Source organism: Gottfriedia acidiceleris (assembly GCF_002128425.1).
In the GTDB taxonomy this organism is placed as follows: domain Bacteria; phylum Bacillota; class Bacilli; order Bacillales; family Bacillaceae_G; genus Gottfriedia; species Gottfriedia acidiceleris.
Window position 1 is genome coordinate 57,672 of the sequence record NZ_NESS01000008.1, and the last position, 57,671, is coordinate 115,342.

Below are 57,671 nucleotides of genomic sequence, written 5' to 3' on the forward strand. Positions count from 1 at the left end.
ACTGCTCTTACACTTGGCATGCTGTTATCTGCATATGCAAATAATGAATTTCAAGTTGTACAATTTATTCCAGTAATTGCTGTCCCTCAAATACTTTTTTCAGGTATTTTCTCAACAGCGTTTTTACCAAATTGGTTCAAATTGATTGGGGACATTTTACCACTTACGTATGGGGCAGAAGCTCTTAGAGGTATTATGATAAAAGGGCAGTCGCTTTTCGATGTTGTATTTCAATTATTGATCCTACTTGGATTTTCAATAGTGTTTATTTCTTTAAATATATTTGCTTTAAAGAAACAGCGTTCAATTTAAGGAGTGTTACCAATTAAATTAGAAGAGTTTTTTCCAGAAGAAAAATTACAAGAAATGAATGAAAAAGAAATTAAAATTCTTGAAGCTGCAATTGAAATATTTGCAGAAAAAGGTTTTGTTAGTACGTCAACTAATGAAATTGCAAAAAAAGCAAATGTTGCTGAAGGAACTATTTTTCGTTACTTTAAAACAAAAAAAGATTTACTGAAAAGTATTATCAAACCTACATTAGTTAAAACAATTGCGCCTTTTGAAATGGATCGTTTTTCTAAAGCAGTATTTCATTTAGAATACGAAACATTCGAAGATTTTCTTAATGCGCTAATTAAAAATCGCATGGAATTTGCAAAGAAAAATAAAGCAGTTGTAAAAATAATCATACAAGAAATGCCTTTCCAAGATGATATGCAAGAAGAACTAAAAAGACTCTTTAAAGATAAAATGTACCCTAGAGTTGCTACTGTATTACAATCGTTTATCGATAAAGGTCAAATAAAAGAACTGCCGATTCCGACAGTACTCAGACTAATTATTTCAACTGTAATTGGTCTTGTCATCTCAACAATCGTATTAGAAAACACACCGTTTTGGAACGAAGAACAAGAAACCTTGCGCACGATCGAATTTATAAAGAATGGGTTAAAATAACTTAATAGCTGAGTTAGTGAAAACATTTAAAGAAGAAAGGGATTTTAAATAATTCCTTTCTTCTTTCTGTTGAAATAACTACAATTAGTAAGTTGTAATGTTTTATCAATAAAGTTTTAGAAACAAATCAACATAACCGATTTCTGTGACATTTTTATTTGTTTCTTTTTTGCAAGCTCAGCTCATGCCCCATGGAAAGCGAGCACTCTGTAATGGAAATCAACAAGATATTACTTATATTTTTGACAACTTCTTTTTGTTTTTCTTGTACTTACTAATCCCTACATATATTGCCTTTAATTACCTTCACTATTTTAGTATAAAGTATGTTAAAGTTATTAAGTCAACAAGAAAGGAAGGTGTAGTATTCGTGAATTTAAAAAAGCTACAGGCGAAGGTTAATGATTTTAAAACATTTGGAGCAATAACAACAGCATTGGCTACTTTTTTCTATATCGGGACTCTCCTTCCAAAGGACGGATTAACCCAACATAAAATATTAATAGTCGAAAGTATCGTGTTTACAATGCTGATTTTTGCATTAGGTTTCTTTTTAACATCTAATTATTTTAAACGAAAAATTCAAAACGAAGAGCAAGCATAAAACCACTACAAATGAATTCACTCCAATTGTTAGATCTGACTAACAATTGGAGGTCATATTCATCTGTAGTGGTTTATTTTTTATCTTTTTTCTTTTCTTTTTCAGCTCTTAAAAACTCATGGTACATTTTCATTAAAGCACGTTTTTCAATTCGCGAAACATAACTTCTTGAGATTCCTAATTTCTTTGCGATTTCACGTTGCGTTAGTTCTTTATCCATATCAATACCAAACCGCTGAATAATTACATCCTTTTCGCGGTCGTCTAGAATCTTAATATATTGCTTGATTTTTTCTAATTCCATATTAAGTTGAATTTGATCAACAACATCTTCCGTCTCCGTTTTTAATATGTCTAATAGTGAAATTTCATTGCCTTCTTTATCCTGACCTATCGGATCATGAAGGGAAACATCTTTTTTGGTTTTCTTTAGAGCACGTAAATGCATAAGTATTTCGTTCTCAATACATCTAGCTGCATATGTGGCTAATTTTGTTCCTTTACCTTGAACAAAGCTTTCAATCGCCTTAATTAAGCCGATTGTACCAATCGAAATTAAATCTTCAGCATCTTCCCCGGTATTTTCAAATTTTTTGACGATATGAGCAACGAGTCTTAAATTATGTTCAATCAATAAATTTCGTGCTTCTCCATCTCCGTTTGCCATACGATTTAAGTAAAGTGTTTCTTCGGCTTGAGAAAGAGGTTGAGGGAAGGCATTATTTTTAACATAAGAAACAAACACAAACACTTCTTTTAAGAAAAGACTTAAGGCGGTAAATAAACCAGGCATATAATCACTCCTAAGGAAGGTAAGGTTAGTTGTTATTTATATATTTATGTAATGTACAAATTCTGTGTGTCTGTACCATAAAAAAAATGTAAGTAGTATAAAAAAAATGTTGAAAATAGTAAGCGCTACCAATTCAGTAATAATGTATCTTTTTAAAAATCGTTACATATTCTAGAAAAAAAATGCATTGACAGTCTATTTAAACGTACTTTATAATCCTCATTAATAACTTTTTTAATGAATCTTTTGACAATTAAATATATTGCGTTGATAAGGGCACAGTAAGCATAACTTCCCTGTTTAAGAGAGCTGACGTAAGCTGCGAGTCAGTACATAAGGTATGCTGAATTACATTCTTGGAGCAATTTCTATTTTTTAGTTAATGAAAATAGAAACGGTCATTTTTGATCGTTAACAAAATGAAGGTGGTGAACGATTTTTGTTCACAACTAGGGTGGTACCGCGATTAATTAATTCGTCCCTACTGTTTATTCAGTAGGGACTTTTTGTTTTCATTTTTTACATACTTACTTTTTGATAAAAGAAGAGGTATTGGAATATTAATTTTAAAAATTTGAGGAGGAAAAAGAAATGAGTACAAACAATGAATTATTGCAATTACGTGACAAGGTTGATGAGATTAATTTAAAAATCGTTGAATTATTAAACGAGCGTGGAAAAGTTGTTCAAGAAATTGGTCAACAAAAGATTAAACAGGGTATCAAGCGTTTTGATCCAGTTCGTGAGCGTGAAGTTTTAGATATGATTGCAAATGTGAATGAAGGACCATTTGAAACTTCAACTTTACAACATATTTTCAAAACAATCTTCCAAGCAAGCTTAGAGCTACAAGAAGATGATCACAGAAAAGCTCTTTTAGTTTCAAGAAAGAAAAAGCCTGAAAATACAATTGTTAGAGTGAAAAATGATATCCTTGGTGACGGCTCTCAATCATTTATTATGGGTCCATGTGCAGTTGAAAGCTACGAACAAGTACGTGCAGTAGCACAAGCTATGAAACAACAAGGTTTAACAATGATGCGAGGCGGTGCATTTAAACCTAGAACTTCTCCATATGATTTCCAAGGGCTTGGATACGAAGGACTACAAATTTTAAGAGAAGTTGCAGATGAGTTTGATTTAGCTGTTATTAGTGAAATACTAAATCCAAATGATGTTGAAAGAGCTCTAGAATATGTTGATGTAATTCAAATCGGTGCACGAAATATGCAAAACTTTGATTTACTTAAAACAGTTGGTCAAGTAAATAAACCAGTTTTATTAAAACGAGGACTTTCAGCAACAATTGAAGAGTTTATAAATGCGGCAGAGTACATTATTTCACAAGGGAATGACCAAATTATTCTTTGTGAAAGAGGAATTCGTACGTACGAGAAAGCAACTAGAAATACATTAGATATCTCAGCTGTACCGATTCTAAAGAAAGAAACACATTTACCAGTTGTAGTTGATGTTACGCATTCAACAGGACGTAAAGACTTACTATTACCGGCAGCAAAAGCAGCTTTAGCAATTGGAGCGGATGCAGTTATGGCTGAAGTACACCCTGATCCAGCAGTTGCTTTATCAGATTCAGCTCAACAAATGAATATCCCACAATTTGAAGAATTTATGTTTGAGTTAAAAGACTTCCGTGCAAAACTTCAATCATAAATAATATTACTTTATGAAGGATAGGCGGTGAATGCCTTGAAAAAGAATGTCCTTTTAATTGGCACAGGACTAATCGGAGGCTCAATTGCCTTGGCAATAAAAAAAGTTCATGATGTAAATATAATTGGATATGATATAAACGAAAAACAACTTGAAATCGGTAAAAGAATTCAAGTTTTAGATGAAACCTCGGTACAGCTTAAAAACTGTGCCGAGAAAGCTCATCTAATCATTTTTTCTTGTCCTGTAGAGGAATCAATAAAATATATACATATGTTAAGTGAATATGAACTAAAGAATGATGTCATATTAACTGATGTAGGTAGTACGAAAAGTGAAATTATGAGACATTCAAAGACTCTTACAGATAAAGGTTATTGCTTTATTGGCGGTCATCCAATGGCAGGGTCGCATAAAACTGGCATCGAGAGTGCAAAAGTTCATTTATTTGAAAATGCATATTTTATTTTGACACCAAGTGAAAATACTCAATATGCGCAAATAGAAGAATTAAAAGAATGGCTTAAGGGAACAGGTTCACATTTCGTTGTAATAGATGAAGAAACACACGATCAAATAACAGGAGTGGTAAGTCATTTTCCACACCTAATCGCTGCTAATCTTGTAAAACAAGTTAAATCTTACTCGAAGGATGAGCCTTTAGTATCAGCACTAGCTGCCGGAGGGTTTAGAGATATTACTAGAATTGCATCAAGTAGCCCGAAAATGTGGACTGATATTGTGATTCAAAATAAGGATACATTGCTTTCATTAATTTCAAATTGGATTGATGAAATGAAACAAATGTATCAGCTTGTTGAAAGCCAGAATAAAGAAAATATCTTTCACTATTTCAAGGATTCAAAAGATTTTAGAGACAATATGCCAGCAAAAGCAAATGGAGCTATCCCGAGTTATTTTGATTTGTATGTAGACGTTTTAGATCGAGTAGGTGAGCTTGCGAACATCACGACAATCTTATCGATTCATCAAGTAAGTATTACAAATCTAAGGATAATTGAATCGCGTGAAGGTTTACCAGGTGTACTAAGAATAAGCCTTCAAACAGAAAATGACAGAGAGAAAGCTGAAAAATTCTTAAATGTTAATGGTTATGAGACGTACATTGTTTCATAAAAAAGTTAAGACTATATTTACACATTAAAGCACTTGTGAAGGTGCTTTTTTTTGTTAAAGAGCGACAACTAGATCAAGTTCTTTGCTAATTTACTAGAGTCTCTCTGACATTTCAAATAAAAATGAATAGTCAGTCTCTTTTGTGTACCAATTTTCTGAACTTTATATTATAATTTAGAAGGTTAGATTTTTAAATCGTTAAACATGGAGGGATATCAATGTCTCAGTTTGAAAAATCATTAGAAAAATATGCTGAACTTGCGGTGAAAAGTGGAGTTAATATCGTACCAGGTCAAACACTACAAATAAATGCACCAATCGGAGCTGCTGAATTCGTTCGTAAAGTTGTAAAATACGCTTATGAAGCTGGAGCTAAAAATGTAAACATCGATTGGAATGATGATGTAATTACTCGTACAAAATACGAATTAGCACCAGATGAAGTTTTTGCAGAATTTCCAGGCTGGAAAGTAACTGCTTTGGAAGAATTAGCTGAAAACGGTGGTGCCGTTTTATCAGTTATTTCACCAAATCCTGAATTATTAAAAGGAATCGATCCAAAACGTATTGCTACTTTTAATAAAACTGCAAATACAGCATTACATAAATATCGTGAATTCATGATGGCTGACCGCATTCGTTGGTCAATCGTTGCAATTCCATGTGTTGAATGGGCTGAAAAAGTTTATCCAAATGAATCAATTGATAAAGCAATGGATTTACTTTGGGATTCAGTTTTCAAAATTTGCCGAGTTGACAACGAAAATCCAGTAGAAGCTTGGGTTAAACATAACGATTTCTTACAAGAAAAAGTTGTTGAATTAAATGACAAGCGTTATAAAACATTACATTACACAGCACCTGGAACTGACTTGAAACTAGATCTAGTAGATAATCATGTTTGGAAAGGTGGCGGAGCAAATAGTGAAGATGGAAAATGGTTTAATCCAAATATTCCAACTGAAGAAGTTTTCTCTATGCCACATAGCCATGGTGTAAATGGTACTGTTAAAGCAACTTTACCATTAAATTACGGTGGAAATTTAATTGAGAACTTCTCTTTAACATTTAAAGATGGAAAAGTTGTCGATTTCACAGCTGAAAAAGGCTATGATACATTACAACATTTATTAGATACTGATGAAGGTGCTCGTCGTCTAGGTGAAGTTGCATTAGTACCACATGATTCACCAATTTCAAATACAGGTTTAATTTTCTTCAACACTTTATATGATGAAAATGCTTCTTGCCACTTAGCATTAGGTAAAGCATATCCAAACAATATGAAGGATGGAGAAAAACTACCTTCAGAAGAACAAGCGAAATTAGGTATCAACCAAAGTTTAACTCACGTTGATTTCATGATCGGATCAGCAGAATTAAACATTGATGGAATTAAAGAAGATGGTACAGTTGAACCAATCATGCGAAATGGTAACTGGGCATTTTAATCGTAAATAAAAATAGAAGGGGTGTCTCAAAAGATATGTTGAGATACCCCTTTATTTATACTATCTTAAATTCTTTGAAATTGATCGTTACTTCTTAAAACTGTTATAAAACCATCTAATATTGTATGACTAACTGAGAATCCTTTACGTTTATAAAACTCTAAAGCATCTTCATTTCCATTTGAAACATAGATAAAATAATCCTCTACATCATCAAATTGTTGTAACCAGTTCATTGACATCTTGAATAGTACAGAGCCAACTCCATATTTTCTATATTCTTCTTTTATGTAAAATTGTGATAAACATCCAACATTTTTTTTATGAACTGATGAAAGGTCAAAAAAAGTAGCAAATTCGCTTGAATATACTTCTTTTGGTGAAATATTTGAATAAACGTAACCAACGATTTGATCTTCATCTTTCACGATAACAATATAATTATGTATTGCTTTTTCTACTGAAGGAACCATACGTGTATCAAAATTCATACTATCAAACAATTCTGGTTTTTTCTTCGCTTTTGCTTTCTGAAAAGCCATTAATTCATTACATAAATCTCTGCATAATTCAATTTGATCCTCGTCAATCACTTTATAAGTTAAATTCATCCTGTCACCCCTCATTAAGATTGATTCTGATTTTAAATAAATTTTGTACGATTTAATTTTAATATATAAATTCGTGAAAACAAATGAAATAATCAGTTTTACCGTTTTTGGTATATAATGGAAGTGTCACCTAGAATCAATTCATCATTCTACACATAAAACAAATGGAGGATGAGAAAATGGAAGATCTTAAGTATGAGTTTTATATTGGAGCGAAACCGGAAGAAGTGTGGAACATATTTATTTCGCCAGAAGGAACGAAGGCAATCTTTTTTGGTTGCATTTTAAAATCAACATTTGAAGTCGGAGCGCAATATGAATTTATCGGACCAGGAGAAGATGGAGATCATACAGTGCATGTATATGGAAAAATACTAGCATTTGAGCCTCATAAAATGTTGAGCTATACGGAACATCCTGGCCCAGCCTACCGCGAAAATCATGCTGAATTAGAAACTAGAATTACACTTACACTAGAAGAGATAGGCGAATGCACAAAATTAACACTAATTAACGACCAATGGCCAGAAAATCACCCTTCATATGAAAATACGAAATCTACTTGGTCAATGATTTTAAGTAATGTAAAAACATTTGCAGAAACCGGTAAAACATTAAATTTCGGCTGGTAAAATTTTAAAAAATAAAAAACCTCTGGGATCAGAGGTTTTTGTTTATATGTTTTAAATTCCAGTTACTCAGTTTATCTTAATATATGAAAACCGATATATGCACCAACTATACTTATAATAGTAGATAAAATGATATAAGATAATGCAGTTTTATACTTTTTTGAAAGTAGTAATTGAATCGATTCGTATCCAAAGGTAGAAAAGGTTGTAAATCCACCTAATATTCCTACCCCAATAAACAACCAAAATGTAGTAGAAATCGATTTATCGAGGTATAAATAGTTTATTAAACCTAAAATAAAAGAGCCGAGTATGTTTATAACGAAGGTTCCAAAAGGAAAATTTGTTTTAACTTTTTTATTAACATAGTTTCCAAGGGCATAGCGAAAAATTGCTCCGATTCCCCCACCTATTCCAACAATAACAATCATGATGAGGTTTCTCCTTTTAATTTATTGAATTTCTCTGCCGCTTTAAAACCAAGATAAGCCAAAATTAATCCTATTAATAGACTTGAGAGGATATAGACTAAACTTACTAATATTTTTTTTTCATCCATCAAAACTACATTTTCAAGTGAAAAAGTTGAGAATGTAGTGAATGCTCCAGTAAACCCTGTTCCAATTAGTAAAGTATATTCAGGTTTTAATTTAACTTTAGCCATCGGTAAAAAGAAACCTAAAAAGAAGCAGCCAATGATGTTAATTAAAAATGTTTGAATTGGAAATCCATTAGAAAGTGGATGGATTGATAGACCTATTATGTAACGAAGAATTGCTCCGAAAAATCCTCCGATTAGTATATATAAATAATTCACTTTTTCACTTTCACCTCATAAATTCATTATAAAAACGCTCCTAGGAGCGTTTTTTTTGTTAGTTTACAATAAAAAAAGCAATAATCGAAACTAAGTTATTTAAAAAATGTGCAAAAATTGTAACTTCGATTTTTTTTGTTTTGATATATATTATCCCAAAAATTAAACCAGCCAAAGAATAGGAAAGTAATGCATAGATTGAAAAACCAGCAACCATATGCAATAAACCAAATCCAAATGAACTTACAATTAATCCAATGATCGGAGAATTTTTAAAAATCGAACCAATAATTAATTTACGAGTAATCCATTCTTCTTTAATTGGTGCAAGAATTACCGCAGAAATAATCATAAGGATTGGATTAGTACGCAACAAGCCTTCAACTGCTTTTTGATTATCTGGCGTATCAATTGAATAATTGAAATGTTGAAAAATTACATCGAGAAGATGTGATGATGCCAAAAGAACCACATATGCACCTAAAATGATTACAACGTCAATCACATTTATATTTATTCGTCTTAAAGTTAGAAGTCCCTTTTTCTTCGTATAATAATATAGCCATAATAAGCTGAGGAAACCAAAAATTGAATCCGAATAAATTGATACGGTGTTTATAAGATTATCAAATTGTTTTTCAGTAACACTAATATCCGCAACACTAACAAAAATCATACCCCATATTGAAGCAATCAAGATTAGTAAATTCAAACCAACAATAAATATTAAAAAATAGTAGCCAAGGGTTTTTAAGGCGGACTTACGTTCATTCGGAATATTTTCTGGAATGATTGTTTTATAGTTTAATTCATTATCCAAATCGGCTCCTCCAATTTTTTGATCTATGTTCACAAGCTTTCTAATTTCTAATTTACATTTATACTAACATATCCTATTTTATCTTAAATTTAAAGCTGAAAGAACTAGAAATAGAATAAATGAGTCTAATAATTTTAAAACCATTTTATTTAATATATGAAAGATTCATGACAATATATGAGAGCCGAAAAAATACCTTGTTTCTCAGAGTATTGAAATATATTAGAGTCAATATGAAAGATAAGAACATTTAATGATATTCGATGAAATTTGCAATAGTTTTAAATATGATCTTTTAATCGTCTCTTATTGAGAGACAATTGATTGATAATATATATTTTTAAAACTAACTTGCAAAAATTCAACATAATTAACTTTATTATTATGACAAAGTTCTTTTTTGTGGCTCAACAATTATAATGATGTGTTAGTCATTGATTAAAGGCTAAAGACCCCACAGGCGAACGCCGAGGAGGCTAAAGAATCTCGCCCCATGGAAATCGAGTACACTGTAGTGGAAATCAAGATTACACAACTTATTTATCAGTGATAAAATTCCACCCTAATCTACAAAGTTCTTTTTCAACAGCATGAGAAACAAGGTATCAAAAGATACCTTGTTTCTTAATGAAAGAATTATTTTTCAATTTTTCTATTATACTTAAATCTTAAATATTCTAATTCAGCTGTTCAACTTGATCTCTAATCATCTCCATTTTATAGTCTAATGAATTTACAGTTGCTGAAGCTTCATTCAAACTTTCTATAATTGCTTTTGGAACCTTTTTATTATATTTATAAAAAATCTTGTGTTCTAGGCTTGCCCAGAAATCCATTGCAACCGTTCTAATTTGAATTTCTACTTTTACTCTTTTCGTTTCAGAAGCAAGGAAAATTGGAATTTCAATAATCATATGAAAGCTTTTATAACCATTTGGTTTTGGGTTTTTAATATAATCTTTTATTTCTACTATATAAATATCGTCTTGTTGTTTTAATAGTTCATAGATCATATAAATATCACTAATAAATGAACAACTAATACGAACGCCAGCTATATCATTCATATAATTTTCCAGATTATATTGTGTTAGTTCTAAGCCTTTACGCTCAAGCTTTTCCATTATACTGTCAGGTTTTTTTAAGCGTGATTTTACGTGTTCAATTGGATTATGATTATGAGTTAAAGTAAATTCTTCATTTAAAATTCTAATTTTAGTATTGATTTCATCTAACGCAAATTTATATATTAAAAGTGTGTTAGTCCATTCACCTAAGCTTTGATCTTTCAACATAGGCAACCTCCTAATGTATATTACATCAGTATTCTACCAGCTTAATGTGAACTCAGTGTGAAATCTTGGTGAACAGTTAGTGACAAGTAAAGTAAAGGAATTTTAAGGATATTAGGAAAAAGGGAATAGTAAAGGGTAGAAATGGCAGGATCATTAGACAAGGATCAAAGATGTAGAGAACGCATGTAATATTATAGTAGTAAGTAATAGAATTTTGTGTTTTGTTAGTATTGGAATAATATGTTATAAATTTATATATATCATATTAGTTAGGGGTACATTGATGAAACAGAGTTTTTATCGTTTGTTTATAGAGTTGACGAATAATCGTTTTACTTCTGGTTTTTTACGTAAGTTTGCTACTTCTAGATTTAGTAAGGTGTTTATTAATCCTTATATTAAAGCGTTTAATTTAAATATGGATGAGAGTAAGGAGACTGTTTTTCCTACTTTACATGCATTGTTTACAAGAGAATTAAAGCAAAATGCTAGACCGATTCATGCTGGTGAAAGTGAATTAGCTTGTCCGGTAGATGGTGTGTTAGAGTCTTGTGGGAAAATTGAAATGGATATAAAATTTGTCGTTAAAGGAAAGACATATAGCATTATTGAGATGTTAGGTTCAAAGGAAATGGCAGATAAATATGATGAGGGTTATTATATGGTATTGTATTTAAGTCCAAGCCATTACCATCGTATACATAGCCCAATTGAAGGTGAAATTGTCTCACAATTCGAGTTAGGTGCTAAATCTTATCCCGTGAATAAAGCAGGATTAACGTATGGTAAAGATCCACTTTCAAAAAATTATCGAGTTATTTCAGAAGTATTATGTTCTGAAAACAATAAACATGTTGCGATGATTAAAGTTGGTGCTATGTTTGTTAACACTATCGTAGTAACCAAAAAAGAAAAGCGTTTGAAAAAAGGTGAAGAAGTAGGGTATTTTTCTTTCGGTTCTACAGTTGTTTTACTTTTTGAAGCGAATAGTTTTTCACCAAATTTGAAACTTCAATCTGGACAAGCGATAAGAGTTGGTCAAAATCTTGGTAAATTACACTAAAAAATATAAAGTATGCACTTTTTTTCACGAAATGAGAGCCATCGTATAGAAAGATGGTTCTTTTTCTGTTATTGTAAAGAGTGCTTGTATTTTAATTTCACTTGTATTATTTGCTTATATTGAAAATAATAAAAATGATTAAGATGTTTTTTTTATATAGTAATCTAGACCTCTTCGTTTAATTTCTTTTTCAATTAAATAAATGAAGGCCGGATCTAGCTGTAAACCAAGAGCTTTTTTGTAGGACTCAAGTAACAACTCATCATTTAATTTGTACATATTTTTTGCCCGGTTGGGCATTCACCTCCGAGTGAGAAAAGTTTTTTGAATTTCTTCGTAAACTTAATGTATCAAATTTTTAAATATAGAACAATCGTTCGTTTATCCACAGAAATAGGTGGATAAGTTGTGGGTAATTTGTTTATATATTCTGAAAAAGTAGGTTCTAGGACTAAGGATAATGTGTATAGTTTTATCCACAGATAGAATGATTGTAGTTATTTGTCGAAAGATTTTAAGAATATATTGAGGTGTAATAATGTTTAATAAATTTTTACCGAGTGAAACTGTTAATAATGTTTATGCTATTACGCCTGAGCATTTAAAAGGCTTAGGAATAAAGGGAATCATTACTGATTTAGATAATACGTTAGTTGAATGGGACCGTCCATTAGCTACTCCAGAGCTAACAAAATGGTTTAAAAGCATGGATGATGCAGGGATTAAAATTACAGTTGTATCTAATAACAATGCGGAGCGTGTTGGAAAGTTTTGTGATCCTTTAGGGATTCCGTTTATTCATCGTGCACGAAAGCCACTTGCTACATCATATAAAAAGGCATATAAGCAAATGAATTTAAACCCAAAAGAAGTCGTGATGATTGGAGATCAATTGCTTACAGATGTATTTGGAGGCAATCGTCAAGGAATTCATACTATTTTAGTTGTTCCGGTTGCAAGTACTGATGGAATTTGGACAAGATTTAATCGAATGGTAGAACGTAGAATTCTTTCATCTTTAAGGAAGCAAGGATTGCTACAATGGGAGGATAAAAAGTGAGTAATACAGAAGTAAGATGTATTGGTTGTGGAGTTGAAATTCAAACAGAGGATAAAGACAAGCTTGGATATGCACCTCCATCTTCATTAGAAAAAGAAGAGATTATTTGCCAACGTTGTTTCCGTTTAAAAAACTACAATGAGATTCAAGATGTCGAGTTGACTGATTCTGACTTTATCCGTATCTTAAATGGGATAGGTTCTAAAGACTGTCTTGTTATAAAAGTAGTTGATGTTTTTGATTTTTCTGGTAGCTGGTTAAATGGAATTAATCGATTCGTTGGAAATAACAAAATATTATTAGTTGGGAATAAGGCAGATTTAATTCCGAAGTCAGTTAAGAAAAATAAGCTTACACAATGGATGAGCGGAACTGCAAAACGTTGGGGACTTAAACCTGTAGGTGTGCATTTAATTAGTGCAGTAAAAGGCACTGGTATAGACGAGTTAGCTGAAAGTATTGAGAAGCATCGTGAAGGAAAGGATGTATACGTAGTAGGCTGTACAAATGTTGGGAAATCAACGTTTATCAATACGATGATTAAACGTTATAGTGAAGAAAATAGTAATATTATTACAACATCTCATTTTCCGGGCACAACACTTGATATGATTCAAATCCCACTTGATGAACAGAGTGATTTAATTGATACACCAGGTATTATTAATCATCATCAAATGGCTCATTTCGTTGATAAAAAAGGTTTAAAGATTATTACACCGAAAAAAGAAATTAAGCCTATGGTTTATCAATTAAATGAAGGTCAAACATTATTCTTTGGTGGGTTAGCTCGCTTTGATTACTTAGAAGGTGGAAGACGTTCTTTTACTTGTCACTTCTCAAACGAATTATCAATTCATCGTACTAAACAAGAAAATGCCGATGATTTATATGAAAGACAAGCTGGGGAATTATTAGTTCCACCATATGGAGAACAAATTAATGAGCTTCCTAAATTAGTGAAGCATGAATTTATGATAAAAGATGCTAAAACTGATATAGTTTATTCAGGGTTAGGATGGATCACAGTGAATGAACCAGGTGCTAAAGTTGTTGCTTATGTACCAAAAGGTGTAGCTATAACACTTCGTAATTCTATTATATAAGAATAATTTGGGGGCGAAGAGAAATGAAAGACCAATACTATGTAATCGGTCAACCGATTGGTCATTCAATGTCACCAACGATGCATAATGAATGGTTTGGCTCTAATCATATTTCGGGTCACTATTCTGCAAAAGAAGTTGGGATAACAGAATTGAAATCAGTTATGACAGAATTTCGTTCAACTGTTAAAGGATTTAATGTTACAGCACCACTAAAAGTAGAAATTATGCAGTACTTAGATGAAATTGATCCATTGGCAAAAGCAATTGGAGCTGTAAATACAGTTATCAATAAAAATGGAAAGCTGTATGGTAAAAATACTGACGGTATAGGGTATTGTAGAGGCTTATCCTATGTTTTGAAAAATCCGATTGAAGAAGAAAAGATTTTGATAATCGGTGCAGGCGGTGCTGCTAGAGCGATCCTTTATAGTTTACTGCACTTAGGTGTTAAGCATATTACAGTCACCAACCGAACGTTAGAAAAAGCAGAGGATCTACTAGATGGTAAATTGATGAATGAAGTCAATATTATGTCTATTTCAGATGCTGAAGAACATTTAGGTCACTTTTCTCTTATCATTCAAACAACTTCTGTTGGGATGAAGCCAAATGAAAATAGCATTCCGTTAGCACTAACGAATTTATCACCAGATGCAATTGTATCGGATCTAATATACAGCCCATTTGAAACATTATTCTTAAAAGAAGCAAAAGAAAGAAAAGCGACTATACAAAACGGACTACCGATGTTTATTTATCAAGGAGCATTAGCATTTCAAGAGTGGACTGGAATTTTTCCAAATACGATTGATGCTTATTCATTATTAGAAAGAAAACTTGGAGGAACAAAATGTTAACAGGTAAACAAAAAAGATTTTTACGTTCGAAAGCTCATCACTTAAACCCTATTTTTCAAGTAGGTAAAGGTGGAGTTAATGAAAATATGGTTAAGCAAATTTCAGAAGCGCTTGAAGTAAGGGAACTTTTAAAAGTAAGTATACTTCAAAATTGCGATGATGATCGTTACGATGTAGCTGATCAGCTAGTTGAAGGTACAAATGCTGAACTAGTACAAGTGATTGGACATACAATTGTTTTATATAAAGAGTCTACAGAAAATAAAACAATCGTATTACCTTAATATGTAAAATACCGTTAATTAGAGGAGAAGCGGATTAATGGATAAACAAAAAGCACTTACGATTGTAAAAGAAAAACTAACGAACGGGCGTTTTACACATACTATTGGTGTGATGGAAACTGCAGTTAGACTGGCCGAAAAGTACGGTGCTGATGTAAAAAAAGCAGAACTAGCTGCAATTTTCCATGATGTCGCAAAATGTATGCCAATTAAAGAATTAAAATCAATTATGGAAGAAAATAAACTTTCATTAAAGCTTTTAAAGTACAACAAAGAATTATGGCATGCTCCTGTTGGTGCATTTCTTACTGAACATGAATATGGAATTGATGATCAAGAGATATTACAAGCAATCACATATCATACAAGTGGTCATAAAGAGATGAATTTATTAGATAAAGTAATATATGTAGCAGATTATATTGAACCTAATCGTAGTTTTCCTGGTGTAGAGGAAGCTCGTGAATTAGCAAATCAAGATTTAGATCGAGCTTTATTATTTGCATTAAAAAATACAATTACATTTTTAATTGATAAAGAACAAACAGTCTACCCATTAACGGTTAAAACATATAACTCAATATTAAAGCAAATTAAAAGCCAGGGGGAATAAAAAGAATGAATGAAAAAGAACTAATGATGCTAGCTGTAAATGCTGCTGATGATAAAAAAGCTGAAGATTTAGTCGTATTAGATATGAAAGGAATCTCTGCAATTGCAGATTATTTCATTATTTGTCACGGTAATTCAGATAAGCAAGTTCAGGCTATTGCAAGAGAAGTAAAAGATCAAGCTCAGCAAAATGGAAAAGACGTTAAACGTTTAGAAGGGTTTGACGAAGCTCGTTGGGTTTTAGTAGACATCGGTGATGTTGTCGTTCATATTTTCCATCGTGACGAAAGAAGTTATTACAACTTAGAAAAACTTTGGGGAGATGCACCTTCCCTTGATGTTTACGGAGAGCTTCTTTCATGACATACAATCGCTTCGCGTATTTGTATGATCAATTAATGAATGATGTCCCTTATGAAAGATGGGTTCAATTTCTACAAAATGTATTTCAAAAATATGAAATGCCTCAGCCTTCAATTTTAGATATAGGATGTGGAACAGGTACTTTACCCATTTTATTAGCAAAATTGAACTATTCGATTAGCGGGGTTGATTTATCTGAGGAAATGTTAAGTGTCGCAATGGCAAAAGCAGAACAGGAAAAAGTTAATATCCCTTTTTTTCAACAAAATATGGTGGAATTAGAAGGGTTTGATCAGTTAGATTGTGTAACAATTTTCTGTGATTCACTTAATTATTTAGAAACAGAAGATCAAGTAAAACAAACCTTTAAAAAAGTTAATGAAAGTTTAAAAGATAATGGTTTATTTTTATTTGATGTACATTCTCCTTATAAAATTGAAGAAATTTTTGGTGAAGAGACATTTTTTATTGATGATGCAGAGTTAAGCTTGGTCTGGTCTTGTACGCAAGGGGAACATCCATTAAGTGTTGAACATGATTTAGTTTTCTTTATGAAAGAAGAAAATCGTGATTTATATGAACGGTTCGAAGAATATCACAATCAAAGAACACTTCCAATAAATACGTATAAATCATTGTTAAATGTAACTGGATTTGAAGTTAAAGAAATCTTAGCAGATTTTGATGAAGATGTAGATGATACTTCTGAACGAATCTTTTTTATAGCAATGAAAAAATAAAAAACCCTTTTAAGAAAATTCCTTTTCTTAAAGGGTTTTTTACTTTATTAGTCGTACAAAATTAAATTTTGTATTTTTGTTATGAATTGAGTAAAGCGGTACAATCATTATTAAGTTAATCAAAATTGCTCCTTTACACGCTCAATTTCCTTATCAAACTTATCATGTGTTTTTTTAAAAATTTCTTCAAATAAATCTCCTACTCGTGCTTCTAGTACTTTAATACCTTCTCCGGTAATTCCGCCTTTTACACATACCTTTTCTTGAAGTGTTTCAAGCGTAAAATGTTTTTGTTCAATTAGTTTTCCAAAACCAATAATCATTTCTTCTGCTAATATCGTGGCTTGCTCTTTTGAAATTGAAGTTTGACAAACAGCCGCATCGATAAATTTTTGAAGCAAGTAACTAAAAAATGCGGGTCCACAGCTTGCGATATCCGATGAGACTCTTGTGATATCTTCTGTAATCATCACTGGTTTAGATATGTTTGAAAAAAGTTCGATAATTTGCTCCTTACTTTTGGCCGTACACCTATTCCCGAAATTAACTAAAGTTACGCCACTCAATGCTTGATTCGTAATGCTTGGAATAACTCGTGCAACTTGACAAGGTAATATCGCTTCTAATTGTTTAACATTAATCGGACTAGTGATTGATATAACGCAATGTTTTTTAGTGAAATGTTTTTGTAAAGATGATAATAGCGGCTGAATTTCTAAAGGTTTTACACACACTATTACAATTTCTGAAGCGGCGATTACTTCTTTTGCTGTCTCAGCAACATTTAGATCAGGATATATATTTTTTAGCTCATAAGCTTTATACATTGAACGGTTTGTAACAGTTAACTCGGAGGGCTTCACGGCATTTGATTTTATAAATCCATTGAGCAAAATGGTGCCCATATTTCCTGTACCTATGATTCCTACGTTCATGAGTACATCCCTTCCTTTGCATACATTCTCTCCTACACTATATGAAGCAAGGTCGAAAATAATGATATAAGTTAAAAATGGAGGACTAATAATGAAAAAGTTAATTCATAATAAACTAGTTTGGATATGTGTTGTGATTGTCGGTATTCTAGTTGTAAATTTTTATCAAACCGAGCATAAAAATGAAGTTGTTTTGGCAAAACAATCATTTGATGAAAAAGTTGAAAAGAAGACCGATGATCAAAAGAAAGAAGTCAGTATGCCAGTGAATTCAAAAGTATTTATGGTTGATGTGAAAGGAGCAATACAAAAACCCGGTGTAATCAAATGTAAGGAAGGAGAACGTGTTTTTGATGTAATTAGATTAGCTGGAGGATTTAAAGAAAAGGCTGATGTTAATCAGGTTAATTTAGCTGAAAAAATATTTGATGAGATGGTCATTTATGTACCATTTATTGGAGAAGAAACGGATCAAACTATAGTTACTAATGAAGGGAATCAAACGAAACAAAATGAGACGATTGATATCAATCATGCATCACAGTCAGAGTTGGAAAAAATACCGGGGGTTGGTCCAGCAAAAGCAAAAAATATTTTAGATTATATTAATATAAACGGACCATTTACTTCAGTCGAACAATTAGAATCTGTAAATGGAATTGGAAAAAAATCACTTGAAAAAATGACTCCATTTATTGTCATTCGTTAAATTAATTTATTATGAGCATTTATCTAGCTTATATAGTTTTTGTACAAATAATTACAATCGTCTTTTTTAAAAGTTATAATTTATTCTTTCTATTAATATTACTCGTTTTAATGATTTTTTTAGCAGTAAAGAAAAAATGGTCACTTTTATTAATTTGTATTTTTTCGATATGTATAATGTCTAGTTTATGTTCTATACAAAACAATAAGATGAATTCCCCTAAATCAAAGCCCCCTCAAAATGTTCGTGGTGAGATCACATCTACTCCAATAATAGATGGTAATAAGGTTTCGTTTACATTTAAACTTCAAAAACATGAAATCTTACTAAATAGTTTTGCTAATTCAAAAGAACAATTAACGGTTTTTCAAAAAAGAAAAATAGGTGAAATATGTGAAGTAAAAGGTGAGATTACATTACCTTTAGAAAATTCGAACCCATACTTATTTAATTATAAGAAGTACTTATTAAATCAAGGAATTCATTGGATTATTACTGTTAATCCAAATAGTCTAGAGTATTGTAAAAATGGAAAACAAACGATCCTACAATCAATAATTTATAGTCGACATGCCTTAACTAAATATGTAGAGGTTAATTTTAACTCTAATACAGAAGGTTATATTAATGCTCTTCTATTTGGAGACCGATCAAAAATGAATGCAAATATAGAATCTCAATATCAAATAGTAGGAATTGTGCATTTGCTTGCGATTAGTGGTTCGCATATTAGTTTATTGAGTGTTGGGATCTATTTTTTATTAATTAGAATAGGAGTAACGAAGGAAACCAGTTTATTTATTACGATTATGTGTATTTTTTCGTATGGATTTTTAGCAGGTGCTTCAGCGTCAGTTGTAAGGGCAGTTGTTATTGGCGTTCTAGTTTGTTTTTCCAAGTTAGCGAAAATGAAAGTTGACATTTCTTCGCTATTATTCACTTCTTGTATAATCATGTTATTAGCAAAACCAAATTATATTGACGATATTGGATTTCAATTTTCCTTTGTAACAAGTTTTGTACTTGTTTTAACTTCGGATCAAATTTTAAATTACAAATCTTGGTATGCAAAAGCTCTCTATACATCGAGTATTACTCAATTAGTATCAATCCCTATATTACTTTATAATTTTCACGAGTTATCACCGTACAGTATAATAATCAACTTGTTTTTCATTCCTTATATTAGTTTTATTATTATGCCACTATGTATTATTTGTTTTAGTTTAAGCTTTATTAATCTAGAGATCAGCGAACTTTTAGCATTAATGCTAACATTCTTTATTAACATGTCAGATAAATTACTGAGTATATGCATGCAATTACCATTTATAAAGTTGATTTTTATACATCCTTCAAAAGGAATTCTGTTTTTATATATAGTGCTAATATTTTTAATTTTATATCTTATGGAAAAAGAGAAAACAAAGAAATTATCTATTAATTTCCTGATTGGATTTTTTCTTCTTATTAGTGGGCACTTACTTTATCCTTCTTTTAACCCTGTTGGAAAGATTATGTTTATAGATGTAGGTCAAGGCGATTGTATTCTTATAAAATTGCCTTTTAATAAAGGGAATTATGTTATTGATACGGGAGGGAAGGTAACTGGAAAAGAAGAAACGTGGATGAAGCGTAAAAAACCATTTTCAACTGGCAGTGATTTATTAATTCCAATTTTAAAAGGAGAAGGAATCAGTAAAATAGATAAATTAATATTTACTCATGGTGACATTGATCATATTGGAGGTGGAAAGGAGGTACTGCAATCATTTCACGTAAAACAATTAATCGTAGGTGACAAAACGAAATTCACTTCAGCAGAAAAAGAAAGAATTAAAATAGCTATAAAAAAGGGAGTCGAGATTAAAAAAGTAAGCGAAGGTATAGGGTGGAAAATAGGTCGGAATTATTTTCAAGTTATTTCGCCAATTAAAGATTATGTAGGTGAGGAAAACGAGGGTTCAATCGTTATAAAGGCATACATAGGTGGAAAGAATTGGATATTTTCTGGAGATTTAGATGAAAATGGAGAAAATCGACTGATCACTAAATATCACGATTTAAAGGCAGATGTCTTGAAAATAGGGCATCATGGGAGTAAAACATCTACTTCTGAAATGTTTATTAAAGCAGTTATACCTAAAATTGGCATTATATCAGTTGGAGAAAAAAACAGATATGGCCATCCAACAAAAGAAGTGCTTGATCGATTAAAAAAGAACAACGTTAAAATTTTACGTACAGATGAACTTGGTGCAATAACTTTCGAATTTAAAAAAGGACAAGGTACCATTTATACATTTAAAGCATATCGTAAAACAAACGACAGAAACCAAGAAGAAAATTAAAAAGACTGCCGAGGCAGTCCCATCATTTGATTCTATGTATTATCGTGCAACATACTCCACAATTGTTGCGATGATAAATAGAGTAGCGAAGAAACCAAATGAAACAGCAAAGCCAACGCCAGAATCTGTTGAATCATTACGTTTGCTTTGAACATTTTTTTCAAATGTATTCACAAATAACCCCTCCTAATTCAACTTTAGTATAAATCAATATAACTAAAAAATCCATAGTATGTTTGTTTTAGTTATACCGTTTTAAATGAAGAAACCGGGTCTTTATTTAAAACGTTAATATAAATTAGAGATTAGTATTTACTAATCTCTTCCTTCTCATGTAGGACATGTTATACTATACTAAGAAAATTAGTGTAGAGGAGCAAAACATGATTAATGATTTACATAAAAAATTGAAAAAGAACGTGTCGCCAATGTATTTATTGGTAGGTACTGAAGATTTTTTACTTCAAGAAGCGGAAAACTTAATCGTGAAAGCAGCTTTACAAGGCGAAATTGATGATTTTAACTATCAAACATATGATTTAAAAGAGGCTTATTTGAGTGAAGCACTTGAGGATGCTCAAACACCATCCTTTTTTGGCGGAAACAAAGTCACCATCATAAAATCATGTTTGTTTTTAACAGCTCAAAAAGAAAAAATTGTACAAGATATAGAACCACTATTTGATTATATTGAAAATCCTGCTCCTTTTACTACCGTCGTTTTTGTTGCTCCTTTTGAAAAATTGGACGAGCGAAAAAAAGTAACAAAAGCGTTAAAAAAACAAGTAGAGATAGTTGAGTGTCATCCTGTTGAAACGAGTAATTTAGACGGCTGGATTAAAGAGCGGTTCACTGGGGATGTAACGATTACTAAAGAGGCAATTGAAAAATTAAAGTTACTAGTTGGAAATAATTTATCGATATTAAAACTTGAATGTGAAAAGCTACAATTGTTTATTGGGTATGAAGGCGAAGTTGATGCAGATCTAGTAGAATTGATGGTGGCAAAAACCATTGAACAAAATGTTTTTTCTCTAATAGAAAAAACTGCAGTAAGACAGACGACCGAGGCACTTAAAATTCTTCATGAATTATTATTTATAGGTGAAGAACCGATAAAAATTGTTGCATTGTTAGCAAGTCAGTTTAGATTATTGTACGGAATAAAACAATTATCAAGTAGTGGATATTCAAATAATCAAATTGCTTCTTCAGTTGGTGTATCACCAGGGAGAGTGTTTTATGGACAAAAGCAAGCGAATAACTTTCAAGCAAGTGAATTGAAAGAAGCAATTAGACTAATTGCTGAAGTTGATTATAAAATGAAGACTGGTCAAGGAGATAAAGTTATGATCCTTGAGATGTTAATTCTTCAATTAAATAAATAATTGTAAGAAAATCTTAAATGATGATTAGTTTAAAGAATCAAATAACAAATCTAATGGCAGTCCAATAGCATTAAATTGGACTGCCATTTTTGATATAAAAAGGCTACAAATTTCAGTCTACAACTTTTGCAATTTGTTATAATATAGTAATTGTGAAATTTTACCAATTAGTGGTATGTGGGAGATGGGTGAATGGAGGAATTACCTAAAGAAATAAACATTATATTAGATACATACTTTCATTATTTTGATTTGAAATTACCAAATTTAATTGATTCTTTTTATCTTTATGGATCGATTACATTAGGTGCTTTTAAGAATGGGTTTAGCGATATTGATTTTATAGCTGTTGTTAAGCGCGATGTATCTGATGCTGATGTAAAAATACTGAAAAAAATTCATAAAGATGTGCAAAGAAAATTTCCTAATACAATTTTGGATGGATGGTATATTCTTAATGAAGATATACAGTCCATAAATGAAGAAGGAAATTTATGTATTCGTTTCAATGATGGGAAGTATCAAGGTTTACATAAATTTCAAAGGAACTCTATAGATGCTTTTCAATTAAAAAAATACGGTATAACTGTAAAAGGATTAAATATTGAAAAAGTGGATATTTCGGTAAATTGGGATACACTACTATCTAATATGAGAGATAATCTTAATTCTTATTGGATTAGCTGGTTAAACAACTGTAAGAAGTTCCCTACAATTAATTACTTGAGTTTATTTGTAAGCTTAAGAAGTATTGAATGGGGAATATTGGGAGTTTCTCGTCTTTATTACACATTTAAAGAAAATGATATTACATCAAAAGTAGCAGCAGGTGAATATGTTTTAGGGGCGGTTCCCATAAGATGGCATAAGATTATTAACGAGTCAATGAGATTACGAACTGATAATAAAAAATCATATTACAAATCAATTTATACAAGAAGAAAAGATGCAATTGACTATGTGGAGTTTATGATAGAAGAATGTAATAAACTTATTTGATAAACTATCCTATATATTTAATTTAACACATATGGTTCGAATGCAAAAATTATTTAAAAAACGTCCAGTGAAGAACTTTATTGCACGAAAAAATGGTGTCTCAGTTGAGACACCATTTAATTCATTACGCGTTCATAGCGTTAACTTTTTTAGCTAAACGAGACTTTTGACGTGAAGCAGCGTTTTTGTGGATTAGATTGCTGTTTACAGCTTTATCTAATTTTTTAGAAGCAGTTAATAAAGCTTCTTGCGCTTTTTCAGTTTCGTTATTAGTAACTAAAGCTTCAACAGTTTTCACAGCAGTACGCATTTCTGATTTTAGAGATGCGTTGTGAGCACGATGAGCCTCAGCTGTTTTTACACGTTTAATAGCTGATTTAATATTTGGCATACCTTTCACCTCCCGAATGCAGTCGAGAAATTTGCCTCGAATACAAATAGAACAAAACTTATTTTATCAAAACAAGTCCCATTTGGCAATAGAATTCATAAAGCTATTTTCGCCTTTTCAAAAGAAAAATAAACAACTCGTTTAGAATTGGTAACATCTAGCTAAACTAGTTAAGAAGAGAATTGTTAAATTTCGATGAGTATTGTGGAGGCTAGATAAATGAGTGAGTTAGATTTAAGTCAATATAGTGTTCGAACAGATTTAGCAGTAGAGGCAAAAGAGATGCTCGAGGAGCGTGAACAGACTAAGGAAGAAATTACCGGCGTGATCGTTAAAGAACGTGAAGCAGATGGTGTAAGTATCTCTCATGTTCATATTAAAGAATCTGCATCTGAAAAAATCGGTAAAAAGCCAGGGAATTATTTAACGCTTCAAGTTCAAGGTATTCGTGAACAAGATACTGAACTTCAAGAAAAGGTTGAAAAGGTTTTTGCAAACGAGTTTTCTGCTTTCTTAAAAAATTTAGGAATTACGGAAGATCAAACTTGTTTAGTTGTAGGCTTAGGAAATTGGAATGTGACTCCTGATGCACTTGGTCCAATGGTTGTTGAAAATTTAGTTGTAACGAAGCATCTTTTTGAATTACAGCCTGAAAGTGTTCAAGATGGTTATCGTCCAGTTTGTGCTTTATCCCCTGGTGTAATGGGGATTACTGGTATTGAAACGAGCGATATTATTTCGGGTGTCATTGATAAAGTAAAACCAGATTTTGTCATTGCAATCGACGCTCTTGCAGCTAGGTCCATTGAACGAGTTAATACAACAATCCAAATTACAGATAATGGTATTCATCCAGGTTCTGGAATAGGGAATAAACGTAAGGAATTAAGTAAGGAAACACTCGGTATTCCGGTAATTGCTATAGGAGTTCCAACCGTTGTTGATGCTGTTGCTATTACAAGTGATACAATTGACTTCATTTTAAAACATTTTGGACGTGAAATAAAAGAAGGTGACAAGCCAGCTAAAGCGCTAATCCCTTCTGGAATGGCATTTGGCGAAAAGAAAAAGTATACCGATGAAGATATGCCTGGTGAAAAGGAACGAATGGCATTTATGGGGATTGTTGGAACGCTTGAAGAGAATGAAAAACGGAAACTAATTCATGAGGTACTGTCACCACTTGGTCATAACTTAATGGTTACACCAAAAGAAGTGGATACATTTATTGAAGATATGGCAAATATTATTGCTGGTGGTATGAACGCTGCTCTGCATTCTAAAATTAATCAAGACAATATTGGCTCATATACTCATTAATATTTCGTAAGTGAGGAGAAACAAATGAAATATATGGTTCGGTATTTTACGCTAATTATAATTTTTTCTATAACAATTATTACTTGTATGCAAGTTGCAAAAGACGGAATAAGTAAAGTTACTTCGACTGATTACTACCATGTAGACGATGTAGTAAAAATCTCAAAAGAAGATGGGAAGGCTGGTCCAGTACTTTTTGGAAAAGATTACACGAAAGAAGGACTAGCAATTAGAGAAGATCATTTAGAAAGATTAGGGGCATTTAATTATTTTACAGTTGTTGGTAAAGGACTTTCCCGTTTTGTTACGTATGTAACTGAAAAAGGGGTTAAGATTGTTGAAAAAATTCCTTCTATTATTGATAGCTTGAATTAGACCTTCTAAACTTCATTCGACATATACTGCTAATAGAGATTGAATATTTCCCTATTTATTTGATATAATCAAAACTATCTATGCTGTCGAGAAATTTAGGAGTGATGAAATGAATAAAGAGTCAAGATCAGAAAGACAAAAGCGAATTAGAAACTTTTCAATCATCGCACACATTGACCATGGAAAATCTACATTAGCAGATAGAATTCTTGAGAAAACAAATGCATTAACTCAGCGCGAGATGAAGTCTCAGCTATTAGACTCAATGGATTTAGAGCGTGAACGTGGAATTACCATTAAATTAAATGCTGTGCAGTTACAATATAAAGCTAAAAATGGTGAAGAATATATTCTTCATTTAATCGATACACCTGGACATGTCGACTTCACTTATGAAGTTTCACGTAGTTTAGCAGCTTGTGAAGGCGCAATTCTTGTAGTTGATGCAGCACAAGGTATCGAAGCTCAAACATTGGCGAACGTATATTTAGCTTTAGATAATGACTTAGAAATCTTACCAGTTATTAATAAGATTGACTTACCAAGCGCAGAACCTGAACGTGTAAGACAGGAAGTTGAAGATGTAATTGGTCTAGATGCTTCTGAAGCGGTATTAGCATCTGCTAAAGCAGGAATCGGAATAGAAGAAATTCTAGAACAAATCGTAGAAAAAGTACCAGCTCCAACAGGGGATCCAGATGCTCCTTTAAAAGCACTTATTTTTGATTCGTTATTCGATCCATATCGTGGTGTTGTAGCTTATATTCGTATCGTTGAAGGTACTGTAAAAGTAGGTCAAAAAATTAGAATGATGGCTACAGGTAAAGAATTCGAAGTAGTTGAAGCTGGGGTATTTACTCCGCGTACTACACAACGAGACGAATTAACTGTAGGTGACGTAGGTTTCTTAACAGCTTCTATTAAGAATGTTGGAGATACTCGCGTTGGGGATACAATTACCCTTGCTGAAAACCCAGCATCAGATCCACTACCAGGTTATCGTAAATTAAATCCTATGGTATTCTGTGGATTATATCCAATTGATACTTCTAAATATAATGATTTACGTGATGCACTTGAAAAGCTTCAATTAAATGATGCAGCTTTACAATTTGAAGCAGAAACTTCACAAGCTTTAGGATTTGGTTTCCGTTGTGGATTTTTAGGATTATTACACATGGAAATCATTCAAGAGCGTATTGAACGTGAATTTAAAATTGATTTAATTACTACAGCACCAAGTGTTATCTATAATGTTTACACTACAAAAGGTGAGATGATTATCGTTGATAACCCTGCTCATATGCCAGACCCTCAATCAATCGATCGAGTGGAAGAGCCTTATGTAAAAGCAAAAATCATGGTTCCAAATGACTTTGTTGGAGCAATCATGGAGCTTTGCCAAAAGAAACGTGGTAACTTTATCGATATGCAATATTTAGATGCAAACCGCGTAACGTTAACTTACGAAATTCCATTATCTGAGATTGTTTATGATTTCTTTGATCAATTAAAATCAAGTACAAAAGGTTATGCATCATTTGACTATGAATTAATTGGTTACAAAGTATCTAAACTTGTGAAAATGGATATTTTATTAAATGGTGAACAAGTAGATGCTCTATCATTTATCGTTCATAGAGACGCTGCTTATGATCGTGGAAAAGTTATCGTTGAAAAATTAAAAGAACTTATTCCAAGACAACAGTTCGAAGTACCAGTTCAAGCGGCAATCGGACAAAAAATCGTTGCTCGTTCAACAATTAAGTCAATGGGTAAAAACGTATTAGCAAAATGTTACGGTGGGGATATCTCTCGTAAACGTAAGCTATTAGATAAGCAAAAAGAAGGTAAAAAGCGAATGAAAGCTGTTGGATCTGTAGAAGTTCCACAAGAGGCATTCATGGCTGTTTTACGTATGGATGATTAATAATTAATCGGAAATCATCGATTTATAGAATTGTTGATTACCTAAAGATGCCACCGTAATTTATTTACGGTGGTATTTTTACTTTTAAATTCATTATTTTTTAGTCATATAGTTATTAATAAAAAGTTAGTTGTAAATAATGATTAATAATAGTAAAGCGATTAATTCGACAAATTTAAAAAGAAGATATACAATCTAAAAAGTTAAATCAACAAAAGTCCCTGAATCTGCATCTTAGGAGGTATTAGATCAGGGGCTTTTCGTTACATAGAAAAGAGGAGAAGGTATGGCATCTTCCGTTTATATTCATATACCATTTTGTCAGCAGATTTGTTATTACTGCGATTTTAATAAATTTATGATGGACCGTCAGCCGGTTGATCAATATTTAGAATATCTAGAGAAAGAAATTGTTGAAAGTTTAAAAAGAAATCCGATTATAGATTTGAAGACAGTTTTTGTAGGTGGAGGAACTCCTACTGCATTAACTTTGCCTCAAACTCAAACGTTAGTAGATATGATTAATAAGCATATCATTAAAGGGAAAAAAGAAATCGAAATGACTTTTGAAAGTAATCCGAATGAAATTTCAAAAGAGAAGCTTCAGATTTTAAAAGATGGTGGAGTGAATCGAATTAGTTTTGGAGCACAAACATTTGATGAAGGATTACTTAAAAAAATTGGAAGAACACATTCACCAAATGAAATAGAAGAAGCAATTCAAACCGCCAAAGAAGTTGGAATTGATAATATTAATCTTGATTTAATGTACGCATTACCTGGACAAACAATGGAACAATTCGTTGATTCTTTAGATAAAGCAATGAAGTTACCGATTCAGCATATTTCAGCATATTCATTAATTATTGAACCAAAAACTGTTTTTTACATAGAAATGAATAGGGGCAAGCTTCAACCAGCCCCAGAAGAAGATGAAGCGGCTATGTATGACTTTTTAATGAATTATTTAGAAGAAAAGGGCTTTCATCAATATGAAATCAGCAATTTTGAAAAAAATGGTTTAGAAAGTAAGCATAATCTTGTTTATTGGAATAATGAAGAATATTTTGGGTTTGGTGCTGGAGCACATGGCTATATAAATGGAATTAGATATTCAAATGCTGGTCCATTAAAGAAATATTTTCAGTTGATTGATGATACTGGTGTCCCAATTGTTCATGAGCATACGGTAACGAAGCAAGAAAAAATGGAAGAAGAAATGTTTTTAGGTCTGCGTAAAATGCAGGGCGTTTCGGAAAGAAAGTTCCAAGAAAAATTTGGTTCAAACTTTAATGAAGTATTTCCGAACGTAATTGAAAAACTAATGAAAGATGGATTAGTCGAGATGAATGGAGTATTTCTCCGATTAACTCACAAAGGGAAGTTACTAGGAAACGATGTATTTCAAGCATTTTTACTTTAAAAGCAGTAAGCCAAAGAGCAGGAAAAGTGGATAAGACAAGGGACAATAGAATCGACATTATATATATAAAAATTTTCTAATCCATTGATCCTGCACTTCTTTATTCCTGCCCTTAACTTCTTGACATCGTATAAAGGATTTGTTAAGTTAATAATATATTTAGCACTCACTAGATAAGAGTGCTAATAGAGGTGATAAACATGTTGACTGAAAGACAGTTATTGATATTACAAATTATTATCGATGACTTTATTCGCATGGCACAACCTGTTGGTTCAAGGAGTTTATCTAAAAAGGAAGGTATTTCATTTAGTTCAGCAACGATACGAAATGAGATGGCTGATTTAGAGGAACTTGGTTATATTGAAAAGCCTCATAGCTCTGCAGGTCGAATCCCTTCTGAAAAAGGGTATCGTTTTTATGTAGACCATCTGTTATCACCACAAATTGTTAATGAAGATGATGTTCGTTCGATAAAAGGTATTTTCGCCGAGCGTATATTTGAAATAGAAAAGCTTGTGAAAAATTCAGCTGATATACTATCTGATTTAACAAATTATACAACAATTGCACTTGGACCAAAAGTTTCTGAAAATAAGCTTAAAAATATTCAGCTTATTCCTATTGGACCTAATACAGCAGTATCAATTATTGTGACGGACACAGGTATTGTTAAAAATCGAACAGTAACTATACCACCTGGTGTGTCTATGAGTGATATTGAAAAAATGGTAAATATACTAAATGAGCGACTAGTAAATGTACCAATTCATCAAATAAATGACAAGCTTTATAAAGAAATTGCAATGATTTTACGTACGCATATTTCAAATTATGAAAGTGTTATAAAGATGATTGGTGGCACTATTGACGTACCGATTGAACAAAAGCTGATTTTAAGTGGAAAAACGAATATTTTAGCTCAACCAGAATTTCATAATGTTGAGACGATGAAAGTATTGTTAAACATGATTGAAAAGCAAGATGAACTAAAAAGTATTATTCCTTTTGAACAGATGGGTTTGAGTGTCAAAATTGGTAAGGAAAATGAAAAGTCTGGATTAGAAAATGTAAGTATCATTAGCGCAACCTATTCACTAGGTGAAGATCAAATTGGTACAATCGCAGTATTAGGACCTACTCGAATGGAATACTCTCGAGTAATCTCATTAATGCATTTAATAACAGGACAATTGAATTTATTATTTTCATCTAAGGATGTTGAATAAATCCATTGTGAAAAGAAACAATGGATTACATATAAAAAAATAGGAGGTGAAGGTGACATGACAGAACGTCAGGAAGAACTTTTAAATGAAGAAGTAGTGAATGAAGAAACTACTGTTGAAGAACCTTCAATCTTTACAGAAGAAAATACAGAAGAGCAAACTGACAATGTGAATTCTACTGAGGAAGAGCTTCAAAAACTTCGTGCTGAAGTAGATGAGAAGGAAAATAAGTACTTACGTCTACATGCTGATTTCGAAAATTATAAACGTCGAGCACTTTTAGACCAACAATCTTTAATGACTTATCGTGCTCAAAGTTTAGTAACTGATTTATTACCAGTACTAGATAATTTCGAACGCGCACTACAAGTTGAAGCAACAGATGAGCAAACTGCTTCTTTAAAACAAGGTATGGAAATGGTTTACCGTTTGCTTGTTGAAGCTGTGAAAAAAGAAGGAGTAGAAGAAATCCCAGCACTTGGTGAACAATTCGATCCGAATGTGCATCAAGCTGTAATGCAAGAAAGTGATGCTTCTAAACCATCTAATGAAGTTTTACAAGAATTCCAAAAAGGCTATAAGCTAAAGGACAGAGTAATTCGTCCATCAATGGTTAAAGTAAACGAGTAATTAGTTAAGCGTCTATTTTAATCGCTAACTTAAATATAAAATTTATTAAAAAAACTAAAATATAACTTATGTAGATTTTAGGAGGAACATGCAATGAGTAAAATTATTGGTATTGACTTAGGTACAACTAACTCTTGTGTCGCAGTATTAGAAGGTGGAGAGCCAAAAGTAATTCCGAACCCAGAGGGTGGACGTACAACTCCGTCAGTTGTTGCGTTCAAAAATGGTGAGCGTCAAGTTGGGGAAGTAGCAAAGCGTCAAGCAATTACAAACCCTAATACAATCATGTCAATTAAACGTCATATGGGTACTACTCATAAAGAAAACATTGAAGGAAAAGATTATTCTCCACAAGAGATTTCTGCAATCATTCTTCAAAACTTAAAAGCATCAGCTGAAGCCTACTTAGGTGAAACAGTAACGAAAGCAGTTATTACAGTACCTGCATACTTCAATGATGCTGAGCGTCAAGCAACTAAAGACGCTGGTAAAATTGCTGGTTTAGAAGTAGAGCGTATCATCAATGAGCCAACTGCGGCTGCATTAGCATACGGTTTAGATAAAATGGATGAAGACCAAACAATCCTAGTTTATGACTTAGGTGGCGGTACATTCGATGTTTCAATCCTTGAACTAGGAGATGGAATTTTTGAAGTTAAAGCTACAGCTGGTGACAACCGTCTAGGTGGAGATGACTTTGACCAAGTTATCATTGATTACTTAGTAGCTGAATTCAAAAAAGAAAACGGTGTTGATTTAAGCCAAGATAAAATGGCATTACAACGTTTAAAAGATGCTGCTGAAAAAGCGAAAAAAGACTTATCAGGTATTACTTCAACTCAAATTTCTTTACCATTCATTAGCATGGGTGCTGCTGGTCCATTACACTTAGAGTTAAACTTAACTCGTGCAAAATTCGAAGAGCTTTCTCACAACTTAGTAGAAAGAACTTTAGGCCCAACTCGTCAAGCGATGAAGGATTCTGGCTTAACTGCTAGCCAAATTGATAAAGTAATCTTAGTTGGTGGATCTACTCGTATTCCTGCAGTTCAAGAAGCAATCAAGAAAGAAACTGGAAAAGAGCCACATAAAGGTGTTAACCCTGATGAAGTAGTAGCATTAGGTGCTGCAATCCAAGGTGGAGTATTAACTGGTGATGTTAAAGACGTAGTATTATTAGACGTTACTCCATTATCATTAGGTATCGAAACAATGGGTGGAGTGTTCACGAAGTTAATCGAACGTAACACGACAATTCCAACAAGTAAATCTCAAGTATTCTCAACAGCTGCTGACAACCAACCTGCTGTAGACATCCACGTTCTACAAGGTGAACGTCCAATGGCTACTGACAATAAAACATTAGGTCGTTTCCAATTATCAGATATTCCACCAGCACCACGTGGAATTCCACAAATTGAAGTATCATTCGATATCGACAAAAATGGTATCGTAACTGTACGTGCAAAAGACTTAGGTACTCAAAAAGAGCAAAACATCGTAATTCAATCTTCTTCAGGTTTAAGTGATGAAGAAGTAGAACGCATGGTTAAAGAAGCTGAATTAAATGCTGATGCAGATGCAAAACGTAAAGAGGAAGTTGATCTTAAAAACGAAGCTGATCAATTAGTATTCCAAGTAGAGAAAACTTTAAAAGATCTTGAAGGAAAAGTTGAAGAAGCGGAGGTTACTAAAGCTAACGAAGCTAAAGACGCATTAAAAGCTGCTTTAGAAGCTGGTAACTTAGATGACATCCGTACGAAGAAAGATGCTCTTTCTGAAATCGTTCAAGCTTTAACTATGAAACTTTATGAGCAAGCTGCTGCTGCACAGCAAGCTGCAGGTGGAGCTGAAGGCGAAGCGAAACAAGAAGATGTAGTAGACGCTGAGTTTACTGAAGTAAAAGAAGATAAATAACAACGAAAAGTGGAAGGCGTTTGTTCATTAAACGCCTGAAACTAGACAATATATATATCTAAAACATTAAGGGAAGTCAAAGTCAGGGTAGCCTTGGCTTTGACTTTTTTCTTTTTCTTTAAGAAAAGCACAGGATATGTTAAAATATTCTTTATGTGAAAGGAGCGGATTGTAACACTATGAGTAAACGTGATTACTATGATGTGCTTGGCGTGAGTAAAAGTGCATCACAAGATGAAATAAAAAAATCGTTTCGTAAATTAGCAAAACAATATCATCCGGACGTTAATAAGGATCCTGATGCACCTGAAAAGTTTAAAGAGGTGCAAGAGGCATACGAGAATCTATCAGACGATCAAAAACGTGCTCATTATGATCAGTTTGGTCATACAGATCCTAACCAAGGATTCGGCGGTGGCGGATTTGGCGGCGGCGGATTCGGTGGATTTGAAGATATTTTCAGTCAGTTCTTTGGTGGTGGCGGTGGTGGACGTCGTCGTGACCCGAACGCACCAAGAGCTGGGGCTGATTTACAATATACAATGACGATCCAGTTTGAAGAAGCAGCATTTGGAATGGAAAAAGAAATTGAAATTCCAACTGAAGAAACATGTCACACATGTAGTGGTTCAGGTGCGAAGCCTGGTACATCTAAAGAAACATGTAAACAATGTCATGGTTCAGGACAAATGAGTGTTGAACAAAATACTCCATTTGGACGTATTGTGAACCGTACAACATGTTCACATTGTCAAGGTACTGGTCAGATTATTAAAGATAAATGTAATACTTGTCATGGTGCTGGACGTGTGAAAACTCGTAAGAAAATCATGGTGAAAGTACCAGCTGGTATCGATGATGGACAACAAATTCGACTTTCAGGTCAAGGAGAACCAGGTAAAAATGGTGGTCCTGCTGGAGATTTATATATTGCTTTCCATGTTCGTGAACATGAATTCTTTGAACGTGACGGAAATGATGTTTATTGCGAACTTCCATTAACTTTTGCACAAGCTGCATTAGGTGATGAAGTCGAAGTTCCAACATTACATGGTAAAGTAAAAACGAAAATTCCTGCTGGAACACAAACTGGTACTAGAATGCGTCTAAAAGGTAAAGGAATTAAAGATGTACGTGGTTATGGTCAAGGTGATCAGCACATAATTGTAAAAGTTATCACACCAACAAAACTAACAAGCCGTCAAAAAGAATTGCTTGAAGAGTTTTACAATATTGGTAAAGGTCAAAAAGACGATAAACACGATTCTTTCTTTACAAAGTTAAAGCGTACGGTAAAGAATTTTGGCGAACAATAAGGAAGTTATTAATTCAGTACGTTAGTTAAGGTAAAAAGTGGAAACACTAAATAGAAGAAGTAATTAAAATGGCACCCTCTAAATCTGATAATGGTTAGAGGGTATTGCCAAGTAAAGAAGAGAGTATGAATGGAGTTGGTAGTTTATGAAATGGTCAGAATTAAGTATTCACACTACACAGGATGCGGTTGAACCGATTTCTAACATTTTACACGAAGCTGGTGCAAGTGGTGTTGTCATAGAGGATGTGTTTGATTTGACGAAGGAGCGAGCACAGGTTTACGGTGAAATCTACCAACTTAACCCAAAAGATTATCCAGAGGAAGGTGTAATCGTTAAAGCATACCTTCCTGTGAATAGTTTTTTAAACGATACGATTGACGGAATAAAAGAAGCTATTAATAATTTAATTTCATATGATATTGATTTAGGTAAAAATACATTTGCTGTGCATGAAGTAAACGAAGAAGATTGGGCTACTGCATGGAAAAAATATTATCATCCAATTTCAATCTCAGATCGATTTACTATTGTACCTTCTTGGGAAGACTATGAAGTCAAATCATCAGACGAATTAATTATTGAGTTAGATCCAGGAATGGCGTTTGGTACTGGTACTCACCCTACAACAGTTATGTGTATTCGTGCACTTGAGAAAGTGGTTAAACCAACTGACCGTGTCATCGATGTAGGTACTGGTTCAGGAGTATTAAGTATTGCAGCTGCTAAACTTGGCTCTACAAATATAGAAGCCTATGACTTAGACGATGTAGCAGTTCGAAGCGCAAGAGAAAACGTTGTATTAAACAAAGTTGACGATGTCATAAAAGTTGGGCAAGGTAACTTACTACAAGGAATCGAAGGTCCATTCCAAGTAGTTGTTGCGAACTTACTTGCTGAAATTATTCTTCGTTTCGTAGACGATGTATTTAACGTTCTAGAACCAGGTGGAACATTTATTTCTTCAGGAATTATTGGCGCTAAACAAGAAGACATCGAAAATGAGCTTAAACGAGTTGGCTTTGAAGTGAAGGAAGTATTACATTTAGAGGACTGGGTTGCAATTATTGCAAAAAAGCCAGGTCAAGGAATGTAATATGCAAAGATATTTTATAGAAGAAACGCAGCTTCAAAATGATCTTGTTACAATAACTGGTGATGATGCTCATCATATTGCTAATGTTATGCGTATGAAGCTAGATCAAGAAATTATTTGTACAGTTCCAGGATCATCAACTGTTCGTTGTACACTTACAAATATTTCTAGTGAACAAATAACGGCAGCTGTTGTAGAATATGTTGAGAATACAAATGAACTGCCAATATCAATAACGATTGCTAGTGGACTACCAAAAGGTGATAAACTAGAGTTAATCATACAAAAAGGTACGGAGCTTGGAGCATCTGGTTTTTTACCTTTTGCTGCAGCTAGGTCAATTGTCAAACTAGATGATAAAAAAGCTGGTAAAAAGGTTGATAGATGGCAAAAGATTGCAAAGGAAGCGGCTGAACAATCTTACCGATTTATTGTGCCAACTGTAGAACAGCCAGCGTCTTTTCAACAATTACTTAACTCAATACCGCATTATGACGCGTGTATTGTTGCATATGAAGAAAGTGCAAAAACAGGAGAATCAGCAGGGCTTGTACAAACATTCCAGTCATTGAAGGAAGGTTCACGATTATTAGTAGTGTTCGGACCAGAAGGTGGTTTGTCTGATAAAGAAGTTGATCAGCTAGAAGAAAAAGGTGCAAAACTATGTGGACTTGGACCAAGAATTCTGCGAACAGAAACAGCACCATTTTATGTTTTAGCTGCTGCCTCCTTTCATTTTGAATTAATGGGGTGAAGAAATGCCACAAGTAGCTTTTCATACATTAGGCTGTAAAGTTAACCATTACGAAACAGAAGCAATTTGGCAACTGTTTAAAGCAGCAGGCTATGAACGTACAGAATACGAAAGTAAAGCTGATGTTTATGTAATTAATACTTGTACAGTTACAAATACAGGTGACAAAAAAAGTAGACAAGTAATCCGTCGTGCTGTGCGCAAAAATCCAGATGCAGTAATTTGTGTAACTGGATGTTATGCACAAACATCACCAGCGGAAATCATGGCGATTCCTGGGGTGGATATCGTTGTTGGTACACAAGACCGTACTAAAATGTTGGATTATATCGAGCAATATCGTGTAGAACGACAACCAATTAATGGCGTAGGAAATATTATGAAAGCACGAGTTTATGAAGAATTAGACGTACCTGCTTTCACTGACCGTACACGTGCTTCATTAAAAATTCAAGAAGGCTGTAACAACTTCTGTACGTTTTGTATTATTCCATGGGCACGTGGTTTAATGCGTTCTCGTGATCCAAAAGAAGTTGTAAAACAAGCTACGCAATTAGTTGAATCTGGCTATAAAGAAATTGTTTTAACTGGTATTCACACAGGTGGATACGGGCAAGACATGAAAGATTACAACTTAGCAATGTTATTAAAAGATTTAGAATCAGTTGAAGGATTAAAACGTGTTCGAATTTCTTCAATCGAAGCTAGTCAAATTACAGATGAAGTAATTGAAGTTCTTCGTCATTCAAATATTGTAGTTAGACACCTACACGTACCATTACAATCGGGATCAGATACTGTCCTAAAACGTATGCGTCGTAAATATACAATGGCTGAGTTTGCTGAAAGAATTGAAAAACTACGTGAAGTATTACCAAACTGTTCAATTACATCTGATGTAATCGTAGGTTTCCCAGGTGAATCTGAAGAAGAGTTTATGGAAACATACAATTTCATTCGAGATAATAAATTCTCAGAATTACACGTATTCCCATACTCTAAACGTACAGGTACACCAGCTGCACGTATGGAAGATCAAGTTGACGAAGAAATTAAAAATGAACGTGTACACCGTTTAATTGAATTATCAAATCAACTTGCAAAAGAATACGCATCAATGTTTGACGGAGATGTTTTAGAAGTTATTCCGGAAGAAAAGTATACTGAAGATGGCGCAGAAGGCCTATTAATAGGTTACACAGACAATTATCTAAAAGTCGTGTTCGAAGGAACAGAAGACATGATCGGTAAAATTGTAAAAGTTAAAATCGCTAACGCTGGTTATCCAGTCAATAAAGGTGAATTTGTCCGAGTTTTAGAAGATGTAGCAGTTAACTAAAATAATAAAGAAAAGGATAGATAATCTGAGTTAATCAGGTTTATCTATCCTTTTTTATTTCAAAAATTCCCTCAAACTACCTGTTATTTTATGGTCATAATCCATACAAAATAGAAATACGGAGGTGATTTATATGACAAAACACAATCGAGAAAGAAATTCTGATGATAATCATATCCACGTTGCTACCAACTCATATTTAGACACAAGCGAGAACCGTTCAAATAAAGTAAATTACGATGAGGGCGGTAGCCCATACTTAGATACAAGTGATGATGCATCATCCGCGGCCAATACAAGACGCGGTGCCCCATATTTAAATACTTGAAAATGGTAGAAAGAGCAGGAAGTGTAAGATAATAACTTAAACTAAATAAAAACTTTTCGATTTGAAGTTTTTACTACACTTAATCCTGCTCTTAATTTATTGATGCAGCCTTATTTATATCTTCAATTTCAATTAATGGCTTAGAGTAACCGTTTTTTGCCATATTAATCATTGCTCGACCAACCTGTTCTGAAGTCGTTATTGAATTTGGGAAAACTTTTTTTAGGATTGGATAAATTGGTTTCATTACGTTATAGATGGATTGATATAGTTTAGTTTTGGATTGTATATCTTTATGTGGAATAATTGCTCCTGGACGGAACATGTAAGCAGCTTTAAAAGGTAATTTTAAAAGGTCATTTTCTGTTTTACCCTTTACTCTAGCCCACATTGTACGACCCTTCTCTGTACTATCGGTACCTGATCCAGTGACATAAATGAAAGTCATTTGAGGATTCAATTTTGATAGTGTACGTGCGATGGATAATGTAAGGTCATATGTAATTTTACGATAATCTTCCTCTTTCATTCTAAATGATGAAACACCTAGGCAAAAAAAACATGCATCAAATCCGGATAATTGACTTTCAATTGTAGATAAATCAAGCAGATTAGCATGCTTAATTTCATGGAATTTTTCATGCTGAATACCCGTAATACTCCGACCAACTGAATAAATCTTGCTAACAGATGAATCTTGTAAGCATTCTCTTAATACACTTTGACCAACCATTCCAGTTGCTCCAAAAAGTAAAACCTTCATAGTATAACCTCCATCATTTATTTTCATCGCTTTAGTCTCATGGGCAAATAATATATGATTCTTCCTTGATAATCAATTTATAACTGAAATATTATCATTCAAATTATGTAAGGAAATATTAAAAAATTATAATAAAAGAGGTCGTTGCTACCGAACTGAGATGAATTATCGACTGTAATAGGGGAATATTAAAATTTGTAGTTTTAAAAACTTATCATTAGAAAGATGGTGTCATCAATGAAGGAATTCGAGTTGGACAAGCCTTATTCTTCTGAGAGTAAGGAATTAAAAATTTTAAAGTATGGGAAAAAGGGTTTAGGGACAATTGTACTTTCGTCAATGCTTGCATTAGGTATGTCATCTACTAGCTATGCATTTGGTAAAGGTTCAGAAGGTCCAGATGTATATGTGGTACAAGGAATGCTGAAATCGATAGGTAGTTACTCAGGTAAGATTAATGGGCATTATAATTATTTAACGATAAAGGGTGTAAAATACTATCAAAAGACTCACGGATTACCTGTTACAGGTGCAGTAGATTCAACTACTTTTGCATCTATCATGCATACATATGAATCTGTAAAAGCCGGCGGAGGAGCTGGTGGCGCAGGTGAAGGCGGCGGAGCTGGTGGCGGCGCAGGTGAAGGCGGCGGTGCTGGCGGAGGAGCTGGTGGCGGCGCAGGTGAAGGCGGCGGTGAAGGCGGAGGAGCTGGTGGCGGCGCAGGTGAAGGCGGCGGTGCTGGCGGAGGAACTGGTGGCGGCGCAGGTGAAGGCGGCGGTGCTGGCGGAGGAGCTGGTGGCGGCGCAGGTGAAGGCGGCGGTGCCGGCGGAGGAACTGGTGGCGGCGCAGGTGAAGGCGGCGGTGCTGGCGGAGGAGCTGGTGGCGGCGCAGGTGAAGGCGGCGGTGCTGGCGGAGGAACTGGTGGCGGCCAAGTTGAACAACCTGGTAAAGGTAAAACAGAACAACCGCAACCTGGCAAAGGTGGAACAGAGCAACCGCAACCTGGCAAAGGTGGAACAGAACAACCACAGCCTGGTAAAGGTGGAACAGAACAGCCTGAACCTGAAAAAGGTGGTAATGAAAATCCACCACCAAGCAAGGGCGGAAATTAAGAACTCATAATTTGTTAAGAAGGTAGAGAGTTAATATAATATTTTACTTACATTTCAGCTAATAAAAACTTCAATATTAAAAAGAGCTAATCATATTTTGATTAGCTCTTTTTTATGACATATTTACTGTGTTTTTCTTGCTAAAAAATTGGATTGTAAAACCAAAAATAATAATCACAATCGAAAATAACAAACTCAACCAAATGCTTTGAAATTCACCTACATACGGCTGAACAATATAAGAAAGTATAATACTGATTATAATACTAAGTGGAATGTAATTACCGACCTTCCCCTTACTAAAGACAATTACTAAAATTGGAAATAACAATGCAGAATATACATTTCCCGAATAAAATAATAGTTCAATAATTTTTTTTGATTGAATAATTGTAGCGAAAAAGATGATTGCTCCAATAATCACGGATAGAAGATAAGCAAGTTTTATTTTTTTATGATCATTTTTTATTGTATGAAGTGGCTCTATTATATTGATAACGATTAAACTAGCAAGCGAATGTAAAACAGCACCAAAGGTAGAGGTAATCGCATTAAATGCACATAAAACAAAAAGTATGAAAAAAAATGGTGTTGTAATTTTATTTGCTAAACCAACTAATATTGATTGTATATCTGTAAATCCACCTGTAAATATAACAATAATAAAAAGACATGAAAATGAAAGTGGGAAAATACACCATATTAATCCGGATATTGAGAATGTTAAAGGAAGTTTTTTCGTTTCAATCATAAACAAACGGTGCCATGAAGTAATGTCAAAGAAAAACTGACCAAATCCAACTAATAAGCCTGAAAATAAAAAACCCCATAAATCGTAATGATCAATGACTAGCATGTATGGATGATATAATTTAATCCCATCATATACAGGCTGAACGCCCTCTTTTACGAAAAAATACAACGGAATTAAAATTGCCGCTGCAAACATTGTAATGACTTGGAATCCTGCTATTCCATGTATCATCTTTAATCCACCAAAACCTGCAAAAAGTACACAAAAGCATATAAAAATGAATATTTCTAAAGACAACGGTAAATCAAATAGAAAATGAAATAAAGTAGATGCAGTCATCGACTGTATATATAATATGTGTAAACTAGTTAAAATTAAAATACAAATCATAATCCAATAACCGAGTGGATGTAGTTTCTTCTTCAAATAATCTCCAATTGTTAAACCATCAGGATACTCCTGTCGAACCTTTTTCCCAATAAAACTAAATACAAATAAAGCAATAGCACCTAAAAATGCATATCCGATTCCACCAAATACACCATATTTAATCATCGATTCTGGCGAAGATAATATCGTAGTTCCTGTTACCCAACGTGCCAAGAGAGAAATAATTCCCATTCCCATTCCAATTTGAATAGGGCCTTGTACGTATTCTTTAAATGAACGTGAAATCACTGTTTATTTTCCTTTCTCACGATACTCTTTTGGAGTAATTCCCTCAATTTTACGGAATAAAGTACTAAAGTAATGCTGACTATTAAAGCCTGAGTTTTCTGCCACATCGGATATGTTCCAATTTGGATTATTTGTTAAAAATCGCTTAGCAGCTTTTATTCTATAGTCTATTAAATATTCTGAAAACGATACACCAACTTCTTCGTGAAATTTTCTACTTAAATAAGTATGATTCGTGTGAACCTCTTTAGCTACGTCAGAAAGAGATAGTTTTTCAGCGAAATGATCATGAATATATAAAAGAGTTTGATGTATTAAACTAGAATACTGGTTTGACGTATCAGTATCACTATATTTAGATAAAACTTTATATAATTCACTTTCAATGATTGGCTTTGTTAAATAATCTAGAACGCCGATTCGGATTGACTGTTGAGCATAATCAAAACTTTGATATGCTGTAACCATAATAATATCTACGTCCTTATTTTGTGCTCTAAGCTCTTCGCCAAACTCTAATCCAGAACGTCCAGGAAGATTAATATCTAGAAATGCTATGTTAATTTTATGATTTTGATTAATTGTTATTGCTTGGCATGCATCAGCAGCTTTATAAAACTTCCATAATGGAAACATATTTTTTATCAAATATTCCATTTGTTCAAGCTCTAATGGTTCATCATCTACTAATAATACATTCATTTCATTGTCCCTCCTTTACTCTTTAGAGTCATATATAAGTGGCCAAACGACTTTAACATTTGTTCCTGATTCATTTGATGTAATCAGTACATGTCCACTGTTACCAAAATATAGTTGTAATCTCTTTTTTATATTGTCTAATCCATGGCCTTCTTGATTAGAAAAAGAATTAGTCATTCCCAATAAACCATTATCAATTACTTCTAAACAAACTAGCTCAGAATCTTGATAGAATAGAATATTCAGTAAGGCATCTCCAACCTTTTTTTCTAAACCGTGTTTAAATGAATTTTCTACTAAGGTTTGCAAAATAAAAGGGGGGACTAGCGCATGATATAAATCTTTTGGACATTCTAACTGAGTTTTAAGACGCTCTCCAAACCGTAGACTTTGGATGTCTAAATAATATTGAGTATATTGTATTTCTTGATCTAAAGGAATTAATGGCTCTGACGATTTATATTTAAATTTTAAAAATTGAGAGAATGTTTCTAGAGCCCGGATTAATTCGGAGGTTCGATTTAAACGCGCTAAGCTTAATATGACATTAAGTGTATTAAATAAAAAGTGCGGTTGAATTTGTTGGTTTAATTTATTGTATTGAGCTTCTTGTAATGCATGCTCTAATCGAATTTCTCTATTTTTATTTTCAAGTAAGTCAATTCTTTTTTCAAAGATAAACAAAAATAATAAAGCAATAGCTCCCATAATAGGAGCTAAAATAAATAGCATAATTAGTAAAGTAAATCCCTCGTAACTAAGCATGAAGAACCTCAAATAGTTATTTTAGTAATATTTTTAATTTTTTTGAAAACTTTGTTTATAAGTGTTGAATGATGATTTCTATTAAAGAAGATGGTTGATTTCAACTACAGTTGCTCGCATTCTATGGGATGAGAGTGAGTATCCTTGTTGTGTTTCATTCCAAGGTAGTCCCAGCGCCTTCTCACATTTTCCATAGGAGCCTAGAACATTTTGTTCCGATTAACTTTCTATTTATAATCCTATTTAAAAACGATTTAATATTTTTAATAGAAGAAGGTTGATTTCCACGTTAATATAGCAGGATTAAGTTTATATTCACATCATTTCCTTCTCTTCACGCCTATAAGAATACTATTTAATTAATTATGTGACAAGCAACTTGATGATTTTGCTCAGATAATTTTAATTCAGGTACTTTAGTTTTGCAAATATCGATCGCGAAAGGGCATCTTGTGTGAAAACGACAGCCGCTTGGAGGATTGATTGGAGAAGGTACATCTCCTGTTAAGATGATTCGTTCTCTTTCATGCACTGGATTTGGCACTGGAATAGCAGATAATAGTGCACGTGTATAAGGATGCTGCGGATTTTCGAAAATAGATTTTTTATCGGCAATCTCAACAATTTTTCCTAAATACATTACCATTACTCGGTCAGAAATATGTCTTACTACACCTAAATCATGTGAGATGAAAAAAAAGGTAAGTGAGAATTTTTTCTGTAATGATTTTAATAAGTTTAATACTTGGGCTTGGATTGAAACATCTAGTGCAGATACTGCTTCATCACAAATGATTAGTTTTGGATCAACTGCAAGTGCACGTGCAATTCCGACACGTTGACGTTGACCACCACTAAATTCATGTGGGTATCGATCCATTGCTTCAGGTCTTAATCCAACATGTCCTAATAATTCCTCAATTCTAGCTTTACGTTGTTCTTTTGGAACGACATTTTGAATGGCTAATGCTTCACCTAAAATTTGTCCAATTGTTTGTCTAGGGTTAAGTGAGGCAAACGGATCTTGGAAGATTACTTGTAGATCCTTTCTTATTTTACGCATTTCTTTTTTTCCTAAGCTTAATAAATCTTTTTCTTTAAAATGAATGCTTCCACTTGTCGGCTCGTCTAATCTTAGGATGGCTCTACCAGTAGTAGACTTACCACAACCGGATTCTCCAACTATACTTAAAGTTTCTCCTTCATAAATGTGGAAGCTAATATCGTCGACAGCTTTTACATGATTAACCGTTCTTCCTAAAATGCCACCTTTAATTGGAAAGTATTGTTTTAAATGATCTACATTAAGGAGTATTTTTTTATCCACTAGTTGTAATGCCATTATTCAATCCCTACTTTCTCTTTGATGGAATGCTCTGTTTCCCATTGTGATGTGTACATCCAACAGCTGACCTCAGTATTTTTATCAATTGTTTGTAAATCCGGCACTGACTGATGACAAATTGCCTTTGCGTGTGCGCATCGAGGTGCAAAACTACAGCCTTTAGGCATATTGAATGGACTTGGTACAGTACCAGGAATTGTTGTTAATTCATCTTGATCCATATCAAGACGTGGAAGAGAGTTTAATAACCCGATTGTGTATGGATGCTTAGGACTATTAAAAAGTTCTTTTGCTGAAGTATATTCCACGATTCTTCCAGCGTACATGACAGCTACTTGATCGCAAGTCTCATAAACTACGCCTAAATCATGTGTAATTAATATAACTGCTGTACCGAGTTCCTTTTGAAGTGATTTAATTAATTCAAGAATTTGAGCTTGAATAGTCACATCAAGAGCGGTAGTTGGTTCATCTGCGATTAGCACTTCTGGATGACAAGCAAGTGCCATTGCGATCATAACTCTTTGTCTCATTCCACCACTAAGTTCATGTGGTTCTTGCTTTGCACGTTTTTCAGGAGAAGGGATCCCTACAAGTCGCAGCATTTCTACTGCTTTATCCCAAGCTTCCTTTTTGCTTAATTTTTGGTGAAGACGAATCGCTTCTGCAATTTGTTCGCCAGCTGAATAAACAGGATTTAAAGATGTCATTGGCTCTTGAAAGATCATCGAAATTTCATTTCCTCGAATGGAACGCATCTGTTTTTCAGTTTTTGCTAGTAAGTCTTCACCTTTAAAAAGAATACTTCCACCAGTTATTTTTCCTGGAGGAGAGGGTATTAATCGTAAAAGGGATAATGAAGTAATACTTTTACCACTTCCAGATTCTCCTACTATTCCAAGTGTTTCACCTTTTTTTAATTTAAAGCTAATTCCATTAACTGCTTTGCTAATTCCATCTTCTGTATAAAAGTAGGTCTGCAGATTATTAACCTCAAGAATTGTTTCATCAATTTTTTTCATGATTGTACCTCCCTAATTCAAGTCAACTCGTTTATTAAAGTATCGGTATAATATATCAACAGCTAGATTCATAAATACAAAGATGACTGAAGCGATTAATACGCCACCTTGAACCATAGGTAAATCTCTTGTTCGAATTGCATCGACTATTAATCTACCAAGTCCATTAATTGCAAAAACTGACTCTGTTAAAACGGTACCGCCAAGTAATGCACCAAATTGTAGACCAACAACAGTAATAACTGGAATTAATGCATTTTTTAGACCGTGTTTGTAAATAATGATATGTTCCTTTAAACCTTTTGCTCTTGCTGTACGCATATAGTCTTGACGAACAACTTCTAACATACTTGATCTAGTCATTCTAGCTACAATTGCAGCACCCCCTGCACCTAATGTTAATGCTGGTAGTACCATATGTTTAAACGTTCCCCAACCAGCAACTGGAAATATATGAAGATTAACTGAAAAGAAGTAGATTAGCATTAAACCAAACCAGAAACTTGGTAAAGAGATTCCTAGTAAAGCGACAATCATAATTGTAATATCAGCTACTGAGTACTGTTTCGTCGCTGATATAATTCCTGCTAACATACCAAGTACAACAGTAATGAAAATACTAGCAAGTGCAAGTTCTATTGTAATTGGCAAACGAATCATAATCTCATCTAATACTGGACGATTATTTCGAAGTGATTCGCCGAAATCTCCTTGAAGTACATGGTATACATAATCGAAATACTGAATAGCGACAGGACGATCAAGTCCAAGTTGATGACGAATCATTTCGATTGTTTGTTTCGTAGCACCTTCACCAGCAAGTAGAGTTGCTGGATCTCCTGGAACCATCTGCATGATAAGGAAAACGACTAAGCTTACACCAAGTAAAACTGGAATAGTTTGTATAATTCTTCTAACAATAAATAGAAACATTTACTTTCCTCCTTATTTTTTCATTCTTGGATCAAGAGCATCTCTTAGTCCATCCCCGAAAATATTAAATCCTAATACAAGTGTTGAAATTGCGATACCTGGAAATAAGGCGATGTGGGGTGCAGTGAATAAATAATCACGTCCACTACTTAACATAGCTCCCCATTCTGGAGAAGGAGGCTGAGCACCTAATCCGAGGTATGATAAGCCAGCTGCTGATAAAATCGCTGTTGCAAGTTTTAACGTAGCTTGGACAATTATTGGCGAAAGAATATTCGGAAAAATATGTTTAAAAATAATTGTTGCATCAGTTGCACCTAATGAACGAATTGCATCTATATACTCAAGCTTTCTAACAGATAATGTAGATCCCCTAACGATTCGTGCAAACGTTGGGATTGAAAAGATACCAACAGCTACCATTACATTAATAAGACTAGGACCAAGCGCACTAATAATTGCAAGTGCTAATAAAATTCCAGGGAACGCTAGTAAAACATCAACAACCCTCATAATAATTGTGTCGATCCATTTTCCGTAATAACCTGCTAATAACCCGAGAGTGATTCCGAAAATTGCTCCAAATAAGACAGATATGAAACCGACAGAAATTGAGAGACGACTTCCATAAATGATTCTGCTTAAAATATCTCTTCCTTTATCATCTGTTCCCATCCAATGTTCTAGTGAAGGAGTGTGCAGTTTGTTCATTAAATCAATTGCAAAAGGATCCTTCGGCGAAATGAGTGGTGCAAAAATAGCTACTAAAATATAAAAAAGTACTATATATCCTCCAACTAGTGCCAATTTATTTTTACTAAACTTCTTATAAAATACTTTCCATCTTTTTAGTTTTTGAGATTCTTTTTTTTCTAATTTGATTTCATTGTTATTCAATACAATCTCTGGTTTCATTCTTTTTCCCCCTTTTCTTTGTTTAAATTTATGCAAAATTGGAATTGAAGTAAATATAATGCGGAAAAGCAGTAAAGATAATTAAAAAACGAGTAAAGATTCTGAAAATATAAAATTTTATTTTTTTTTATAATTTGAATAAGCCTACGTACTCAGGAAAAATGGTGAATTAAGAGAATCATAGGGCAAGTATTAAGAGGAGGAAGAAAACAATGAAGAAAAAGACAGCTGGATTATTATTTGCATCATTATTAACAATTTCTACAGCGCTTGCTGGTTGTACATCTGACCAAACAAGCAGTAGTGCAACAGGAACAAAAGCAATAGCAGGAGGAACTTTGGTCGTAGCTAGATTATCTGATGCGACTACATTAGATCCACATTTTATTACTGATATACCATCAGCAAACGTTGTTTATGAAAAGGTATATGAAACTTTAGTTGAACCAGATAAAAATATGGAACCACAGCCTCTTTTAGCAACAGAATGGAAGCAAGTAGATAACGTGACTTGGGAGTTCAAATTACGTCAAGGCGTTAAGTTCCAGGATGGATCACCATTTAATGCAGATGCAGTTAAAACAAATTTTGATCGAGTGCTTGACCCAAAAACTGCATCACCTCAGGCTGGTAAATTTGAAATGATAAAAGAAGTTAAAGTGGTAGACGATAACACAGTTCAATTTATTTTGAAATATCCATATGCTCCACTTTTATCAATTTTAATGAGCAATGAAGGAAGTATTATTAGTCCAAAATCGATTAAAGAAAACAGTGATAAAATTGGACGAAATCCAGTTGGAACTGGTCCTTATGTATTTAAATCTTGGAAATCAGGAGAAGAAATTAAAATTGAAAAAAATAAAGATTACTGGGGAAATAAACCTAAAATTGATGGTGTAGTCTTTAAAGTAGTTCCTGAAGATGCTACAAGACTAGCGATGATTGAAACTGGTGAAGCACATGTAACTGACCAAGTGCCAGTAACAGAAATTGATCGTATAGAAGCTTCTGACACAATGGATTTATACCGTACAGATGGACTAGCTGTTGAATATTTAAGCTTCAATACAAAGAAAAAACCATTTAATGATGTTCGTGTCCGTAAAGCGATTGCACATGCAATTCAAGTAGATTCAATTATTAAAGGCGTATATAACAATGTTGGAACTAAAGCAAATTCAACAATGAGCCCTAAAGTTTTTGGTTATGATTCAAATATTAAAGGCTATGACTACGATATTAATGAATCTAAGAAGCTATTAAAAGAAGCAGGAATTAAAGACGGCCTATCTTTTACACTTACAACTAGTGATCGTAAAGAAAGAATAAATATGGCTGAAGTAATTCAATCACAATTAAAAGGTATTGGTATTAATGTAAAAATCCAAGTTCTTGAATACGGGGCTTATATTGATACAATCGCAAAAGGTGGACATCAAGTTGCGATTGGTGGATGGGGAAATGCTACTGGTGATGGGGACTATAACCAATTTAACTTATTTGATAGTAAATCCCAAGGTGCAGCAGGAAATAGTTCATTCTATAGTAACCCTGAAGTAGATAAGCTAATCGAATCAGCTCGTCAAGAAGCGGATAGTGAAAAACGTAAAGATCTATATGCTCAAGCACAAAAAATTGAAAACGAAGATGTACCATATGTTCCTATTCGTAACTATGAGCATTTAGCAGTTACTGGCTCAACAGTTAAAGGACTTTGGTTAAACCCAGCAAGTTATTTAATGCTTGATGATGTAACAGTGAAATAAGGAAATTAAAGATGAAACAGCATAATCATTTATGCTGTTTCAGTTTTTTGACAATATCCATCTAGTTTTAAACAGACGTAAGAACAGGAGGAGAAAAAATGATTGATTTGCTATTAGTTAATGGAACTGTAATCACAATGGATACACAAAGAAGGATTATCCAAAATGGTTCAGTTGCTATTCATAATGGGAGAATAGTAGACGTTGATTTGACTGAAAACTTGAAAACTAAGTATGAGGCTAAAAAAGTAATTGATTGTAGTCATCAATGTATTATACCTGGATTAATAGATGTACATGGTCATGGTGGTCATTCGATGTTTAAAACAATTGCGATGGAGAATATCGATTTTTGGATGCCGATTATGACGAATACGTATAAGCATTATGTGACTGATGATTTTTGGTATTACGAAGGAAAGCTATCTGCACTTGAACGTTTAAAAGCAGGTATAACAACAGGTGTTAGTGTATTAGGTTCAATGCCTAGATCTGATGATCCGATATTTGCAATAAACCATGCAAAAGCCTACAACGAAATAGGTGTTCGTGAAGTAGTTTGTACTGGTCCATGTAACCCACCATGGCCACATTCATTTAGTAGATGGGTTGATGGGAAAAGAGTTGAGAAAGAAGTAACTTATGAGGAAGTATTAAAAGGAGCAGAAGCAGTTATTGAGGCATTGAATCACGCAAATGATGACCGAACAAGAGCTTTTATAACACCGTTTGTAATCGTAACGTCCGTGGACCCTTCTTATCCGACTTCACCAGATCGACTTTACGGTTTAACAAAACATGATCTTTATCAAGCTAAAAAAATAAGAGAGATTGCTAGGAAATATAATACAAGAATTCACTCAGATGCATTTGGTGGAATGATTCATTTAGCAATTCAGGATAAAGAAAATGCGTTATTAGGTCCTGATGTTCATCTTCAGCATTGTCGAGGAATTTCATTCGATGAAGCCAAAATATTAGCTGAAACTGGTACAAATATTAGTGCTTCTCCTGGTTTTGGACAAGTTCATGCACGTACACCAATCACAGAATTAATTGAAATGGGAGCAACTGTTGCGATTTCAACGGATGGAACTTCCCCATCTACGAGTTTCGATTTATTCCAAGCAATGAGGAAAACACAGTTTGTACATCAAGCAGCACTCAGAGACTATTACTATTTACCACCTGGAAAGCTTTTAGAAATGATCACGATTGATGCAGCAAAATGTATTGGTTGGGATGATGAATTAGGTTCACTTGAGGTTGGAAAAAAAGCAGATGTCATCACAGTTAATCTTCATCAACCACATTTGACTCCAGAGTATATGCATGTTCATCGTTTAGTATTTCAAGCAGTTGCAAATGATGTAGACCACGTGATTGTTGATGGCAAACTAATTATGGAAGGTAGAAATGTACATACCGTTCATGAAAGCAAAGTGTTAAATGAAGCAAATGAAGAAGCTTTTGCAACGATTAAACGCGCTGGATTAGAAAAATATATGCAACCTACAAAGTATTTCTGGGGTCATGCTCGTGCTTATGTTGACGAGATGAGATATGTTGAAAACTAAAATAAAATGTACTAATTCGAAGGGAGAAAAAATGAAAACGAAGCTAAAGGGAAGATATGTAATTGGTTTTGATGGACGAGAACATGTCATATTGGAAAATGCAGAGATTGTATATGAAAAAGAAACAATTTTGTTTGTTGGAAAAAACTATTCGGATGAAGTAGATCAAGTGATTGACGTTGGAAATGCGATTCTTAGTCCTGGTTTTATTGATTTAAATGCATTAGGTGACATCGATCATGATATTTTGCATTTAGAAGCTAATTCAAATAGACAAAAAAACCTCCTTTGGTCTGAAAACTATGTAAAGAATGGGCATCATGAGCTAATGAGTGAGGAGGAAGAAGCATTTAAATCTTTATATGCATATTCTCAGCTTATTTTAAATGGAATTACTACTGCTATGCCGATTACGTCCGTATTTTATAAAAATTGGGCTGAAACATATGAAGAGTTAGAAGCTGCAGCGAATCATGCGGCAAGTCTTGGATTAAGAATTTACCTTGGACCAAGCTATCAAGCTGGAATTAGAATCGTAGAGCCAAATGGAAATATTAAAATTCATTGGGATGAAAAAGCGGGAGAAGAAGGATTACAAAGAGCAGTAAAGTTTATAGAACAATTCGATGGTGCATTTGATGGATTAGTAAGAGGGATGTTGGCTCCAGAAAGAATTGAATCGCAGACAGAAGAAATTTTATTAAAAACAAAATATTATAGTAAGCAATTGAACGTTCCAATCAAGCTCCATGCAGCGCAAGGTAGCTTTGAATTCAATACCATTTTAAAAGAACATGGTGTTACACCAATCAGATATTTATATAATCTTGGATTTCTAGGTCAAAATACAGGAATACCACATGCTCATTTTGTTGCGGGTTTTAGTGAAGCTAATTACAATTTTGAAGATGATATTTCACTTTTAAAAGAAACAAATACAACTGTTATCCATTGTCCACTTATTATTGGTAGACATGGTTCAGGGCTTGAATCGTATGCGAAATATAGGAAGGAAGGAATTAATATTGCATTAGGTACGGATACTTTTCCTCCAGATATATTTCAAAATGTACGTACTGGTAGTATGCTTTCAAGATTTGTAGAAAAAGAGGTTGAAGGATCTACATATGCTGACTTCTTCAATTCCATCACTCTCGGAGCAGCGGCATTTCTTAACCGTGAAGATTTAGGTCGAATTGCTGTTGGTGCAAAGGCAGATATCATTGCAATTGATTTAGATGGATTTCATATGGGAGTAACGGATGATCCAATTCGAACAATGTTTGTAAGTGGCTCTGGTAGAGATGTAAAACTATGTATTATTAATGGAAGAATTGTAATGGAAGATCGAATGATTCCGAATCTTGATTTAGAAGAATTAAAACAAAAAGGCCAATTGTATTTTAATAAGATGAGAAAAGGCTATATGGAAAGGGATTACGAGCAACTTTCAGAAAATGATTTATTTCCTCCTTCTTTTAAAAAGGTTGATTCAATTAAACAAGCAGAAGCAAAATCAAATTAATTGAAAAACTAGTAAAGAAACTGAAAAAACACGTAAAGATTTTCAAAATTAATTATCAGAATATTTTATATAATTAGATAAATATTTGAAAGACAAACTATAAGCAGGGAGGAATTGTCATTGAAATTAAAATCTGGAATAAGTAAATTTTTTCTAGTACTGTTTTCTGCTGTCACAATCACAGGCTGTTCATCTAATCAAGAAGTAGGTACGAAAGCAAATGGACAAACTAATGATTCAAAAGGTGGAAGCACGCTAGTAATTGCTCGATTGTCAGATGCCGAAAATTTAGATCAGCAATTTATGTCTACAATAAATGCAGCGAGTGTTACTCATCATAAAATTTATGAAGGTCTAGTCCAGCGAGATAAAAATAACGAAATTCAACCAATGTTAGCAGAGTCATGGAATCAAATCAATGATACAACTTGGGAATTTAAACTACGACATGATGTGAAGTTTCATGATGGTACGCCATTTAATGCGGAAGCTGTAAAAAAGACATTTGATCGTTTATTAGATCCTAAAGTTGCTTCACCAAGAGCTGTTGTATTCAAAATGGTAAAAGAAGTAAAAGTAGTTGATGAATATACAGTTCAATTTATTTTAAGTGAGCCTTTCTCGCCACTTCTTTCAATTCTAGCAAACCATGAAGGTGGAATTATAAGTCCTAAAACAATTGATAAATATGGTAAAAATATTATACAAGAACCAAATGGAACAGGACCTTTTAAATTTAAATCATGGTCCCCAGGCCAGGAAATTACATTAGTTAAAAATGAGGACTACTGGGGTAAAAAACCAAAGATCGACAAGGTTGAGTTCAAGGTTGTTCCAGAAGACTCAACAAGAATTTCAATGATTGAAACAGGAGAAGCTCAAATTGCAGAACCACTTCCAGTAGCAGTTATGAATCAAGTTGAATCATCCTCGGCTATGGAAGTGTACAGAAGTGAAGGTTACGGTACAGAGTATATCGGATTCAATGTAACAAAAAAACCGTTTAATGACGTACGTGTTCGTAAAGCTATCGCTCATGCAGTTGAAATGGATTCAATTATAAAAGGTGTATTTAACAATGTCGGTAAAAAAGCGAATTCAGCAATGGGCTCAAAAGTATTCGGATACGATGAGCAACTAAAAGCATACAATTACAATTTAAAAGAAGCTAAGAAACTATTAACAGAAGCTGGTTATCCAGATGGATTTGATGCAACAATCCTAACGATGGATAGTAAAGAAAGAGTAAATTTAGCAGAAGTAATTCAATCGCAATTAAAAGGAATTGGCATTAATTTAAAAGTACAAGTGATGGAATACGGTTCATTCGTTGAAAAAGTTAATAAAGGTCAATCAGAAATGTTTATTATTAGCTGGAGAAACGCAACAGGAGATGCTGATTACAATCAGTACAACTTATTCCACTCAGACTCACGAGGAGCTGCTGGAAATACATTCTTCTATAGCAATCCAAAAGTTGATGAATTAATTAATGCTGGAAGAAAAGAAAAAGACGAAGCAAAACGTAAAGAAATATACGCTAATGCACAAGAAATTGAAATGGATGATTCACCTTATATTCCTGTAAGAGTAATTGAAAATGTCGCTGCAATCTCAAAAAATGTAAAAGGCTTCTCAATCAGCCCTTCAGGATATTTAGAGATTAACGATGTGACGATTAAATAATCTAATTTTTCTGCAAGGGGAGGTTCACCCTGATTTAGGGGTGAACTTTCTTGCGTGTAGAAATGAAACAATAACTTACTCATAAAGGGTTCATAAGTAAGTAAAAACAGCAAAAGAGTGAAGATAACTTACTTTTAACAGGTTCATGAGTAAGTAAAACAGCAAAAAAGTGAAGATAACTTACTCAGAAGAGTAGGAGGCTCAAGAATCTCGCGCCATGGAAAGTGAGCACCTTGTAGTGGAAATTAAAACGCATACTTATTTAACAACAACACTTCAAAATGGTTTAGATCAATTGACTACAATAAGTAAAAATAACTTAAAAATACGTAAACATACTAAAATCAAAATATTTCAATCAGACTTATAATTAAATAGAATTAAAATTTAATGTTGGATGGAAGGGTGAGTATATTGTCAAAATCGTATTGGTTAACAAATGTGAGTCTGGAAAATGGTTTTACTTATAATGACAATGAAGTAATTAACGGAACTGCAACTGGAAAGTACAATGTTAAAATTGAAAATGGAAAAATTGCTTCTATCGAATTAGTTAGTGATTTAATTACTGATCAATTGCCACAATATGATGTGCAAGGCCTTCTAATGGTTCCTTCATTTAAAGAGATGCATATTCATATTGATAAAACTTATTATGGTGGACCATGGAAAGCGTGTATGCCAGCAACGAATGGTGTAAAAACACGTATTGAAGAAGAACAAATTTTATTACCAAAATTATTGCCAACTGCTAAAGAAAGAGCAGAAAAAATGCTAGATCTATTATTAAGTTATGGTGCGACTCATATTCGTACACATTGTAATATTGATCCAGTTATCGGATTAAAAAACTTAGAAGCAACTTTGCAAGCTTTAGAAGGATATAAAGATAAATTAACACATGAAATTGTTGCATTCCCCCAACATGGACTTTTAAGAAGTCATTCTGTCGAACTAGTAAGAGAAGCAATGAAATATGGAGCAAATCTAGTAGGTGGAGTTGATCCAGCTTCAATCGATGAAAATATCGAACGTTCACTTGAGACGATTATGGATATAGCAGTTGAATCAAATTCTGATATCGATGTTCATTTACATGATCCAGATCATCTTGGATTATTTACAATGCAAAGATTAGCAACATTAACTGAAAAAGCAGGTTGGCAAGGAAGAGTAACAGTGAGTCATGCAAGTGGTTTAGCAGATCTTTCTGTTCCAGAAGCTACTGCAATTGCTGAGAGATTTGCTGAATTAGGAATTTCAATTACCTCTACCGTTCCAATTTTTAGAACAATTCCAATTCCTTTACTAAGTGAAAAAGGTGTAAAAGTCGAATTAGGAAATGACAGCATTACAGATCATTGGTCTCCATTTGGAATAGGGGATAACCTTGAGAAAGTTGGACGACTTGCTGAACGATTTAGATTTATTGAAGAAAAAACACTTGCTAATAGTCTTGGATTTATTACAGGCGGAGTAACTCCTTTAAATAATGAAGGTGAAAGAGCATGGCCAAATGTAGGAGATGAAGCAAATATTGTACTTGTAGAAGCTACTTGCACAGCAGAAGCAGTTGCGAGAAGAGCAAAACGAGCTGCGGTTATTTTTAAAGGTAATGTTGTAAGTGGTTCAATTTCAAATCTTGAATCAACAACAGTTTAAGTTAAAGAGAGTGATTTAGATGAATCAATCATATTGGCTTAAGAATGTAAAACTTGATAGCGGATTTGTATTTGAAAATGGAAGAATTGAAAGTACTGAGACTACACTTTACAATTTACTAATTAACGATGGGAAAATTGAACAATTACAATTGGCTGATTTTCCATTACAAACAGATTTACCAGTTCAGGATGCGAAAAGTTTACTTGCTTTACCTGCTTTCAAAGAAATGCATAATCATTTGGATAAGACTTATCTTGGACTTCCATGGAAGGCTTGTATTCCTGCTGCTAATCTAGTAGAGAGATTAAATTTGGAAGCGGCCGAACTTGCTGAACTAGCTGAAACAGGTCAACATCGTGCTGAACAAATGCTTCATTTATTATTAAAAGGCGGCGCAACCCATGTTCGAACACATGTAAATATTGATCCGTATATTGGACTTAAAAATTTAGAAGAAATTCAAAATGCACTTTATACGTATAAAGGTAAAATGACCCACGAAATTGTTGCCTTTCCTCAGCATGGATTACTTCGCACAAATAGCAAATCATTTATGAAGACAGCGATGAGAGAGGGAGCAACAATCGTCGGAGGATTAGATCCTGGTGGTATTGATCAAAATATTGAACTTTCATTATTTGAAATGGTTGATCTAGCAGTACAGTTTGATGCTGATATAGATATTCATATTCATGACCCAGGCCATCTTGGTTTTTATACAATACAAAAACTAGTTTCATTTATTGAACAAGCTGGTTGGTATAATCGCGTAGCAGTAAGCCACGCATTTGCACTTGGTGATGTACCGAAAGATGAATCAGTAGAAATGGCTAGCAAACTAGCAAGCCTAGGAGTATCGATTATGTCGACTGTTCCGATTAACAGAGTAATGCCTCCTGTTGATTTACTACATTCAAAAGGTGTACATGTTGCTCTAGGCTGTGATGGTTTCTATGATTCTTGGTCTCCACATGGAACAGGCGATATGTTAGAAAAAGCAGGAAGATTAGCTGAGAGATACAATTGGAAAGATGAATACGGGCTATCTCAAACATTGCAATTTATAACTGGTGGTATAAAGACTCTTGATGAAGAAGGAAACCTGTTATGGCCAAAGGTTGGGGATGAAGCAAGTATGGTTTTAGTAGATGCATCATGTTCTGCAGAGGCTGTTGCAAGACGCGCAAAACGTACTGCTGTAATGAATAATGGAAATATTGTTTATGGTGGACTGAATTACGAATCAGCTTTGAAGTAAAGTGACAATTGAATACAAGAAGGGGTGAAATTCATGAAATCTAGCTATTGGTTAAAAAATGCTCGATTAGAAATTGGTTTTGAAAAAGAAAACGGAAAAGTGATCGGTACTGCTACTGAATTATTTCATCTATTTATTGAAAATGGAAAGATCACTCGAATAACAAAAGACGAAACGGATATTACTAGTGAATTTACAGTTCAAGATGCAGACGGATTACTTGTTTTACCTTCTTTTATTGAAAAGCATGTACATCTTGATAAAACATTAATGGGAGATGTATGGAGAGCTTGTACTCCAACTTCTAGTGTAATTGAACGATTTGAGAATGAAAAAATGGTTTTACCAACAATTGCTTCAAGTACGAAGGAGCGGGCAGAAGCTTTACTTGAAATCCTTTTAGCTTCAGGATCTACACATGTGAGAACGCATGTTGATATTTACCCAGAGGTTGGAATAAGAAATTTAGAGCAAGTTGAACAAGCATTAAGTAATTATTCGAACCGACTTAGTTCCGAAGTTGTTGCATTTGCTCAGCATGGATTATTAAGATCAAATGCTTCCAATTATGTTAGAGAAGCCTTAAGAAATGGGGCAGGAATTGTTGGCTCAGTTGATCCTGCTATTGTAGATCAAAATATTGAAGAATCATTATATCAACTTTATAATTTAGCGGTTGAAGCTGATGCAGATATTGATATACATTTACACGATCCAGGTCATCTAGGCACTTTTACGATGAAGCGTATAGTGGAATTTACTAAGCAAGCAGGCTGGGAAGGAAGAGTAGCAATCAGTCATGCATTTGGCATAGGAGATGTCCCAAGGGAAGAAGCGTTTGATCTTGCAAACAGTTTTAGAGACGCAGGAATTTCAATTGTCACAAGTGTTCCGATTAATAGACAAATGCCTCCTGTTGAATTATTAAATGAACGTGGTGTCGAGGTAGCAGTAGGTAATGATAATATTTTTGATGTTTGGTCTCCACTCGGAACAGGCGATATTCTTGAAAGAGCGGGAAGACTAGCTGAACGCTTTAGATGGATTGATGAAGTATCTTTAGCACAAACATTAAAATATATTACAGGTGGAAAAACGCCATTAGATACTGATGGAAACCAAGTATGGCCAAAAATAGGAGATTTGGCAAATCTAGTATTAGTAGAAGCGAGCTGTTCAGCAGAAGCTGTTGCTAGACGCGCAAATCGTAAAGCTGTTATTTATAACGGGAAGATCGTTAGTGGTTCTTTAAGTGAAGAAAGATTGATTCGTAAATAAAGAGAGCAATTAGAAAGAATAGGATAGAAAAATGATAAGTGGGCTTTGCGCTAACCCACATAGCTAGTGCTAAAAGGATGCAAAAAAGCCTCCCCAAGGAAAATAAACATCCAAACTATAAACTACCTATCCTGTCCGAAAAAGTAGGAACAAAGCTTTGGCAAAAGCCTAAATATTAGTAGAAAAAGGATCTCTAGAATTTTCTAGATTTCCTTTTTCATTTTTTCACATTAACGAAAGGATAAATTGGGAACTAGTTATTCGACGTCGTAGCCAATTTTAGAAATTAAGCTTCGCCTAAGGGGCTCGTCAGTCGACGAGTTTCATTAAAAAAATTCGAGAAAGCAGGCTGTAAAATGTTTCGTTCTTATCTATTATTACTTTTTTGTGTAATCTGTTGGGGAAGTAATTTTATTTTTGGATCAATACTAGTAAAAGAATTTCCACCAGTTTTATTGTCAGAGTTAAGATTGTGCTTTATATTACTATTTATGGCTTTTTATGCATTAATGAAGAAAAAGTGGAAAAAGATTAAGACAAAAGATTGGTTTATGATTGTTTTACTAGGGTTAATTGGTACTTGTATGAATCAATGGTCATTTTATGCCGCT

At 33.5% G+C, this 57,671-nt stretch carries 58 protein-coding genes and 1 other annotated feature (2 of these 59 cut by a window edge); of the genes, 40 read left to right on the plus strand and 18 right to left on the minus strand.

Going from position 1 to position 57,671, the window contains the following annotated elements; genetic code table 11:
* The 3 genes from B6K90_RS15580 to B6K90_RS23785 form a co-directional block, all read left to right on the plus strand.
* Positions 1-312 carry the final stretch of an ABC transporter permease gene (locus tag B6K90_RS15580; RefSeq protein ID WP_088013685.1) on the plus strand. The gene continues 705 nt to the left of window position 1, outside the view, so only the last 312 of its 1,017 coding nucleotides appear in the window; its start codon lies beyond the left edge, outside the window; its stop codon occupies positions 310-312.
* Positions 313-315: 3 nt separating this feature from the next.
* On the plus strand, positions 316-960 hold the full coding sequence (locus tag B6K90_RS15585; RefSeq protein ID WP_088013686.1) for a TetR/AcrR family transcriptional regulator: 645 nt from the start codon (positions 316-318) through the stop codon (positions 958-960).
* Positions 961-1,330: 370 nt separating this feature from the next.
* A complete protein-coding gene (locus B6K90_RS23785) occupies positions 1,331-1,564 on the plus strand; it encodes a YrhC family protein (RefSeq protein ID WP_167555387.1) in 234 nt (77 codons plus the stop codon).
* 73 nt (positions 1,565-1,637) lie between these two features.
* Here B6K90_RS23785 and sigK read toward each other — a convergent pair whose 3' ends face one another.
* The gene (gene sigK, locus B6K90_RS15595; protein ID WP_069035122.1) at positions 1,638-2,357 is read right to left on the minus strand and encodes an RNA polymerase sporulation sigma factor SigK; all 720 of its coding nucleotides are present in this window, start codon (positions 2,355-2,357) and stop codon (positions 1,638-1,640) included.
* Between the two features lie 258 nt (positions 2,358-2,615).
* Positions 2,616-2,843, plus strand: a binding site (T-box leader).
* Between the two features lie 105 nt (positions 2,844-2,948).
* Here sigK and B6K90_RS15600 point away from each other — a divergent pair.
* The 3 genes from B6K90_RS15600 to B6K90_RS15610 all read left to right on the plus strand — a co-directional run bounded on the left by B6K90_RS15600 (position 2,949) and on the right by B6K90_RS15610 (position 6,619).
* Positions 2,949-4,031: a bifunctional 3-deoxy-7-phosphoheptulonate synthase/chorismate mutase gene (locus B6K90_RS15600; protein WP_088013688.1), complete on the plus strand. Its 1,083-nt coding sequence runs from the start codon at positions 2,949-2,951 to the stop codon at positions 4,029-4,031.
* Positions 4,032-4,067: 36 nt separating this feature from the next.
* Complete coding sequence (locus B6K90_RS15605; RefSeq protein ID WP_088013689.1) at positions 4,068-5,168, plus strand: prephenate dehydrogenase; 1,101 nt, start codon at positions 4,068-4,070, stop codon at positions 5,166-5,168.
* Between the two features lie 218 nt (positions 5,169-5,386).
* Positions 5,387-6,619: an aminopeptidase gene (locus B6K90_RS15610; RefSeq protein WP_088013690.1), complete on the plus strand. Its 1,233-nt coding sequence runs from the start codon at positions 5,387-5,389 to the stop codon at positions 6,617-6,619.
* 65 nt (positions 6,620-6,684) lie between these two features.
* Here the strand turns inward: B6K90_RS15610 and B6K90_RS15615 are convergent, their stop codons facing one another.
* Positions 6,685-7,230 (minus strand): GNAT family N-acetyltransferase, encoded by a 546-nt coding sequence (locus B6K90_RS15615; RefSeq protein ID WP_088013691.1) that lies wholly within the window; start codon positions 7,228-7,230, stop codon positions 6,685-6,687.
* A gap of 179 nt (positions 7,231-7,409) precedes the next feature.
* On the opposite strand from B6K90_RS15615, the gene B6K90_RS15620 reads away from it, so the two are divergent.
* Positions 7,410-7,862, plus strand: a complete 453-nt coding sequence (locus B6K90_RS15620) for an SRPBCC family protein (protein WP_088013692.1) — start codon at positions 7,410-7,412, stop codon at positions 7,860-7,862.
* 71 nt (positions 7,863-7,933) lie between these two features.
* On the opposite strand, the gene crcB (B6K90_RS15625) is transcribed toward B6K90_RS15620, so the two are convergent.
* The 4 genes from crcB (B6K90_RS15625) to B6K90_RS15640 all read right to left on the minus strand — a co-directional run bounded on the left by crcB (B6K90_RS15625) (position 7,934) and on the right by B6K90_RS15640 (position 10,794).
* On the minus strand, positions 7,934-8,293 hold the full coding sequence (crcB, locus tag B6K90_RS15625; RefSeq protein WP_235821820.1) for a fluoride efflux transporter CrcB: 360 nt from the start codon (positions 8,291-8,293) through the stop codon (positions 7,934-7,936).
* On the minus strand, positions 8,290-8,679 hold the full coding sequence (gene crcB / locus B6K90_RS15630) for a fluoride efflux transporter CrcB (RefSeq protein ID WP_088013693.1): 390 nt from the start codon (positions 8,677-8,679) through the stop codon (positions 8,290-8,292). The genes crcB (B6K90_RS15625) and crcB (B6K90_RS15630) overlap by 4 nt, the downstream gene beginning before the upstream one ends.
* A 58-nt stretch (positions 8,680-8,737) precedes the next feature.
* Positions 8,738-9,499: a CPBP family intramembrane glutamic endopeptidase gene (locus tag B6K90_RS15635; protein ID WP_088013694.1), complete on the minus strand. Its 762-nt coding sequence runs from the start codon at positions 9,497-9,499 to the stop codon at positions 8,738-8,740.
* 677 nt (positions 9,500-10,176) lie between these two features.
* Positions 10,177-10,794, minus strand: a complete 618-nt coding sequence (locus B6K90_RS15640; protein ID WP_088013695.1) for a GTP pyrophosphokinase — start codon at positions 10,792-10,794, stop codon at positions 10,177-10,179.
* 283 nt (positions 10,795-11,077) lie between these two features.
* Between B6K90_RS15640 and B6K90_RS15645 the strand changes: the two genes are divergently transcribed.
* Positions 11,078-11,857, plus strand: a complete 780-nt coding sequence (locus tag B6K90_RS15645; protein WP_088013696.1) for a phosphatidylserine decarboxylase — start codon at positions 11,078-11,080, stop codon at positions 11,855-11,857.
* Positions 11,858-11,995: 138 nt separating this feature from the next.
* On the opposite strand, the gene sda is transcribed toward B6K90_RS15645, so the two are convergent.
* Positions 11,996-12,157, minus strand: a complete 162-nt coding sequence (gene sda / locus B6K90_RS15650; RefSeq protein ID WP_407920533.1) for a sporulation histidine kinase inhibitor Sda — start codon at positions 12,155-12,157, stop codon at positions 11,996-11,998.
* Positions 12,158-12,395: 238 nt separating this feature from the next.
* On the opposite strand from sda, the gene B6K90_RS15655 reads away from it, so the two are divergent.
* The 7 genes from B6K90_RS15655 to B6K90_RS15685 are packed head-to-tail and all read left to right on the plus strand — an operon-like array spanning position 12,396 to position 16,882.
* Positions 12,396-12,917: a YqeG family HAD IIIA-type phosphatase gene (locus tag B6K90_RS15655; protein WP_088013697.1), complete on the plus strand. Its 522-nt coding sequence runs from the start codon at positions 12,396-12,398 to the stop codon at positions 12,915-12,917.
* Positions 12,914-14,023 carry a ribosome biogenesis GTPase YqeH gene (gene yqeH, locus B6K90_RS15660; RefSeq protein WP_088013698.1) on the plus strand — a complete coding sequence of 370 codons (1,110 nt, stop codon included), beginning with the start codon at positions 12,914-12,916 and terminating at the stop codon, positions 14,021-14,023. Before B6K90_RS15655 ends, yqeH begins: the two co-directional genes overlap by 4 nt.
* Before the next feature lie 23 nt (positions 14,024-14,046).
* Complete coding sequence (gene aroE / locus B6K90_RS15665) at positions 14,047-14,883, plus strand: shikimate dehydrogenase (RefSeq protein WP_088013699.1); 837 nt, start codon at positions 14,047-14,049, stop codon at positions 14,881-14,883.
* Positions 14,877-15,167 (plus strand): ribosome assembly RNA-binding protein YhbY, encoded by a 291-nt coding sequence (gene yhbY, locus B6K90_RS15670; RefSeq protein ID WP_088013700.1) that lies wholly within the window; start codon positions 14,877-14,879, stop codon positions 15,165-15,167. Before aroE ends, yhbY begins: the two co-directional genes overlap by 7 nt.
* A gap of 37 nt (positions 15,168-15,204) precedes the next feature.
* Entirely contained in the window at positions 15,205-15,780 is a 576-nt protein-coding gene (gene yqeK, locus B6K90_RS15675; RefSeq protein WP_088013701.1) for a bis(5'-nucleosyl)-tetraphosphatase (symmetrical) YqeK, read from the plus strand.
* 5 nt (positions 15,781-15,785) lie between these two features.
* Positions 15,786-16,142, plus strand: coding sequence for a ribosome silencing factor (gene rsfS / locus B6K90_RS15680; RefSeq protein WP_088013702.1), 357 nt, complete (start codon positions 15,786-15,788; stop codon positions 16,140-16,142).
* Entirely contained in the window at positions 16,139-16,882 is a 744-nt protein-coding gene (locus B6K90_RS15685; RefSeq protein ID WP_088013703.1) for a class I SAM-dependent DNA methyltransferase, read from the plus strand. Before rsfS ends, B6K90_RS15685 begins: the two co-directional genes overlap by 4 nt.
* A 119-nt stretch (positions 16,883-17,001) precedes the next feature.
* On the opposite strand, the gene comER is transcribed toward B6K90_RS15685, so the two are convergent.
* A complete protein-coding gene (gene comER / locus B6K90_RS15690; protein ID WP_088013704.1) occupies positions 17,002-17,817 on the minus strand; it encodes a late competence protein ComER in 816 nt (271 codons plus the stop codon).
* Positions 17,818-17,908: 91 nt separating this feature from the next.
* Here comER and B6K90_RS15695 point away from each other — a divergent pair, with 91 nt between their 5' ends.
* Both B6K90_RS15695 and B6K90_RS15700 read left to right on the plus strand, forming a co-directional pair.
* Entirely contained in the window at positions 17,909-18,526 is a 618-nt protein-coding gene (locus B6K90_RS15695; protein ID WP_088013705.1) for a helix-hairpin-helix domain-containing protein, read from the plus strand.
* A gap of 11 nt (positions 18,527-18,537) precedes the next feature.
* Positions 18,538-20,877, plus strand: coding sequence for a DNA internalization-related competence protein ComEC/Rec2 (locus tag B6K90_RS15700; protein ID WP_088013706.1), 2,340 nt, complete (start codon positions 18,538-18,540; stop codon positions 20,875-20,877).
* Positions 20,878-20,916: 39 nt separating this feature from the next.
* On the opposite strand, the gene B6K90_RS15705 is transcribed toward B6K90_RS15700, so the two are convergent.
* Complete coding sequence (locus B6K90_RS15705) at positions 20,917-21,051, minus strand: YqzM family protein (RefSeq protein ID WP_088013707.1); 135 nt, start codon at positions 21,049-21,051, stop codon at positions 20,917-20,919.
* Positions 21,052-21,260: 209 nt separating this feature from the next.
* Here B6K90_RS15705 and holA point away from each other — a divergent pair, with 209 nt between their 5' ends.
* Both holA and B6K90_RS15715 read left to right on the plus strand, forming a co-directional pair.
* Positions 21,261-22,265 (plus strand): DNA polymerase III subunit delta, encoded by a 1,005-nt coding sequence (holA, locus tag B6K90_RS15710; RefSeq protein WP_167555389.1) that lies wholly within the window; start codon positions 21,261-21,263, stop codon positions 22,263-22,265.
* 192 nt (positions 22,266-22,457) lie between these two features.
* Positions 22,458-23,264 (plus strand): aminoglycoside adenylyltransferase domain-containing protein, encoded by an 807-nt coding sequence (locus B6K90_RS15715; protein WP_088013709.1) that lies wholly within the window; start codon positions 22,458-22,460, stop codon positions 23,262-23,264.
* Positions 23,265-23,388: 124 nt separating this feature from the next.
* Here the strand turns inward: B6K90_RS15715 and rpsT are convergent, their stop codons facing one another.
* Complete coding sequence (gene rpsT / locus B6K90_RS15720) at positions 23,389-23,655, minus strand: 30S ribosomal protein S20 (protein WP_056472820.1); 267 nt, start codon at positions 23,653-23,655, stop codon at positions 23,389-23,391.
* A gap of 219 nt (positions 23,656-23,874) precedes the next feature.
* On the opposite strand from rpsT, the gene gpr reads away from it, so the two are divergent.
* The 12 genes from gpr to B6K90_RS15780 all read left to right on the plus strand — a co-directional run bounded on the left by gpr (position 23,875) and on the right by B6K90_RS15780 (position 37,312).
* Positions 23,875-24,975 (plus strand): GPR endopeptidase, encoded by a 1,101-nt coding sequence (gene gpr / locus B6K90_RS15725; protein WP_088013710.1) that lies wholly within the window; start codon positions 23,875-23,877, stop codon positions 24,973-24,975.
* A 24-nt stretch (positions 24,976-24,999) separates the two neighbouring features.
* The gene (locus B6K90_RS15730; protein WP_088013711.1) at positions 25,000-25,350 is read left to right on the plus strand and encodes a hypothetical protein; all 351 of its coding nucleotides are present in this window, start codon (positions 25,000-25,002) and stop codon (positions 25,348-25,350) included.
* 109 nt (positions 25,351-25,459) lie between these two features.
* Positions 25,460-27,280, plus strand: coding sequence for a translation elongation factor 4 (gene lepA / locus B6K90_RS15735; RefSeq protein ID WP_088013712.1), 1,821 nt, complete (start codon positions 25,460-25,462; stop codon positions 27,278-27,280).
* 286 nt (positions 27,281-27,566) lie between these two features.
* Positions 27,567-28,703, plus strand: a complete 1,137-nt coding sequence (gene hemW, locus B6K90_RS15740; protein ID WP_088013713.1) for a radical SAM family heme chaperone HemW — start codon at positions 27,567-27,569, stop codon at positions 28,701-28,703.
* A gap of 200 nt (positions 28,704-28,903) precedes the next feature.
* On the plus strand, positions 28,904-29,932 hold the full coding sequence (gene hrcA / locus B6K90_RS15745) for a heat-inducible transcriptional repressor HrcA (RefSeq protein WP_088013714.1): 1,029 nt from the start codon (positions 28,904-28,906) through the stop codon (positions 29,930-29,932).
* Between the two features lie 57 nt (positions 29,933-29,989).
* Complete coding sequence (gene grpE / locus B6K90_RS15750) at positions 29,990-30,562, plus strand: nucleotide exchange factor GrpE (protein WP_088013715.1); 573 nt, start codon at positions 29,990-29,992, stop codon at positions 30,560-30,562.
* A gap of 93 nt (positions 30,563-30,655) precedes the next feature.
* Complete coding sequence (dnaK, locus tag B6K90_RS15755; protein WP_088013716.1) at positions 30,656-32,479, plus strand: molecular chaperone DnaK; 1,824 nt, start codon at positions 30,656-30,658, stop codon at positions 32,477-32,479.
* Between the two features lie 179 nt (positions 32,480-32,658).
* The gene (gene dnaJ / locus B6K90_RS15760; protein ID WP_088013717.1) at positions 32,659-33,795 is read left to right on the plus strand and encodes a molecular chaperone DnaJ; all 1,137 of its coding nucleotides are present in this window, start codon (positions 32,659-32,661) and stop codon (positions 33,793-33,795) included.
* 145 nt (positions 33,796-33,940) lie between these two features.
* Positions 33,941-34,891 (plus strand): 50S ribosomal protein L11 methyltransferase, encoded by a 951-nt coding sequence (gene prmA / locus B6K90_RS15765; protein ID WP_088013718.1) that lies wholly within the window; start codon positions 33,941-33,943, stop codon positions 34,889-34,891.
* 1 nt (position 34,892) lies between these two features.
* Entirely contained in the window at positions 34,893-35,645 is a 753-nt protein-coding gene (locus B6K90_RS15770; protein WP_088013719.1) for a 16S rRNA (uracil(1498)-N(3))-methyltransferase, read from the plus strand.
* Positions 35,646-35,649: 4 nt separating this feature from the next.
* Positions 35,650-36,984: a tRNA (N(6)-L-threonylcarbamoyladenosine(37)-C(2))-methylthiotransferase MtaB gene (gene mtaB, locus B6K90_RS15775; protein ID WP_088013720.1), complete on the plus strand. Its 1,335-nt coding sequence runs from the start codon at positions 35,650-35,652 to the stop codon at positions 36,982-36,984.
* A 133-nt stretch (positions 36,985-37,117) separates the two neighbouring features.
* A complete protein-coding gene (locus B6K90_RS15780; RefSeq protein ID WP_088013721.1) occupies positions 37,118-37,312 on the plus strand; it encodes a hypothetical protein in 195 nt (64 codons plus the stop codon).
* Positions 37,313-37,403: 91 nt separating this feature from the next.
* Here B6K90_RS15780 and B6K90_RS15785 read toward each other — a convergent pair whose 3' ends face one another.
* Positions 37,404-38,075: a Rossmann-fold NAD(P)-binding domain-containing protein gene (locus B6K90_RS15785; protein WP_088013722.1), complete on the minus strand. Its 672-nt coding sequence runs from the start codon at positions 38,073-38,075 to the stop codon at positions 37,404-37,406.
* Between the two features lie 237 nt (positions 38,076-38,312).
* On the opposite strand from B6K90_RS15785, the gene B6K90_RS15790 reads away from it, so the two are divergent.
* Complete coding sequence (locus B6K90_RS15790) at positions 38,313-39,188, plus strand: peptidoglycan-binding domain-containing protein (protein ID WP_217348758.1); 876 nt, start codon at positions 38,313-38,315, stop codon at positions 39,186-39,188.
* Positions 39,189-39,300: 112 nt separating this feature from the next.
* Here B6K90_RS15790 and B6K90_RS15795 read toward each other — a convergent pair whose 3' ends face one another.
* From B6K90_RS15795 to nikC, 7 genes are all read right to left on the minus strand, one after another.
* Entirely contained in the window at positions 39,301-40,620 is a 1,320-nt protein-coding gene (locus B6K90_RS15795) for an SLC5/6 family protein (protein WP_088013723.1), read from the minus strand.
* A 3-nt stretch (positions 40,621-40,623) separates the two neighbouring features.
* Positions 40,624-41,322 carry a response regulator transcription factor gene (locus tag B6K90_RS15800; RefSeq protein ID WP_088013724.1) on the minus strand — a complete coding sequence of 233 codons (699 nt, stop codon included), beginning with the start codon at positions 41,320-41,322 and terminating at the stop codon, positions 40,624-40,626.
* 15 nt (positions 41,323-41,337) lie between these two features.
* Positions 41,338-42,087 carry a sensor histidine kinase gene (locus B6K90_RS15805; RefSeq protein WP_088013725.1) on the minus strand — a complete coding sequence of 250 codons (750 nt, stop codon included), beginning with the start codon at positions 42,085-42,087 and terminating at the stop codon, positions 41,338-41,340.
* Between the two features lie 355 nt (positions 42,088-42,442).
* The gene (locus B6K90_RS15810) at positions 42,443-43,429 is read right to left on the minus strand and encodes an ABC transporter ATP-binding protein (protein ID WP_088013726.1); all 987 of its coding nucleotides are present in this window, start codon (positions 43,427-43,429) and stop codon (positions 42,443-42,445) included.
* Positions 43,429-44,454: an ABC transporter ATP-binding protein gene (locus B6K90_RS15815; protein ID WP_088013727.1), complete on the minus strand. Its 1,026-nt coding sequence runs from the start codon at positions 44,452-44,454 to the stop codon at positions 43,429-43,431. Before B6K90_RS15815 ends, B6K90_RS15810 begins: the two co-directional genes overlap by 1 nt.
* Before the next feature lie 12 nt (positions 44,455-44,466).
* Positions 44,467-45,387 carry an ABC transporter permease gene (locus B6K90_RS15820; RefSeq protein ID WP_088013728.1) on the minus strand — a complete coding sequence of 307 codons (921 nt, stop codon included), beginning with the start codon at positions 45,385-45,387 and terminating at the stop codon, positions 44,467-44,469.
* Positions 45,388-45,399: 12 nt separating this feature from the next.
* Entirely contained in the window at positions 45,400-46,302 is a 903-nt protein-coding gene (gene nikC, locus B6K90_RS15825; protein ID WP_088013729.1) for a nickel transporter permease, read from the minus strand.
* 212 nt (positions 46,303-46,514) lie between these two features.
* On the opposite strand from nikC, the gene B6K90_RS15830 reads away from it, so the two are divergent.
* The 8 genes from B6K90_RS15830 to B6K90_RS15865 form a co-directional block, all read left to right on the plus strand.
* The gene (locus tag B6K90_RS15830; protein WP_088013730.1) at positions 46,515-48,071 is read left to right on the plus strand and encodes a glutathione ABC transporter substrate-binding protein; all 1,557 of its coding nucleotides are present in this window, start codon (positions 46,515-46,517) and stop codon (positions 48,069-48,071) included.
* Between the two features lie 98 nt (positions 48,072-48,169).
* Positions 48,170-49,648 (plus strand): amidohydrolase family protein, encoded by a 1,479-nt coding sequence (locus B6K90_RS15835; protein WP_088013731.1) that lies wholly within the window; start codon positions 48,170-48,172, stop codon positions 49,646-49,648.
* 31 nt (positions 49,649-49,679) lie between these two features.
* Positions 49,680-51,173: a chlorohydrolase family protein gene (locus B6K90_RS15840; protein ID WP_088013804.1), complete on the plus strand. Its 1,494-nt coding sequence runs from the start codon at positions 49,680-49,682 to the stop codon at positions 51,171-51,173.
* A 120-nt stretch (positions 51,174-51,293) separates the two neighbouring features.
* Positions 51,294-52,859, plus strand: coding sequence for a glutathione ABC transporter substrate-binding protein (locus B6K90_RS15845; RefSeq protein ID WP_088013732.1), 1,566 nt, complete (start codon positions 51,294-51,296; stop codon positions 52,857-52,859).
* A gap of 390 nt (positions 52,860-53,249) precedes the next feature.
* Positions 53,250-54,521, plus strand: a complete 1,272-nt coding sequence (locus B6K90_RS15850) for an amidohydrolase family protein (protein WP_407920534.1) — start codon at positions 53,250-53,252, stop codon at positions 54,519-54,521.
* 19 nt (positions 54,522-54,540) lie between these two features.
* Positions 54,541-55,782: an amidohydrolase gene (locus B6K90_RS15855; RefSeq protein WP_088013734.1), complete on the plus strand. Its 1,242-nt coding sequence runs from the start codon at positions 54,541-54,543 to the stop codon at positions 55,780-55,782.
* A 33-nt stretch (positions 55,783-55,815) separates the two neighbouring features.
* A complete protein-coding gene (locus B6K90_RS15860) occupies positions 55,816-57,060 on the plus strand; it encodes an amidohydrolase (RefSeq protein WP_088013735.1) in 1,245 nt (414 codons plus the stop codon).
* A gap of 356 nt (positions 57,061-57,416) precedes the next feature.
* Positions 57,417-57,671: the 5' portion of a DMT family transporter gene (locus B6K90_RS15865; protein WP_088013736.1), read on the plus strand. 651 nt of this gene lie beyond the right edge of the window; 255 of the gene's 906 nt are visible here — the first part of the coding sequence; it begins with the start codon at positions 57,417-57,419; its stop codon lies beyond the right edge, outside the window.

Coding starts and splice junctions, on each gene's coding strand:
- sigK (WP_069035122.1), bottom strand. CDS start 2,357: ATGCCTGGTTTATTTACCGCCTTAAGTCTTTTCTTAAAAGAAGTGTTT.
- B6K90_RS15600 (WP_088013688.1), top strand. CDS start 2,949: ATGAGTACAAACAATGAATTATTGCAATTACGTGACAAGGTTGATGAG.
- B6K90_RS15610 (WP_088013690.1), top strand. CDS start 5,387: ATGTCTCAGTTTGAAAAATCATTAGAAAAATATGCTGAACTTGCGGTG.
- B6K90_RS15615 (WP_088013691.1), bottom strand. CDS start 7,230: ATGAATTTAACTTATAAAGTGATTGACGAGGATCAAATTGAATTATGC.
- B6K90_RS15620 (WP_088013692.1), top strand. CDS start 7,410: ATGGAAGATCTTAAGTATGAGTTTTATATTGGAGCGAAACCGGAAGAA.
- crcB (WP_235821820.1), bottom strand. CDS start 8,293: ATGATTGTTATTGTTGGAATAGGTGGGGGAATCGGAGCAATTTTTCGC.
- B6K90_RS15640 (WP_088013695.1), bottom strand. CDS start 10,794: ATGTTGAAAGATCAAAGCTTAGGTGAATGGACTAACACACTTTTAATA.
- B6K90_RS15645 (WP_088013696.1), top strand. CDS start 11,078: ATGAAACAGAGTTTTTATCGTTTGTTTATAGAGTTGACGAATAATCGT.
- sda (WP_407920533.1), bottom strand. CDS start 12,157: ATGCCCAACCGGGCAAAAAATATGTACAAATTAAATGATGAGTTGTTA.
- B6K90_RS15655 (WP_088013697.1), top strand. CDS start 12,396: ATGTTTAATAAATTTTTACCGAGTGAAACTGTTAATAATGTTTATGCT.
- aroE (WP_088013699.1), top strand. CDS start 14,047: ATGAAAGACCAATACTATGTAATCGGTCAACCGATTGGTCATTCAATG.
- yhbY (WP_088013700.1), top strand. CDS start 14,877: ATGTTAACAGGTAAACAAAAAAGATTTTTACGTTCGAAAGCTCATCAC.
- yqeK (WP_088013701.1), top strand. CDS start 15,205: ATGGATAAACAAAAAGCACTTACGATTGTAAAAGAAAAACTAACGAAC.
- rsfS (WP_088013702.1), top strand. CDS start 15,786: ATGAATGAAAAAGAACTAATGATGCTAGCTGTAAATGCTGCTGATGAT.
- B6K90_RS15685 (WP_088013703.1), top strand. CDS start 16,139: ATGACATACAATCGCTTCGCGTATTTGTATGATCAATTAATGAATGAT.
- comER (WP_088013704.1), bottom strand. CDS start 17,817: ATGAACGTAGGAATCATAGGTACAGGAAATATGGGCACCATTTTGCTC.
- B6K90_RS15695 (WP_088013705.1), top strand. CDS start 17,909: ATGAAAAAGTTAATTCATAATAAACTAGTTTGGATATGTGTTGTGATT.
- B6K90_RS15700 (WP_088013706.1), top strand. CDS start 18,538: ATGAGCATTTATCTAGCTTATATAGTTTTTGTACAAATAATTACAATC.
- holA (WP_167555389.1), top strand. CDS start 21,261: ATGATTAATGATTTACATAAAAAATTGAAAAAGAACGTGTCGCCAATG.
- B6K90_RS15715 (WP_088013709.1), top strand. CDS start 22,458: ATGGAGGAATTACCTAAAGAAATAAACATTATATTAGATACATACTTT.
- rpsT (WP_056472820.1), bottom strand. CDS start 23,655: ATGCCAAATATTAAATCAGCTATTAAACGTGTAAAAACAGCTGAGGCT.
- gpr (WP_088013710.1), top strand. CDS start 23,875: ATGAGTGAGTTAGATTTAAGTCAATATAGTGTTCGAACAGATTTAGCA.
- B6K90_RS15730 (WP_088013711.1), top strand. CDS start 25,000: ATGAAATATATGGTTCGGTATTTTACGCTAATTATAATTTTTTCTATA.
- lepA (WP_088013712.1), top strand. CDS start 25,460: ATGAATAAAGAGTCAAGATCAGAAAGACAAAAGCGAATTAGAAACTTT.
- hemW (WP_088013713.1), top strand. CDS start 27,567: ATGGCATCTTCCGTTTATATTCATATACCATTTTGTCAGCAGATTTGT.
- hrcA (WP_088013714.1), top strand. CDS start 28,904: ATGTTGACTGAAAGACAGTTATTGATATTACAAATTATTATCGATGAC.
- grpE (WP_088013715.1), top strand. CDS start 29,990: ATGACAGAACGTCAGGAAGAACTTTTAAATGAAGAAGTAGTGAATGAA.
- dnaK (WP_088013716.1), top strand. CDS start 30,656: ATGAGTAAAATTATTGGTATTGACTTAGGTACAACTAACTCTTGTGTC.
- dnaJ (WP_088013717.1), top strand. CDS start 32,659: ATGAGTAAACGTGATTACTATGATGTGCTTGGCGTGAGTAAAAGTGCA.
- prmA (WP_088013718.1), top strand. CDS start 33,941: ATGAAATGGTCAGAATTAAGTATTCACACTACACAGGATGCGGTTGAA.
- B6K90_RS15770 (WP_088013719.1), top strand. CDS start 34,893: ATGCAAAGATATTTTATAGAAGAAACGCAGCTTCAAAATGATCTTGTT.
- mtaB (WP_088013720.1), top strand. CDS start 35,650: ATGCCACAAGTAGCTTTTCATACATTAGGCTGTAAAGTTAACCATTAC.
- B6K90_RS15780 (WP_088013721.1), top strand. CDS start 37,118: ATGACAAAACACAATCGAGAAAGAAATTCTGATGATAATCATATCCAC.
- B6K90_RS15785 (WP_088013722.1), bottom strand. CDS start 38,075: ATGAAGGTTTTACTTTTTGGAGCAACTGGAATGGTTGGTCAAAGTGTA.
- B6K90_RS15790 (WP_217348758.1), top strand. CDS start 38,313: ATGAAGGAATTCGAGTTGGACAAGCCTTATTCTTCTGAGAGTAAGGAA.
- B6K90_RS15800 (WP_088013724.1), bottom strand. CDS start 41,322: ATGAATGTATTATTAGTAGATGATGAACCATTAGAGCTTGAACAAATG.
- B6K90_RS15805 (WP_088013725.1), bottom strand. CDS start 42,087: ATGCTTAGTTACGAGGGATTTACTTTACTAATTATGCTATTTATTTTA.
- B6K90_RS15810 (WP_088013726.1), bottom strand. CDS start 43,429: ATGGCATTACAACTAGTGGATAAAAAAATACTCCTTAATGTAGATCAT.
- B6K90_RS15815 (WP_088013727.1), bottom strand. CDS start 44,454: ATGAAAAAAATTGATGAAACAATTCTTGAGGTTAATAATCTGCAGACC.
- B6K90_RS15820 (WP_088013728.1), bottom strand. CDS start 45,387: ATGTTTCTATTTATTGTTAGAAGAATTATACAAACTATTCCAGTTTTA.
- nikC (WP_088013729.1), bottom strand. CDS start 46,302: ATGAAACCAGAGATTGTATTGAATAACAATGAAATCAAATTAGAAAAA.
- B6K90_RS15830 (WP_088013730.1), top strand. CDS start 46,515: ATGAAGAAAAAGACAGCTGGATTATTATTTGCATCATTATTAACAATT.
- B6K90_RS15835 (WP_088013731.1), top strand. CDS start 48,170: ATGATTGATTTGCTATTAGTTAATGGAACTGTAATCACAATGGATACA.
- B6K90_RS15840 (WP_088013804.1), top strand. CDS start 49,680: ATGAAAACGAAGCTAAAGGGAAGATATGTAATTGGTTTTGATGGACGA.
- B6K90_RS15850 (WP_407920534.1), top strand. CDS start 53,250: ATGTTGGATGGAAGGGTGAGTATATTGTCAAAATCGTATTGGTTAACA.
- B6K90_RS15855 (WP_088013734.1), top strand. CDS start 54,541: ATGAATCAATCATATTGGCTTAAGAATGTAAAACTTGATAGCGGATTT.
- B6K90_RS15860 (WP_088013735.1), top strand. CDS start 55,816: ATGAAATCTAGCTATTGGTTAAAAAATGCTCGATTAGAAATTGGTTTT.